The sequence below is a fragment of the Corynebacterium sp. 212_CJEI genome, assembly GCF_001055915.1.
Classification (GTDB): domain Bacteria; phylum Actinomycetota; class Actinomycetes; order Mycobacteriales; family Mycobacteriaceae; genus Corynebacterium; species Corynebacterium jeikeium_D.
The window spans coordinates 1-56737 of the sequence record NZ_JVPT01000007.1 but is presented as its reverse complement, the minus strand read 5'-3'; the positions used below and the strand labels follow the sequence as shown (position 1 = coordinate 56737).

The following is a 56737-nucleotide window of genomic DNA, read 5'->3' as shown; positions in this document are numbered from 1 at the left end:
CGGCAATTGGGCCTCGCTTTGACAGCTTTGCTCCCACACTGCCAACGATGGTGACTGCCACCAGCGAAGAGTTCTTCTCAGAACCGCCGGTTGTGGCGATGGACAAGTTGCCCATGCGGGAGTGGATGGCTCGGCGCTACGCCAAGGGGCATCGCGGCCACGGCGAATTTCCGGCCACCGCCTATGCCGAACGTCCGATGGGGAATGTCATTTCTGACTCAGCGATTCGCTCATACGCTGTTAAAGTCGCCGAACGGTCCGTGGCGGCTGAGCTGGATGTGTGGGCGGCACAGTTCGAACCGGGAGAAGGGTTGGGCTATGCACCTGCTGGCCGCACCAGTGGTGCTCCGCACTGCATCGACATTGCACGCTTCTTCGGTATGAAGGAACCCAACCATCCATTCCACCAAGTGGCGGTCGAGTTCATCCGCGAAGGCACCTCACACATGCCCCGCTACAACAATGACCGCAAGGTGACCACCTTTGCTGGCGCTGACGCCCAGGCAGTCGAGGACATTGCCATCGATGCGTGGGCGGCTCCGCGCCAGCTCTTTGGCGCATAAGGCATAAGGCGGGTGAGGCTTGCGCTGGTTAGCGCTGTGCTGTTGTGCTCAACAACTGAGCCCAGCGACTTAAGCTGGCAAAGTCTGCATGTACCGATAAATCTCGACGCAGACCAAAATGGTGATCAGCGTGATAAGTACTGCTATGAGTTTCCTGCGATCCATAGCCACCGTTCTTACCGAAGCACCAGGCCAGACGCAAGCTTTACCCTCTGTGGTTAACTGTCAACTATGGAGCCGCTTGATTTATTAGTCCCCGAGAATTCCGCGCTGCAGCCGGTCGACCCCGCGCTGGCTAAGGTGAAGCGAGTCGCGCACGCCGCTCCCCTGCTAGTTATCACGATTGCATCCGTCGTCGCCGCTGTGATGTGGACTCCGTGGATGTGGTTGGGCGTCCTCGCCTGCGTGCTCTACTTCGCATATATCTACTGGCTCATCGGTCGACGAGTTCGTGCCCACCGATACCTCGAAGAGGACAACGACTTCATTGTTGCGTCCGGACGCTGGTGGCGCTCGGTCACTGTCGTCCCTTACGGACGAATCCAGTTCATCGACATCGATGAAGGACCTCTCCTTCGACTATTCGGACTGGCAACGCTGAAGCTCAACACAGCATCGGCGAGCTCGGATGCAGCCGTCCACGGTTTGCCACGTGAAGAAGCGCTCGCCCTGCGCGCTCGTCTATCTCAGCGCGCCCACGACCGGATGGCGGGTCTCTAAATGAGGCATAGAGTTCATCCCCTATCTCCGCTGCTCAAAAGCTTTGCCACAATCGCTGCGGTGACTGCATTCGCAGTCGCGAATCAGTGGCAGTTGGCCGTTGCGGTCGTGACTCAGCTCTACGACTGGGCATGGCTCGGTCTCCTTGTCGGTACCGGTGCGGTCGCCATAATTATTGGTCTGATTGCATTTTTCTCGTGGCTGTCCTGGCGGTATACGTTCTACGAGCTCACCGACGATGAGGTTCGCTACGGCTCCGGATGGCTACTGCGTTCTCGACGCGCGGCACGGCTCGACCGCGTGCAGGCGGTGGATATCAACCAACCATTGTTGGCGCGCATTTTCGGGCTCGCCGAAATTGTCATTGAAACAGCCGGCGGCTCCGATTCACACTTCACAATCAAATACCTCACTCCCCCGCAGTGCGAACAGTTCCGCGCTGACGTGTTGGGTGAGGTAGAAAAGCTGGACACCGAGCTGGCACGTTCGCTTTACGACGGCGACAGCTCCACCGCGCCCCTCGACTCCGGCGCTCACATGTCCTCTCGCATGCCCGAAGCGAAGACCATCTTTGGCCCGGTCGATGTCGGACGGCTGATTGCATCCGTGGCCATTGGACCCGGTCTTTTCGTCGGCATAGCTCTCATCCTCCTCGCCGTTGTCTCTGCGCTGTTTACCGACCTCATCGTAGAAATCCTCAGCGGAGTAACCATCACTACTCTGATTGTGATTGGCAGTTTCGCTGTCGGCCTTTTCGGGGTACTAAATCAGTCGTGGGATTTCACGCTGAAGGTATCGTCGGAAAGCAGGCGTCTGGCGATTACCGCCGGACTGTTGTCGACGCGCGCTCAGACCATTCCCATTGATCGCATTCATGGCTTTAAAGTGGTGCAACCGCTCTGGTGGCGTCCGTGGAGATGGTCCCGTGCGGATGTCTCGGTGGCGGGCTATGGCCTGGACAGCACACAGTCGAACAACACACTGGTGCCAGTGGCACCGGCACCGGAGACGGACGCGATTGTCGATTACCTGATGAATGAGATTGCGGGACCGTCCTCCGCGGATGACCTGTTGGGCTCCTGGCAGACTCCACGCACGGCATGGTGGCTCAGCCCAATTGACTGGAAATTCCAAAAGGTGCAGGCCACGCGGCGGGGTCTTTTAGTGACAAAGGGCCGGTTCTGGCATACGCGGTTCATCGTTCCCTGGCAGCGTATTCAAGGACATACACTGATTATTTCTCCGCTGAAGAAAGCGGCGGGAGTGGCAAACGTGCGAATCGACATGGTGCCGGGAGCGGTCACTCCGGTGGCAACGGAGTTGAAGTTGGATGATGCGTACCAGCTCACCGCGCTGATTCAGGAACACAAGGTTGTTTAGAATGCTATTTAATGAGGTCTCCCAGGACGGCCGTCTCGCGCGGTCTTGTGGGATCTCGCAGGAAAACTCTCTCTGCAGGCTAGTGGCATAGTCATTACGCTGGGATGCATGACTATCGCCAAGGAAGATTACGAGTGGTACCGCAGCGCGGTGTTCTATGAGGTGCTCGTCCGGGCCTTCTTCGACTCCGACAACAACGGCTCCGGCGACCTCAAAGGGCTGACGGAGAAGCTCGATTATCTGCAATGGCTGGGCGTTGACTGCCTCTGGCTGCCGCCTTTCTACGACTCCCCGCTGCGCGACGGCGGTTACGATATCCGCGACTTCCGCGCCGTGCTCGACGAGTTTGGCACGGTCGAGGATTTTAAGGTGCTTCTCGACGAGGCCCATGCGCGCGGTATCCGCGTTATTACTGACCTGGTGATGAACCACACCTCCGATACCCATGAGTGGTTTCAGCAGTCGCGCACTGATCCGGATGGCCCCTACGGCGGCTTTTATGTCTGGACTGATGACCCGGACACTTACTCGGGCGCACGCATTATCTTTGTCGATACCGAGGATTCCAACTGGACCTATGACCCGGTGCGTGGCCAGTACTACTGGCACCGCTTCTTCTCCCACCAGCCGGATTTGAACTATGACAATCCGGCGGTGCAAGAAGCGATGCTCGATGTGCTGCGCTTCTGGTCCGATCTCGGCATCGATGGCTTCCGCCTCGACGCTGTTCCCTACCTCTTCGAACGCGAAGGTACTAACTGCGAGAATCTGCCCGAGACCCACGCTTTTCTGAAGCGCTGCCGCAAGGTCATGGATGAGGAATACCCGGGTCGCGTCCTGCTGGCGGAGGCCAACCAGTGGCCCTCCGATGTGGTGGAATACTTCGGCGACCCGGAGGTCGGTGGCGACGAATGCCACATGGCTTTCCACTTCCCACTCATGCCACGCATTTTCATGGCGGTGCGCAAGCAGTCCCGCTTCCCCATCTCGGAGATCCTGGAGTCCACGCCGGAGATTCCGTCTTCGGCTCAGTGGGGCATTTTCCTGCGCAACCACGATGAGCTGACGCTGGAAATGGTCACCGATGCCGAGCGCGACTACATGTACGCCGAGTATGCGCACGATCCGCGGATGAAGGCCAACATCGGCATTCGCCGTCGTCTAGCGCCACTGCTGCAAAATGACCGCACTCAGCTCGAGCTTTTCAATGCCCTGCTACTCTCCCTGCCAGGTTCGCCGGTGCTCTACTACGGGGACGAAATTGGTATGGGCGACAACATTTGGCTCGGTGACCGCGATGGTGTGCGCACACCGATGCAGTGGTCACCCGACCGCAACGCCGGGTTCTCCAAGGCCGACCCCGGTCGGCTCTATCTGCCGACCATTCAGGATGCGACCTACGGTTACCAGGCGGTCAATGTCGAGAACCAAGCGAGCTACTCCAATTCGCTGTTGAATTGGGTGCGTCGACTGATTCAGGTCCGCAAGCGCTATGAGGCTTTTGGCCTCGGTGATTTCCGCGAGCTGAATAGCGATACCGCCTCTGTTCTGACCTATCTGCGCACATACGGCGACGAAGTGCTGCTGTGCGTCAACAACCTGTCCTCTTACCCCGCGGCCGTCTCACTGGATCTGTCCGAGTTCGCCGGTGCCACCCCGGTAGAGCTCACGGGTTCGGTTCCCTTCCCCACAATTGGCACCGATTCCTACCAGATCACGCTTCCTGGCCACGGTTTCTACTGGTTCGAAATCCAGCTTCCACCTGAGACAAACCTCGAATCGAGCGCCTCGATGTCGGCACCGACAATCCCGGTTGCGCAGGCGATATCGGACGCGCCGGTGACGTCATCACGCGAGCACTCAGGCACCGCCGCCGATGCCGCCGCCGATGCCGTCACAAACGCCGATAATAAAGAGTGATCTTTTAAGTCCCGAAAGGCGAACGAACTAAAATGACTATTCCCACCGCCGAATTCATTGCCGAAGAGCTGGCAGACACACTGGTCAAGATGCGCTTTTTCGCTGACAAGGTCTCTGACATCGACCACGTCGAGATCCTCGCGCTTGACCCCGTACTGCGCGACAATCCCGACAGTCCCGATGTCGATATCGCATTGGTGAGGGTGCACACCGCACATTCTGCACCGACCTATCAGCTGCCCATCGCTTGGGCGGAGGACGTCCCCGATGGCCACGAGCAGTCCCTGCTGGTTCGCGCGGAGGGCATCGTCGGCTACGACGCTCTGATTGATTCGGATGCCATCACAGCACTCGGCCAGAAGCTTTCCGACGAAGGCAAGCTCGGCCGCATGGAACTGCGACGTGTGCCGGGCTCTGAACAGCTCCGTCCGGAATCCGGCCGCCCCATGGGAGTCGAACAGTCGAATACCTCGGTCATTTTCGACGACCGCGTGATGTGCAAGTTCTTCCGTCGCCTCTACCCCGGCACTAATGCCGATGTGGAGCTGCTGGCCGCACTCGCCCAGGCAGATTGCAAGTTCGTCCCTGAGCTCTACTCCTGGGTAGAGACCACCATTGGCGAAGACGCCTACACCACCGCCATGCTGCAGGAATTCGCACCGAACTCGGTCGATGGCTGGGAGCTGGCTCTTGGCGCAGTGCGCGATGCCATCCGCGACAGTCAGACCCCGCTGGAAGATTTGGGCACCGACTTTACATCCGAAGCGCGTGCGCTCGGCGAAGCAGTGGCCTCGGTACACAGCAGCCTCGCTGCCGCTGTCGCGGTAAAGAAGCGTCTGACCGGTGCGGAGCTGGTAGCCCCACTGCGAGCTCGCCTGGACTTCGTCGCTGGTGTGGTGCCACAAATTGCTGAGGTCAAGGATAAGGCTCAGGCTATCTTCGATCGCGCAGAGGCTGCGGTTCCGGAAGGTGGCGCCGTCGTCCAGCGAATCCACGGTGATCTGCACTTGGGGCAGGTATTGCGCACGCCGAGCTCTTGGCGCTTGATTGACTTCGAGGGCGAGCCGTCGCGCCCGTGGGAGGAGCGTCGTCTGCCGGATCACCGCCTACGCGATATCGCCGGCATGATTCGCTCCTTCGATTACGCCGCTCACTACCCGCTGCTGACCGGACGTGAAGACACCGAGGCGGCTACCGAGCGTGTTGAGCAGTGGGCTCGCCGCAATATCGATGCCTTCTTGGAGGGTTATGGCGATGCCAGTGACCCGACCCTACTGGAGGCCTTTGTACTGGATAAGGCCATCTACGAGTGCCTTTACGAAGCGCAGAACCGCCCCAACTGGCTGCCGCTGCCGCTTGGTGCTGTGCACTCGCTGTTAGGATAGGGCTTTTGTCGCAGTAATTTCATAGCGGGAGTGATCCTCCCGCAAGATAGAGGTCTTTCGTGCGTCTGCTCAGCAGAATCCTGTCCACTACACGAGTGCTCTGGCCTTTCTATATCGGGGTCATCATCTGTTCGCTGGCCACCGCCGCCGCGTCGTTGATTAGCCCCTTCCTCATCCGCGATGCCACCGACGCCATCGTCGGCGCGGTGTCCAGCGGTGAAGCCTTGAGCCAGGCGGCGATGTCCGATACCACTCGCACGGTAATCTGGCTGGTCATCGGGCTGCTAATCGCAGATCTGACGCAAACCATCGTGCATAACATCGGTGGTTACCTGGGCGATGTGATGACTGCACGCATGCGCGAGATTCTGTCGACCCGCTACTATGCAAAGCTGCTGTCGCTGCCGCAACGCTATTTCGACAGTCAGGTCACCGGCACAATTATCGCCCGCCTGGAACGCTCGATTAGCAATATCACGCAGTTCCTCCAGGCGTTTTCCAACAACTTCTTCCCGATGCTGTTGACCGTCGGCGCGGTACTGGGCATCACTGCCTGGCACTACTGGCCCCTGGCGGTGCTATTGATTATCGTTTTCCCGGTCTACACCCTGCTGACCGCGCTGACCTCGAAGCGCTGGCAGAAGATTGAAGCGAAAAAGAACGAACAAATCGATATCGCCGGTGGCCGTTTTGCCGAGGTCATCGGCCAAGTCAAGGTTGTCCGCTCCTTCACTGCGGAACTGCGCGAAATCGCTTTCTTTGGTTCCCGCTTCCGCCGCACCATCTCCCTGACCCGCGATCAGTCAACGTGGTGGCACCGCATGGATGCTCTTCGCGGGGGCATTTTGAATATCATCTTCGCAGGCATCTACCTGCTGCTTTTCCTGCGTACGCTGTCGGGAGAATTCTCCATCGGCACCATGGTCATGCTCATTCAGCTGATTAACATGGCGCGCCAACCAGTGACCATGATGAGCTTCCTGGTCGACGCTGCCCAGCGCGCAGTCGCCGGTTCGCGCGATTACTTCAAGGTCATGGAGCTTACTCCAGAGACCCGCACGCAGCCGGAGCTGCTCAGTGCAGCGACCGCGAATAACGGCGACTTCGACTCCGCGTCCGTTGGTTCCACCGCAGACGCAGAGTCCGTCGACAGCGCCCACCGTTCCTCCCTGGAACGCGCAGCCGAACAGGAGGCAATTGGCGCTCCCATTGTCGACTTCGACGCAGTGGATTTTGCCTACGAAGAGGACAAGACGGTGCTCTCCAATGTCAGCTTCCAGGCATATTCAGGCCAGAAAATCGCCCTGGTCGGCGAGTCCGGTGGCGGCAAGTCCACCATCGTCAACTTGCTGCTCGGCTTCTACGCCCCGACCGCAGGCCGCTTGAGCGTTCTGGGGTCGGATGTCTCCGAAGTTTCCGGTTCCACTCTGCGCGCCGGCTCTGCCGTCGTGTTCCAGGACTCGTCACTGTTCTCCGGCACGATTCGGGAAAACATCGCCTACGGCAAACCCAATGCCACCGACGAAGAAATCATTGCCGCCGCGAAGAAGGCCAACGCCGACGACTTCATCCGCAGCTTCGCCGAAGGCTACGACACCACTATCGGCGAGCGAGGTCTGAAGCTCTCGGGTGGCCAGAAGCAGCGCATCGCCATCGCGCGCGCTATTTTGAAGGATGCTCCCCTGCTCATCCTGGACGAAGCCACTTCGGCGCTGGACACCAAGGCCGAACGCGAAGTTCAGCGAGGCTTGGACAAGCTGATGGAGGGACGCACAACGGTTATCATCGCCCACCGCCTGTCCACAATTTCCGATGTGGACACCATCGTGACGCTGCGTGACGGTCACGTCGACGAGGTGGGCGCACCCGCAGAATTGGCGCAGACTGACGGTATCTACGCCGAGTTGCTACGCCTGACGGCTTCGGCCTCGGCGGCGGATCGTCTGCGCCTGAAGAAGTACGGCATCAAGGGGTAACGCGCCGTCGTCAAGCATGCAGGAAACGCTTGACGACGGGCACCCCTGCGCCCTTTTACGGACGGGGAACGATGTAGCGGCCAGCGCCCGGAACAATTTCGACGGTGACCGGCATCGGGAACATGAGGTCGCCGTCAGCGTAGGCGTTCATCTGGCGTGGCGGGCCGATGTATTCCACGTAAGCCTTCTTGGCGCGGTAGGTGCTGACCTCCCCGATTTTTTCAACGGTGCCGTCGAACACGGACTTGAAGGCCAGGGCGGCCTTAATGCGCCCGGCCTTGCCGATGACAGTGATGTCCATCAGTCCGTCGGAGTGGTCTGCGGACGGGCAAATCTTCATACCACCGCCATAAGAACGGGTGTTACCGAAGGCGGCCAGCGTGATTGGATCTTCGAGAACCCGATCGTCATCCAGCGTGATGCGGAATGGCAGCGAGTGGAAAGCCAAGAACTCGCGGACGATAGCCAGGTTGTAGCGGTTGCGGCCATGCGGCCAGGTCATCTGATTGACGCGGTCGGAGACAATCGAGTCGAAGCCGGCACACATGATAGTGCCGAACCAGCGCTGCTCCCCCGCCTCATTGGTGATGCGGCCGAGGTCAGTGGTCGTCCAGAAGCCATCGGCGATAACGTGAGCGGCATCGCGAGCATTGCCACGCGGCAGATTGTATTCGCGACCGTGGTCGTTTCCGGTACCGGCCGGGATAATACCGAGGGGGATGCCGGTCTGTGCCTGCTCCTGCAGTGCGAGGTTAATCATGCCGTCGCCACCACAGACTGCCAGGGCATCAATTCGGCCGTCGGCGATGACCTCACGAATGAGCTTGCGGGCGTCGTCGGGGTTAGCACCTTGGAGAGCGATGACATCGATGCCGCGATCCGCGAACACCCGGCTCGCCCGGGCGGACGCAATCTGCGAGGCGCCATGACCCGCGTGGGGGTTAGTGACCAGAGCAAGGGTACGAATCTCAGTTGTTCCCAGCGGGTAGTTGAGATTCTTGTCGTTAGCGTTCATCGAAGAAATACCTACTTTTACGTGGGCTTTTGACCGGTCAATACTGGCCTTTATGGGAGTGCGTTAATGCATCTAACTAAAGCTTACCAAGATTGATTGACATTTTTTGAGAAAACGTAACGTAATACCGCTATAATAAAAGATGTAAAGATGTGCTTCCGCGCAAGTTACATATAATTCCGCAGTTCAGACTCGCAGCACCGATGCCCAAGGAGAAGCTCAGGATGTCTAACAAGCTCACGATTCCGTACCGCATGCGCTGGTGGGGCTGGGGTGTTGACGGCAACGACAAGCCAATCACCACGGCCAGCGAGAAGCTACTGCAACGCGAAATCGGTATGTCGTTGGACGCAAACAACCCGCCGCGCAACATCGCCGACGTCACCATCCCCAATAGTCGCCTCAGCGCCGAGGATATCGAAGCCCTGGGCGCTGTTGTCGGCGCGGATGCCGTCGCCACCGACCACGACACCCGCGTCAAGCACGCGGTCGGACGCTCCTACCCCGACCTGGTTCGCCTTCGCGCAGCCAAGCTCGATGTCGCCCCAGATGCTGTAGTGCTACCGAAAACTGAAAAGCACATCGAAGACCTGTTCAAGGTATGCGCTGAGCGCAAGATTGCAGTCGTCCCCTTCGGTGGTGGCACCTCGGTCGTCGGCGGCGTGGAGGCTGTTGACGGAGGCATGGGTAAGGCCATCGCAGTGTCCATGACCGCCTTTAACAAGATCATCGACATCGACAAAGTCGCTGGCACTGTCACCGCCCAGACCGGCGTTTTCGGCCCCGACCTGGAAAAGGAGCTGTCCAAGGCCGGCTTCACCGCTGGTCACTTCCCGCAGTCCTTCGAGTACTCCACTGTCGGCGGTTGGGTTTCCTGCCGCTCGGCAGGCCAAGAATCCTCTGGTTACGGTCGTATCGACCGCAACGTGATTGGCATGCGCGTCGTCACGCCAGCCGGCACCATGGAATTCCGCGACATGCCGTCGTCGGCATCCGGCCCGAACCCGCGTGAGCTTTTCCTGGGTTCGGAGGGCACCCTGGGCATCATCACGCATGTGACGATTGCCCTGAATCAGCGTCCACAAAAGGAGATGCTCTTCGACACCTACTTCTTCAACTCCTTTGAGGAAGCCGCCGAGGAGCTGCGCAAACTGGAGCAGAGCGGCAATATCCCGCACCTAGCACGCATCTCCGACGAGAAGGAGACGCTGTTCGGCCTCACTCAGCTGGGCTCCGCCAGCATGTCCGAGAAGGTCACAAAGTACCTGAAGCTGCGTGGCATCGACACCCCGTGCATGGTGATTTTTGGCTTTGCGCAGACGGATCCGGTCGGCGCCCGCGTCACCCGTGAGCGCCTGGCCGCTCGCCTGCTGGCCAAGAAGTGCGTCCGCATGGGCTCCATCCCGGGCATGGCTTGGGTTAACCACCGCTTCTCCTCGCCGTACCTGCGCGATGTCATGATGACTCGCCGCGTCGGCGTCGACACCCTGGAGACCGCCACCACCTGGGATAACGCCGCTACACTGCGCCGCGAAATCGCCTCCGCAATGGAAGCCGCTGGCGAGAAGCACGGCACCCCGGTGTACGTCTTCTGCCACATCTCGCACATGTACGAATCCGGCTGCTCGCTGTACTTCACGTACTTCTTCCGCGAGACCGAGGGCGAGATTCTCCAGCAGTGGATGGACATCAAGACCGCGGCGTCGGAGGCCATGATGAACTTTGGCGGCACCATCACGCACCACCATGGCATTGGCCAGGATCACAGCCCGCAGTACTACGAGGAGAACACCGAGTTGTTCGCCAAGGTCATGCGTGCAATTAAGGACGAACTCGACCCTGCTGGCATCCTCAACCCGGGCAAGTTGGCTACCGGTCCGCGCTCCTTGGAAGAGCGTTACGACGGCAACATGATTTAACCCTGTTGCCGCCGGCTTCGGCTAGCGAGCTAGACTGACCAGTTCGCTGGCGTAGATTTCCGGCGACGTTGGGCCGTCATAAATAAACAGTGAAACGTAATCGTCAAGGGTAAAAGATTCAAGTGCTGCGGTCATTGTCGCTGTCGCTTCTTCCTGGGATCCCAAGCGAAGATGCCCGGATAGTGGGATGGTCGGCTCAATCGGTGCGATTTCGTCCGTGCGACCGCAAACAGCGTGGCGTTTTAAATACCTAAGCGTGCTTTTCTAGTTACGACCTGTCTGGGGTGGCACGGACTGGAGACAGCAGCAACACATCTGCAGCGATGGTGCAATAGCAGCGAAAGCTCGGTTCATGGACTCAGAGCGGTTGGACGCTGGGTGCATAGCCATCGAGGTGTCTCCTTCCTTGTAATCCCGGGAAATGATTCGCAACTAAGAAAGATTTCTTGAATCAATATCCGTGCCGGTCGTTGATAATGAACAACTTAGTCTATTTCTAAGCGCCTTGCAATGGGGTACGCCCGAAATAGTTCACACTCACTACGCACTCCACAACTTCATCACTTACGCCAGATAGTTTCATCACTATTACCGTCTTCGGGAAAGTCGAGGAAGAAAGACTATGACTGCCACGCACGCTCCTCAGCGCGATCGCTCAGCTGCGGTTTTGAACAAGGCTCGTCGGCAAGCGGACTTGAATCGTCTACGCGAAGAGACCGTTAAGGGCGACATCCCAGATCTGCTGGTCATCGGCGCCGGTATTACTGGTGTCGGCATCGCTTTAGATGCGGCGTCGAGGGGTTTGACGACCGTTCTCGTCGAATCGAAGGACCTAGCTTTCGGCACCTCTCGTTGGTCATCGAAGCTCGCCCACGGGGGCTTGCGCTACCTTGCCAGCGGCAATGTCGGTATCGCTCGCCGCTCAGCTATTGAACGTGGTGCGCTGCTCGACGTCACCGCTCCGCACCTAGTGCGTAACCTGCCGCAGGTTGTACCGGTGATGGATAACTTTGCACCGTTGACCAGGGTTTTGCCGCGTTTAGGCTTTTTGGCCGGTGACTTTCTGCGCATTATCGCTGGTACCTCCGCCACTACCCTGCCATTGTCCCGCACTGTCAGTTCCCGCCGAGTCAGCCAGCTTTCGCCGACCGTCCGTAAGCGCGACGTGAAATTCGGCTACGTCAACTACGACGGTCAGCTGCGTGACGACGCACGCTTGGTCACCGCTATCGCTCGAACCGCCGCTAGCTACGGTGCAACTATTCTGACCCGGGTCCGCTGCGAGACTGCCTCTGGAACGAGCGCCACACTAAGCGACGAGCTCACTGGCGATTCCTTCGAGCTGCCGGCTCACGCTGTGGTCAATGCCACTGGTGTGTGGGCCGCAAACCTAGCGACGAACATCAAGATTCGCCCATCTCGCGGCACGCATCTGGTTCTTGACGCCGCGAAGCTAGGCAACCCTACCGGCTCTCTGACGGTACCGGTTCCTGGTCACACCAACCGTTTCTGTTTTGTCCTTCCCGCAGAGCACAACCGCGTCTACATTGGCCTGACCGATGAGGATGCACCGGGCCCGATTCCGGACGAGCCGGAAGTGCCGGAGGATGACATCGTTTTTCTGCTCGATGTCATCAACCAGGCACTCGAGGTTCCGCTCACTCGTGACGATGTCATCGGTGCTTTCGCCGGCCTGCGTCCGCTCATCGACGCCGGCGAGGCACACACCGCTGACCTCTCCCGCGAGCACGCCTTGTTGGAGGCCCCGAACGGCCTGATTTCCATTACTGGGGGCAAGCTCACCGAGTACCGTCTAATGGCGGAGCAAACCGTGGACAAGGTTGCGGAAAAGCTCGGTGTTTCGCTTGCTCCGTGCTCCACCCGCACCATCCCTGTGCTGGGCTCCGAGCCAGAGGAGCTCGACCGCGCTCGCACCGCTGCCGCTGCCGGCCGTATCCCGATGCCGCTGTTTAACCGCTACGGTGCCGAATCCTTCGAGGTCATCGAATCCTGTCCGCTCGACCGACCGCTCGACCCGGTAGCGGAGGGTCTCGATGTCACCCGCGCCGAGTTCGCCTGGCATGTGACGCACGAGGGAGCTCTCAGCGTCGACGATATTCTCGATCGCCGCACACGTCTGGGGCTGGTCAAGGCTGATCGCGAAGCTGCCCTGCCAGCTGCTCAGGAGGCACTGGGGCTGGCCTAGCGCTGGCCATTGCCGCGGCTGCTTCTGATGCGGCCGTAGCTACTGGTTAAAGCAGGGGTCTTCGGACTTCCCGCTTTTTCTGTATACACGGAAACTATGAGTGTAAATAACGCTGTCACTTTCCCCTCCCTCGATGAACTCCGCTCCCGCAGGACAGTCAAATGGACCGCATATTCACCGGACGTGCTGCCACTGTGGATCGCCGAATCCGATGCCACAACCTGCCCTGCCGTCAGTGCCGCAATCGACGAGGCGTGTCAGCGCGAACAATTCGGATACCTCTCGCAGGACATCACCGCGCTTACGACCGCAACCGCGGACTTTTCTGCACAACGCTACGGATGGCGCCCGAACCCCGACAATATCTTTGCCGTCGCTGACGTCGTCCGCGGTGTCACACTCGCGGTTGAACGCTTCACCCGCCCCGATTCCGCAATTGTCGTCCCCACTCCCGCCTACATGCCGTTTTTCCAGGTAGGTCCCGCGCTGGGACGCGAGACAGTGTGCATTCCCACGCTTGCCGACGGCCCGGATCTCGGCGCCCTCGAACGCGCCTTCGCCGACGGTGCCGGTTGCCTGATCTTGTGTAACCCGAATAATCCTCTCGGCTTTACCTACTCCCCCGAAAAACTGCGTGAGATTACCGATTTAGCCGCTCGCTTTGGTGCGCGCGTTATCTCAGACGAGATTCACGGCCCAGTTGTTCTAGATGGCACTCACACTCCAACCGCGTCGGTGTCGGATACCGCGGCGGCCGTGACTATCACGGTGACTGCTACCTCGAAGGGCTGGAATACCGCCGGCCTCAAGTGTGCGCAAATCATCTTTAACGACGAAGATGCCAAAACCTGGCTGGAGCTGCCCTTCATTGTTCGCGAAGGCGCTTCTATTCTTGGTGTCGTCGCGGCCACCGCCGCCTACCGCGATGGCGTGCCCTGGCTGGACAATTTTGTCGATGTCCTGCGCACCAACCGTGAGACTCTGCGAACACGTTTGTCCACTTTTGCGCCACAGGCTCGCTTTACCCCACCGCAAGCATCATTTTTGGCGTGGTTGGACTTGGGTGACGTGCCTGGTGTTGACAGTGAGGACCCAGCTGCGTGGCTGGTTGAAAACGCCAAAATAGCACTCAACCCCGGCTTCGCATTCGGCGAAGGCGGGGTTGGGCATGTGCGGCTTAACTTTGCGACCTCCCCGGAAATCCTCGGTGAGGCCCTGGACCGTCTTGACGCGGCCCTGCGCTTGTAGTTGACGTTTTAGTTGGTGACAGTGACGCTGCCGTCGGCGTTGACAACAACGTTGGCGGCCAGAGCGCGAGCCAGGTTCATGCGAACGTGCTGGCCCTCACCGTCAGTGCGATCGAGCGGGTAGCCGGATGGGATTGCGGTCTGAGCGAGGACGGAGCTGCGCTGTTCCTCAGTCAGCTGCGGGAAGCGGGTCTCCAGCAAACCTGCGTAACGCTTCGGAACAACAACTGGCTCGTTAGCCGGGCCAACCTGCTTGAAGTCGTAGGTCATGCGTTCGGTGTACTGCTGAACGGCAGCTGCGGTGCTCATGTACGGAGTGTCCTTGGCAACGCAGTTGGCGATGGTGTCGCCACAGCGGTACTCGAGCTCCGTACGCAGCTCATCCATGGCTTCTTCGATGAGTGGGCGGAACTCTGGGTCTGCCCAACGATCAGCTGCGGCCTGGTTGCCCATCATGCGGCCGCCCATAACGTCCAGCGGGTAGTGGACGCCCATGACAAGGCGAGAATGACCAGCCTCGGACGCACGCGCCTGAATCTGCGGTGCAACCTCCGGCAGCATCATAGCCAGCATGGTTGAAGTCCATGCAGCCTTGTTGGTGTGGCCCGACGGGTAGGACGGGGTGGTCGAGTACGGGTCGTCCTGACCTTCGCGGTAGTAGCGCTCGATGCGCTCCGGCGCCACCACAAATGGGCGATCGTAGCCGTAGACGTACTTCTCGAAGAAGGTCGAGCTGACCAGACCGCCGCCGCGAGCAAGGTTGCCGGACAGCAGGGCCTTTACCTTCGGCAGGCGATCCTCGTCGTAGGCATCACGGAAGTGCTGGCCCAGGTTTGCACCGAAAGCAGTGGAAATATTGGCCAGTGGGTCCAGGTAGTCGTCATCAAGAGCGAGTTCCTGTGCCTGCGGGTCATTCTTGGCAGCGTTGTTAATGCGGACGACCGTTTCGAGGTTCTGGTCCATAACCTCTGGGTGGTTCTTCTCCAGCTCCACGAAAGGATGCACAACGTAGAAGTAGAACCAGTTATCGGTGGCGGCATCCGACGGGTACGCGCGTGCAATCTGGTCCGGGCGATACGAGGTTGGCTTCGGCGCATTCGGGTCGGTGTTTTCACCGGAAGATGACGGCAGCGAGATGGAATCCGGGACCTCGAAGCCACCGCCGGGGAGCTTGATTCCATCTGGAGCTGCCACATTAGCTGGAAGATCAGAAACAGAGTCCAGGCGGTTGCCGAGCTCGGCCAACGGGTTGACCGGAGCTGCCACGGCCGTTGCCGGTGTAAGCCCCATTACAACTGCCATTGCTGCGGTAGCAGCGCCGACGCGAGTACGTGTTGCAGTGCGCTTGTGCGGCTTCAAAGAAGACACTGAAGCATTCCTTTCCAGATTGCTGCGTGGGAGGCACCAGTTGTGAAGTGCTCTATAAGCCAAGGTCTGACAAAATCTTCACTTATGTTAAGCGCACTGTGAGGTTTCGGCGCGTTGAAAAGAAACAAGTTTTCAAAATGCTAGGGCCAATCGTGGGAACTTTCCCCCTTAGACTCCGGGTTTTCACTGATAAATGCATAAAAGAAACCGGTTGGCGGGACAAAAGCCCGTCAACCGGTAAGAATTCAATACTCGCCCCAAACGGGGCTAAAAGCGTGGACTACTTGGAGTAGTCGTAGAAGCCACGGCCGGACTTGCGACCGAAGTGACCCGCCTCAACCATGCGCTTGAGCAGTGGAGGTGCCGCGTAAGTCGGCTCCTTGTACTCATCGAACATGGCATCGGCAATGAACTTGATGGTGTCCAGACCAACCATGTCGGCCAGAGTCAGCGGACCCATCGGGTGCGCACAGCCATTGACCATTCCGGCATCGATGTCTTCTGCAGTAGCAATGCCGTCCTGCAGCATGCGAATAGCGCCGAGGATGTACGGAACCAGCAGGGCGTTAACAATGAAGCCCGAGCGATCCTTAGCGCGAATGACGGTCTTGCCCAGCGCCTCGGAAGCGTACTCGTACGCACGCTCCGACTGAACATCACCGGTCGTCAGAGTAACGACATGCTCTACCAGAGGCAGAACCGGAACCGGGTTGAAGAAGTGCAGACCCATGACGCGCTCCGGGCGCTTGGTAGCTGCAGCAATGGACTGAATCGGCAGCGAGGAGGTGTTGGAAGCCAGGATGGCATCTTCTGACTCAACAATTTCATCGAGCTGCGAGAATACGCTGGCCTTTACTTCTGGGTTCTCCACGATGGCCTCGATGACCAGCTCACGGTCAGCGAAGTCTTCCAGCTTGGTGGTGAAGCTAATACGCCCCAGAATCTCATCACGTGCAGACTGCTCTAGCTTGCCACGGGAAACGGCCTTATCCAGCGACTTTTCAATACGGGCGCGACCGGACTCAAGGAACTCCTCCTTGGCCTCCCAGACCTTGACATCGCTACCGGCCTTCGCACAGACCTCAATAATTCCGGAGCCCATCTGACCGGCGCCGACGATACCTACTCGCGAGATACTATTTGCCATTGGCGTGTTTTCCTACCTTCTACTCTGGGTTATTAGCCAGCATTGTGCTTCATCCGAGTGCGCATTCGCTTGACGACGATCACAGCGCACTGGCTTTATTTACACGCTACTCACTTCCCCGGTTCCCCGGGCACGCTTTGCAGGACTTTTTACTTGAATTTCCCCCCCACGAGCTTTGGGCAGCGGCTAGTACTGCATACGTTTTTCCAGCGCCTGCTGAATATCTTCCAGCTGCTGCTGAGAAGAGCGTGCCAACTCTTGCAGGTCGTTTCCGCCATGCTTTTCCAGCTCTTCCCACTGTCCGAGCATCTTATCCAGGCTGCCTTCCATCAACGTCAGATAAGCCATATCTGCGTGTGGCCCCTCCTCGTTCTCGAGGCGAGTCATGGTGGCGGTGTCGAGCTTGGTCTCCGACGGATCAACATCGACGCCGAGAGTCTTGACTAGCTGCGCTTCCTCTTCAGCAAAGATTGGCTCCGCCTGCTGCGCAATCTTTCGAGTCTCTTCCGAGACCGATTCCTTTGCAATCAGCGTCTGCGATGCTGTCTTCAGCGCCGCAGTATCTGCCGCCAGCTGAGCCAAGTTATCCCGAATGGCGGCAGTGGAGGCAACAGCACTCTGCTCCTGGCTTGACTGATTCTGGCTACCCTCGAGGGCTGCCTCATCGCTATCTCCACAAGCACTGAGACCAACGACGAGAGCAGAGGCCAGCACAGCGGAGCCAATACGCAGGCCACGCCCAATCAGAGAATAGGTGTCGCTGCTGGAAGCGGCTGCGCTATCGCGAATGGTGTCAGAGGACATTAGTCGACCTGCAGCTCGCCCATGCGATCCCAGTCCTGCTTATCAGGCAGCACCTGCGAGACAATCTTCGGGGTCTCAGCGAGCAGCGGCTTCATCGCCTCCAGGCCCTTGGCGAAGTGCTCGGAATTGACGTGGGCTTCACCAGCGTCATCATCGAACGCCTCGACGAGGATGTACTGGTTGGGGTCTTCTACGCTGCGGGACCATTCAAACCACTTGTTGCCAGCCTCTGCGCGGGTGGCAGCGGTGAACTCAGCGACGTGGTCCATCCATTCGTCGGCAAACTCCGGCTTAACTTGGTAATTCACAACGATAAAAATCATGTCGCCCACTGTATGCGCGTCCAAGCAGAATTGCACCCTTCGACGAATAGAGTTTCGCTGAGAATTTTTCTTACGCTGACCTCAGGTGACAGTTATATTGGTTTGTATGATGAACACTCCGCTCATTCTCACCTACCAAGATAAGACCCCACGCATTCATTCCAGCGCCTGGATTGCGCCCGGCGCGGTCATTATCGGTGATGTCGAAATCGGTGCGGATTGCTCCGTGTTCTACGGTTCTGTTCTCCGAGGAGACGTCGCACCGATCCGCATCGGCCAGCGCACCAATATTCAGGACAACTCCACAGTCCATGTCGACCGAGGTGTGCCCACAATTCTCGGCGATGATGTCACCGTCGGACACATGGCCTTGGTCCACGGCACCACGGTTGAAAATGGTTGCCTCATCGGCATGAAGTCCACCCTGCTTTCGCGTTCCCGTATCGGCGCTGGCAGCCTCATTGCTGCAGGTGCCGTGGTGTTGGAAGATCAGATTATCGACCCCAGGTCGCTGGCTGCAGGCGTTCCCGCCAAGGTGCGTCGTGAACTCTCCGCCGAGGAAGCAGAGGGCTTCATCGCCCATGCAGGGCGTTATGTGGAAACAGCGTCCAACCACCGCCACCTCCGCGAGGTCGACCTGGATATGGTGACTTTTAACTAGGCGGCTGCCGAGGCGCCTAGCTAAGCGGCTAGGCGGATTGTTTGACGGTCAACGTCGCAGCACTACACCACTGTCGCGCCCGCCGCGGCCAATTCCGCTAGTGCAGCCTTGCCGCGCTCCGGGTCCACCGCCGCGGCCTGATTGCTCAGAACACGAACGGAAAAACCCTCCTTGAGGCCATCGAGCACTGTGGCGCGGACGCAGTGGTCAGTCGCAACTCCCACCACATCGATTTCTTCGATGTCAGAGGCGCGGAGAGCGTCGGCAAGCGAAACGCCAGCCTCCGTTGTTCCCTCGAAACCGGAGTAGGCGGCGGCGTACTCCCCTTTTGTGACATCGATACGCACAGCAGCGGGGTTGAGCTGCTCAAAAAACGCGATGGCGCGCTGCATGCCGGGGTGAATCTCTGCGCCCGGGGTACCTGCAACACAGTGTTTCGGCCAGGTATCGACGAAATCCGGGGTTTCAGAGAAGTGCGTGCCTGGGTCGATGTGATTGTCACGGGTGGTCGCAAGAACCGAGTACTTATTCGCTGTGCCCGCAACATGCAGATATGTAGCGGTGTACGCTGCCTCAGCACCGTCGACGGCAAGTGCGCCACCCGCGGAAAAATCATTCTGAGCGTCGATGACTACCAGTGCCATGCGGGGGCGCGCCGGGCGCTGTTGTTCCTCGGAGTGGGCGTCGTTGCTGGTGTCTGCCCCGGTGCCAGCGTTGTCCGAGTTGTCCGCATTGACCTGTCGGTAGATTTCGGAGAAGGAAGCGTTCATGGCCTATATCTTGCCACGTGCCCACGTTCAGAGGAGCACGTGAACTATCGACAGGATATCGACGCCCTAGCGACAACACAGAGTCAATCCGGGAAAGCGGTTAAAATTGCTCCGGTAATTCTTTGATACGACGACGGCTCCTGGTCGCGTCCTCCAATACGGGAGGTTTTTATGGCAGGCGGACTTGTCGCGCTGCTTGACGACGTTGCCACGATTGCACGTGCTGCAGCGGCAACAACAGACGATATTGCGGCTGCGGCCGGCAAAGCTAGCGCTAAAGCCGCCGGTGTTGTGGTTGACGACGCTGCGGTAACGCCTAAATTCGTCGAGGGTGTCTCGCCGAAACGCGAGCTGCCGATTATTTGGCGTATCGCCAAGGGCTCCTTGGTCAATAAAATTGTCATTATTCTGCCGATTGCATTGCTGCTAAGTCAGTTTCTGCCCTGGGCGCTGACGCCGATTTTGATGCTCGGCGGCTCCTACCTGTGCTTTGAGGGCATGGAAAAGGTCTGGGAGAAGATTAAGCACCGAATCTCTCCCGATCAGACTGAGCAGGAGCGGATGGAGGCGGCGACCAACCGCACACCACAGAATGAAGATTCCCTGGTGAAGTCTGCAATTTTCACAGACTTGATTCTCTCTGCGGAAATCATGGTGATTTCTCTCAATGAGGTCGCTGATCAGCCACTGCTCAATCGCGCGCTGATTCTTATTGTGGTCGCACTCATCATCACGCTTGCGGTCTACGGCGTGGTGGGCTTCTTGGTCAAGATTGATGATATTGGCCTGCACCTGCAGTCCAAGAAGTCAGCCGGTATCAGCAAGTTTGGTGCGGCGCTGGTCAAAGCCATGCCAATCGTTTTGAACACAATCGGTATTATCGGCACGTTTGCCATGCTGTGGGTCGGTGGCCACATCATGGTGGTCGGCCTCGACGAGCTGGGCTGGCACCTCCCCTACCAGCTGGTCCACAACCTTGAGCAGCTGTTTACCGGTGGCTTCCTCGGCTGGTTGGCCAACACCACCGGCTCACTGATTTTCGGCGCCATCTGGGGAGCAATCATTGTGGCGATTGTCGCCGTGCTGCCATTCGGCCACGGCAAGCACAACAAGTCTGATGCTTAGGAGTACGTGACCTCGCCGTCGACGTAGACCCAACGTCGCGCACGACGAACAAAACGAGAACGCTCGTGCATCGTGCCGACACCGTCATGGTCATGAAAGGCCGCTTCAAATTCCACGATGCCTTCGCGGTCATCCTCGCCACCATCGACAGCGTTGATGATGGTGAGTCCTTCCCATTCCACACTGTCATCGACATTGATAACTTCCGGGCGGTAGCGCGGATGCCACGTCCGCCAGATGTAGTCCGCCTCGTGGGCAGCGTAAGCGCTGTACCTCGCGGCCATCAGCTCAGCTGCGGTCACTGCCTCCCGCTCACCGCGGTGCAGCGGGCCACAGCACTGCCCGTAGAGTCCCCCACCACACGGGCACAAATCGGAATCAGTAACGCGGGCGCGGGCGAAAAATGCGTTCCCGCTTCCTGCTCTAGCACCGTTTCCTGCTACCAATCCAGACTCCGTTACAGCACTGTTTTCTCTTACCTGCCGACCCATAATCGCCAGCCCCTCCCCAATCTTGCACGTGGTACTAAACACGTCCTAACAACGTCTTTACATACCTACCAATTGGCCCGCAGCACCGCTAGTCGGCTTAGCCCCGAGAGGCTTGACGACGGCTACCGCGTCGCCCTCGGCATTCCTTCCGCAAAGCCCGCAGCGGATTGAATTCCCACCACTGCCCGCTCAGCGAACTGCTCGATGGTGGCCGAACCCGCGTATGTGAACGAAGAACGTACGCCCGAGATAATGCGATCGATCTGGTCCTCCACGCCTTCGCGGCCTGGCTCCAGGTAGATTTTCGCAGTCGAGATGCCCTCTTCGAACATCTCGCGCCGGGCCTTCTCAAAGGCCTCTACCTGTGCATTTCGGCTCTCCACCGCACGGTGTGAAGCCATGCCAAAGGACTCCTTGAACATGCGCCCGTCGACGTCCTTTTGGACATCCCCTGGGGACTCGAAAGTACCGGCAAACCACGAGCCAATCATCACGTTGGACGCACCCGCAGCCAACGCAAGCGCAACATCGCGAGGATCCTTCACTCCACCATCAGCCCAGACATGCACGCCGCATTCACGGGCAGCTGCAGCGCATTCGAGCACGGCAGAAAACTGTGGACGCCCAACTCCGGTCTGCATTCGGGTTGTGCACATCGCACCCGGACCGACGCCGACCTTAATAATGTCGGCTCCCGCCTCCGCTAGGTCGCGAACACCATTGGCGGTCACGACATTGCCAGCGGCAATTGGCACAGGTGGGTTGAGCGCGCGGACTCGTCGTAAAGCACGGAGCATCGATTCCTGATGACCGTGGGCGGTATCGACAACGAGCACGTCGGCACCTGCGTCGAGCAGTGTCTTCGCGCGCCCTTCAACATCACCGTTGATGCCAAGCGCCGCACCGACGCGCAGCTTGCCCTCAGCGTCGACAGCGGGCTTGTAAAGCGTCGCACGCAGCGCGCCCTTACGCGTGAGAATACCCACCAGCGCGCCATCGGCGTCCACCACTGGAGCGAGTTTGCGCCCGGAAGCAGTGAGCTGGTCAAAAGCGTCACGGGGCTCAATATCGGCCGGAAGCGTAAATAGCGAAGTGGACATGAGCGTCCCCACCTGCGCAAAGTTGTCAACGCCCGCCAGATCACGGCCGGTAATCAGCCCAACCGGTTTGTTGTCTTCCACCACCACTGCCGCACCGTGCGCGCGCTTCGGCAGAAGATGGCGCGCATACCCCGCGGTGTGGTGAGGCTTGACGACGATCGGAGTGTCGAAAACCAGCCCAGCGGACTTGACCTTGCGGATGGTCTCAGCGGCAATGTCAGCTGGGACGTCCTGCGGCAGGATGGCAATTCCGCCTCGGCGAGCGGTGGTTTCGGCCATCCGGCGACCGGAGATGGCCGTCATATTGGAGACGACAATCGGAATGGTTGTGCCGGTGCCATCATCGGTGGCCAAATCGACACCCATGCGAGAGCCGACGGATGACTTTGACGGCACCATGAAGACATCGCTGTAGGTCAACTCGTAGGGCGCGGACTGATCGTTGAGGAATTTCACACACCCCAGGATATGCCGATTTTTCCGGCGCGCACGGTGAGAGTGCACAGAGGTGAGCATCAGTGGCTGACCTCGCCTGGTGTAGGTTCGAACGGGACTCCATTGACTCAACCGGGATTTTTCAGCCCAGGAAAGATGCTTAGCAGAATCTGATGAAAACGCCGATCAAAGATTACTTGTCCGAAATCGTCGAATCCGTCCGCCCCGATGAGTCTGGCGAGGTAGCGGACTATATTCCCACCCTTGCCCAAGCTAATCCCGACCGCCTGGCACTTGCTATGACCACCGTGTCAGGTCGCACCTACGCCACGGGCGACACCGATACTGAATTCACCATTCAGTCGATGTCCAAGCCCTTCGCTTATGCCGCAGCCATCACCGAGCACGGCACAGACAAAATCGACAGCATTGTGGGCACCGAACCTTCCGGTGAGGCTTTCAACGAGCTGTCGCTGGAGCAGGGCACGCACCGACCAAAGAATCCGATGATTAATGTCGGTGCACTGACCATCAACCAGTTCGTATGCCAGCCAGGTGCCAACTGGAAGACTCGCACCAAGCACATGGTGGAGCTTCTCTCAACTTTGGCTGGCCGTAAGCTCCGCGTTGACTACGATGCCTATGAATGCGAAATGGACACTGCCCATCGAAACATGTCCATCGCACATATGCTGGCAGCTTACGGTTTCATCGAAACCACGCCCCACGATGCTGTCCGCGGCTACACCGCACAGTGCTCCGTGCTGGTCAACACTCGCGATGTCGCCATGATGACCGCAGTGTTGGCCAACGGTGGCGTTAACCCGGTCACCAATCAGACTGTGCTCGGCCGCTCGGTTGTTCGCAGAGTCTTGTCCGTGATGGCTATTGCCGGCATGTATGACGAGGCCGGTGAATGGTTTACCGAGGTCGGGATTCCCGCCAAGAGCGGTGTCGCCGGCGGCTTGCTGGGAGCGCTGCCTGGACAGGCGGGTCTTGCAGCCTTTTCGCCGCGATTGAACGACCACGGCAACAGCGTCCGCAGCATTGCCATCTTCCGGAAGCTCTCCGAAGATTTGGGTCTTCATCTCATGGATGCCGATGCGATTGGTTCGCGTGCGCTGCGCGGTACGCGCGTCAGCAATGGCCGCTCGATCATCGAGATTCAGGGCCCAGTCAACTTCACTGCGGCCGAGATCATTCTCAACAGGTTGGCGACTTCCACACCGTCGGAAAGCGAAGTTGTCTTCGACGTCAGCCGCGTTGGCATTGTCAACCCGGTGGGACGCACGTTGATTCTGGAAGCGATGCGACGTCTGAGCCATGACGGCAAGGAGATCTTGTTCTACGACCCGGAGGGCGTACTGCCGAACCCAGATATGGGCGAGGGGCTGCTGCCAGTCATCCTCCAGGATGCGCCGTAAACTACGCTAACCGAAATCCAATATGGTGACGTTCGGGTAGTCTTGAACGATCGTAACGCCCGAAAGGCAGCAGCGCGAGAACAACCGGAGGGATGTAAATGCAGGTCAGCGATGTGGCATTAGTCTTCGAGGGCGGAGGGACTCGCAATAGTTACACGGCACCTTTCGTCGAGCGGCTACTTCGCGAGAGCATCGATGTCGGCTGGGTCGGTGGCGTAAGCGCCGGCGCCTCTCACGTGGTCAATTACCTTTCCCGGGATATCCAGCGCTCTATAATTAGCTTCACTGACTTCATCGCACAGCCGAACAGCAGTGGCTGGCGCCCAATGTTGCGCGGACGCGGCTACTTCGATGCCGAGTACATCTACGAAGACGCGGGACTTCCCGACGGCGCCATGCCCCTGGATTACGAGACTTTTAAGAACAATCCAACTCCCTACCGGATTTCTGCTGTCCGAGCGGATACGGGCGAGACCATCAACTGGGGGCCAGACGATATCCCAGATCTACCTACGCTGATGAAGTACACTCGCGCCAGTTCGACGATTCCGGGTGTCATGCGTATGCCCTATATTGATGGCGTTCCGTTCGTCGACGGTGCACTGGGATCATCAGGTGGCATTCCCATTAATGCCGCCGAAGCAGATGGTTTCAAGAAGTTCCTCATCGTCCTGACTCGCCCGAAAGGATTCCGTCGCACCGCCCCTAAGCGCCCACAGCTACTGCGCCAGATTTTCCGCAGTAACCCGGTGGTGGCTGAGCTGCTTATCACTAGACACGAGCGCTACAACGCTTCTCTCGATTGGGCTGCTGAGCTTGAACGAAAAGGCCAAGCATATGTTTTCTACGCCAATAACATGAGCATCACAAAGGCGGAGCGGAGGCGGTCGAAGCTGCTGCACAACTACGAGCTCGGCCGGGCGCAAGCCGATGCCGAATGGCCAGCAATTCGAGAGTTCATGGGCTTATAACTCCCGCCACCTTTAGGAAGCTTTTCGTTCATTCCTCTTTACTGTGTACGTAACCTTGTGTTAACCTTTGCGTAGCGAACAACCTCGTTAGGTAAGGCTCCTATATCCACATAGGCCGCTGCCCTGCACTTTATCGAGAGTTTCGAAAGACTCTCGAAGCAAGGGTCCATCTCAAGTGGCCACCTTTAGTTACGGCATTACATTGCCAACACTCTTAGGCGGGGAGCCATAATTTTTCAATCAACAGAAATTCCCTCCTAGCAAAGGAGCTGGGATACCTGGAAAAGGATCCACAATGACACAGACACAGAACACCATCGCCAACTTCTTCAAGCCGAAGTCTTCAATCAGCCCGTACAGCCTCCTGCCTGACACCGTAAGCATGCACATGACGGATTCTTACATTGCGCTGCCGGAGGACATCACGGTCGGTGAGGCACTGAGCACCTACGCAGCCGAATTTGCTGGTCTCGATGACGATACCTGTGTCTTCCTCGTCGACGATGAAGGCTACCTGACCAGCGATATTACGCTGAAGGAACTCCGTGAGTACGCCGACCGCGATGCCTACATGAACACCGTCGGCGCCCCGGTGAAGGTCTTTGTCAAGCCCGAGGATCCAGCTGCAATCAGGGCTCGCCAGCTTATTGACGGGCCGCTCAGCGAGCTGCCCGTCGTCCGCAGCGGCAAGCTGGTAGGTGTCCTCACCGACCGCATCTCTGAGCGCATTCTTGGCAGGACAAAGGCAGCTAAGAAGTCAAAGAAGTCCAAGGGATTCTTCTCGCCGATTACCGCGTTTTTCGGCGCCGCCAATAACTAGGGCGACTAACTTGGGTAGACGACCCGAGTAACTCAATAGGCCAGCTAGCGTTTGCTAGCTGGCCTATTGTTGTTACCACACTGTTCTATCCCCACAGATGAGAGCCCTCAGGAGGCAACCGTGATACGAGACTGGATTCGGGTAGCCCTGGGCATGTTCGCGGTTGCGTTTGGAGCCAACCTCTTCGCACCACTCCTGCCCGCGTATCGAATAACCGATGCTCTCAACCAGTCCCAGGTCACCTTTCTCTTCGCCATCTACGTCGCAGGACTCATCCCCGCGCTACTCATCTGCGGCCCACTTTCCGACCGGCTCGGCCGTCGCGCCATCATCCGGCCTGCACTCATAACCTCTGCCGTTGGCTCAGCCGTCCTACTCACCGGCATCTGGTTCCACTTCCCATCACTTCTGGTAGGACGTCTTATCATCGGCATTTCGATGGGCATGGTAATGGCCGCCGGTGCCTCGTGGATCAAAGAAATTGCGCCCGTCGCACCTCAAATTTCTGCCCGGCGCGCAACCGTTGCACTCTCCGCCGGATTCTCCCTCGGCCCCCTGGCTTCCGGGTTGGTCGCAGAATTCACCCCGCGCCCTGATGTCATCCCCTATCTTGTTCATCTCGCACTGCTGCTTTTTATCGCACCAATAACATGGAACGCTTCCGGAGGACTTCCAAACGCAGCGCACAGCGACTCTCCGCAACGGTTCTTCTCCTCCGCCACGCTTAGCCCGAGGTTCCTGTGGGCAGTCGCCGCTTGGGCACCGTGGGTCTTCGGCGCTGCGTGCACATCCTTCGTCGTCCTGCCAACAATCGCCGAATCCCGCTACCCCATCGCCTTCGCCGGGCTCATCGCCTGTATCACGATGGGCACCGGCGTTTTGGTGCAACCACTGGTCACTCGCATCAGTTCCAGCAGCTTTATCCCGCCAGCTATTTTCGGTCTTGGCTTAACGACGGTCGGAATGCTGCTCAGCCTCATCGTCGTACTCACCCAGAATGTGTGGAGCGTTTTCCCCGCTGCTCTGGCCCTCGGTGCTGCGTACGGCGTAATGATGGTCTCCGGCCTCCGCGAAGTGCAAATTATCGCACCGCCAGCCGAGCTGGGCGCTGCGACTGCTATCTACTATTCGCTGACCTATGTTGGTTTCTTCGCTCCTTTTGTTATTTCTTTCGCGGCACCGAAATTCGGTTTCGTGCCCGTTTTCATCTTCGGTGCGATTATTGCGTTGGTATCCACGTACCCCGTGGCAAAGGTTGCACAGTCTGCGGTGAGGTCCGACGGAGCGTCGTGAAGCAGACGCGACTGAAATTCTTGATATTGGGAAGCGTGCTGAGGCGAGCTCTTGTATTCTTTCTTTCACAAAAGATTGGCTCCGGCTCAGGACATCTGATCAGGTTGCATAGGTTGTTGAAATTCAGCTCGATGGAATGAGGAATCATGAAGCAGCGCAGCTCTGGAATGTGGAAGAAAATTGCGACAACCGTCGTCGCAGGTTGTACAAGCGCCGCCCTGCTCACCGCATGCGGCTCGGGAGAAGAAAGCAACAATGCCGGTGGCGAGGCAGGCAAAGAGTCGACCAGCAAGATGACAAAGGCAGACGGGTCAGCTCCAGCTGCAGCCGAAGATCAGCTCCTGCTCACTAATGAAGTTCAAGGTGTGGACTTCTCCAACAACAGGATTAATGGGTACAAGGACGCAATGGAGATGTTTTCGGAGGATTCTTTAGATATAGAGCCGGCCGAATGTGCCACTTTCATCAAGCCAACGGAAGAATTGGAGAATGCTGCCGGTGCTTACACGGACATTAAGGAAGAGAACGTCGCTGTCAGCGTCTCAGTATTGAAGAACACTGATGCGTACCAGAAGTACGAAGACAGCCTCGAAAAGTGCTCCGACGTGACAGCTACGATGGATGCTTCCGACATTCTGAAAGACTCCATGGAAGGTCAGGAGATTTCTCCTGAGATGCAGGACATGTTTAATGACATGGACATGACGACCACAATGAAACTGCACCGAGAAAAGTGGGAGCCAAATCTTTCCGTCAAGCCAGCTGAATTCACTGCACACGAGACCAGTGCGAACATCAACGCCGGTGGCACGGATACTACGGCCACCAGCTACGACATTGTCGGCATCGTCAACGGCGTAATGGTAATGGTGTCCGCCGCCCCGACTCCGGATGCATCAGCTGGCAACATGGAAAACACGACGGATCCCATGCAGATTCCAGAGGCGACCCCAGAGTCCAAGGAAGCGGCAAAGAAGCGCGCCTTGGAGGTCTTCGATGCCCAGGCAAAGAAGATTATGGATGCCGCTTAGTTTTTCTTCTTAGGCTACTGTTTTCTGAAACCACAGTTTTTGTGAAGTAGCGGGGACGTAATCGCTGAGGCACAGCAGCACACAAGTACTGGAGTCTCCCTAGAACTCCGTTAATTCCTGCACTTTGGGACTCCAGAACGCAGCGCGTGGTGCACTAAGAGTTTTGAAGTGCGGGCTTGTTAGTTCATCAAGAGCCCGGACGTAACCGGGAACCATATCCCGCGGGATTCGCAGCCCCATAGTCAGGTGCGGAATCCAGCGGGAGCCGCGACCTTCAGGGTTAAGACGACTGATCTCGCGAGCAGCTTCTTCCAGCTCATCGCTTGTTTCTAATAACCATGCGACAGTCTGTTTACTCTTTGTCCCGAACACCACCGTTCCTACCCTGCGAAATTCCGCAGGCATCAGCGGTGGGAGAATTTCGGCTGCTCGTTGGATTACCTCCGGGCTCATGGTCGGTGCGAAAGTAACGGTGATGTGGGGCTTTTGATTCTGCTGCGGGAATCCACGCTCTGCCAGTTGCACAAAGATCTCTTTAATCTGCGCCTCTTGCTCAGGCAGAAGGTACATCAGGATGTTGTCGGGTGACACCATGTGACGTTTACTCCTCCCCTATTGCTGTCGGTCGACACGTTTGAAGCACTTTCCAAGGGCGCCGTTACTAAAGCTCCTCACCTAAGGCACTTAGGACCTTGCACCCCAGAGCATAGCGTAGGGATTTTCCACAATTTATAACCTACCTATAGACATTTCTAGCCTCTTATTATTTCTCCTGGTAATAACTACTTTTATTGGGATAATGGAGATGGATAAGCTTCCTGAAAGCTTTCTAGACCATCTTCAAAGACAGTGTGGAGTGACGGCCAATTCTCCGCACTGCACAAATACCGACACGGCTGGAAAGGTAAGTAAAGACATGGCACCGAAACCTAAAAAGATTACGCCCCCGAAGAATCAAAAGCTGGTGAAGAGCAAGGCAAGCTTCAACCGCGATGAGCTCGCGGATCTACTGGAGACGCTGGCAGCTCGCATCCGCGCCGGGGAAATGACTCTCGGCACTGGCGAGTCCGCGGTGACGATGACCATGCCGACATCGTTTAATACCACGATGGAAGTCGTCGATTCTCGAAAGCGTGCTGGCATCGAGCGCGAGCTGGAGCTGGAAATTGACTGGATGGTCGACGAGGCTGGCGAGCCCGTTGAAAAACCTGGACCAGCATCTGGCTTCGCAATCTCCTAGCGGGCTTGTTGCTGTCCGGTTTGTTCCGCGCAGCACAGTAACCTGCATCGAAGGCGGCGTTCCACTGTTTGTACTGGTCGCCGAAACAACTCACTACCGCTCGCCATTTCCGCAGGTCACAGTAAACAGACCTGAGTCGTTTTGGTCGGTTTTGCGTCCTTTGGCCGTCATTTACCGCTGCGGCACTGGCCGACAAGCAAGCCGTCGTCAAGCAACACCCAATTACACCCGTCAGGCACCCACGCCTCCCCACATCGCATGAGGTGACGCTAACCTAATTCAGGAAAATTCGCGACGAAGGGAACGCGCATGGCCAAGGGCAAGAAAGGCGACAAGGGCAAGAAGAAGGACGCCGCCAAAGCCAAGAAGAAGGCTGCGGCAACGACCTCGCTACGCCTGCCCGAATACTCGAAGGCCGAGGCCAAAGCCGCGAAAAAGCTCGCCGGCAAGGACCCCTTTAAACTGGCTGCGATGACGCCGAAGAAGAAGTGCTGCAAATCCGGCATCCGCTGCCTGCGCTGCCCCGTGGTGCTACACAAGCTCAATCGCGAGATCAAAAACGGCGAAGTCGACCATGCCGCCCTGCTGCTCGTCGCCGCGAAAGCCCGAATCCGGTAGCCGGTCCTCGCCCCCCCCCAGCCCGCCGTCGGGCCCGTCCTATGAGCAGTGGTGTCGCGCACTGTATGGCACTGGTACCGATTCTCCCGGGCTGTCTGCTCTTCGGACACCGGCTCACACGCGTCACTCCAAGCACCGCGACAACGCTCCAGCGAACTCCCGCCAGGTCAGGAAGTTTTATTCCGTCGACATGAGGCCTCGGCCAGAACCGGGAATGCGGCCGTCGGAGGATGATACCTTGTGTATCCTTTGAGTGTCATTGAGCCCTGAAGGAGCAAGAAAGTAGCATGACCCGCCCCTCCTCCGCCGCCTCTACGGTGGGCTTCCAATCTCGTGCCCTGCGTTTCGCACCGCGCCGCTCGGACTGGTCCCGCGCGACGATTGGGCGCGACCTCTCGGCAGGCCTCATGGTGGCCCTCGTCGCACTCCCTCTCGCGCTCGGCTTCGGCGTTGCGTCCGGTGTCGGCGCGGCGGCCGGAATTACGACGGCCATCGTTGCGGGTATCCTGGCCGCGATCTTCGGCGGTAGTAACGTCCAAGTAAGCGGCCCGACCGGCGCAATGACCGTCGTGTTAATCCCCATCGTGGCCAACCATGGTGCCGATGGGGTTCTCGTCGTCGGCGTGCTGGCAGGGCTCATGCTGCTCGTACTGGCGTTCACCGGCGCTGGCCGCGCGATGAAGTACATGCCACTACCTGTCGTCGAAGGTTTCACCGCCGGTATTGCGTTAATCATCGGCTTACAACAGCTGCCTGCAGCACTTGGTGTTGACGTGGAGGGCGAGAAAGTCCTCGGGTTGGCGTGGGGCTCAATCAATGCTTGGTTAGATACTCCGGCATGGCAGGCGCCCGTGATGACCCTTGCAGTAGCGGCTGGAATCGTGCTTGCTGCGCGCGTCCGTAGTGGCTTCCCCGCGGCGCTAGTGTTGGTAGCTGCAGCAACGGCCATCAACATGCTGGCAGACAGCGGCCTGAAGACAATCGGCTACATCCCGTCGACATTGCCTGCTCCGCGCTGGCCAGAGATTCCGTGGGAGCACCTGGATTCCTTGCTGTTTGCAGCGGTCGCCGTCGCAGCTCTCGGTGCGCTGGAATCGTTGCTGTCTGCGACGGTTGCCGACGCAATGACTGTCGGCGACCGGCACGATCCCGACCGCGAACTCTTCGGGCAGGGCGTGGCCAACGTCGTCGCGCCCCTGTTCGGCGGGATTCCCGCAACCGCCGCGATTGCCCGAACTGCCGTCAACGTGCGTGCAGGCGCAGGCACACGCCTGGCAGCGGTGTTCCATTCGCTGCTCCTGCTCGTGGCCGTGCTCGTCGCGGCCCGGTGGGTGGGCGAGATTCCTCTCGCCGCGCTCGCCGGCGTGCTCATCGCCACTGCGATTCAGATGATCCACCCGCGGAACCTCCGCTCGGTGATACGCGCCACCAAGGGCGACGGGGCGACCCTGCTCATCACAGCTGCCGCCACCGTCGTGTTCGACCTTGTCGTCGCCGTACTCATCGGCCTTGTAATGGCGGGCTTCTTCGCACTGCGCGAGACCGCCCGCACTGCGGTGTTGGAAGCCGCCCCACTAGACGAGGGAGACCACCGCGACAAGGAACGCGAGCTCCTCGACGAGCACATCGCCGCCTTCCGTATGGAAGGCCCTCTCTTCTTTGGCGCAGCGCACGATTTCCTCCTCGAGCTCGCTGATGCCTCGTCGGTCAAGGTTGTCGTACTCCGCATGCGCTACGTCACGACGATCGATGCCACCGGCGCCCAGATGCTCGCCGACACAATCGGGCGCCTCGAACGCCGCGGTACCAGAGTCCTGCTCGCAGCCACGAAGCCCGAACATTTTCCGGTGTTGCGCGAACTCGGCGTATTCGACCAGCTTGCACACGAGAATCACGTCTTCGACAACACCCCTGACGCCATCGCCCACGCCCGACTGCATGCCTCACGCATTCAGCACGAAGAGTCTGATGGCACATCCGCAGCATCGCAGAGTCAATAGCTTGGCTGAGCCAGACAATGGTCACTCCGTCGCAGTCGACCCTGCAATCGTGGGTCCACGTCCCCATCGCGCGATGCTTGAAAAACCTTTACACGTTGCACTTAAACTCCACGACGTGTCGTTGCAAAGTCACCTTCTCATTCGTGAAGCCGATGTGGGTGTAACCGCTTGGCGCGTAGCATTGGCGACATGCGCATTTTCACCGTGGGCCACTCCAACCTCGAGTTCGAGGACTTCGCTGAAATGATCAAAGCTGCCGGTGTGGCATCCATCGTGGATGTGCGCAAGCTGCCCGGATCCAGGAAGTACCCGTGGTTCAACGGCGACTACCTTGCCGAACACCTTCCTACATGTGGCATCACTTACAGCAGAAGCGAGGGCCTCACCGGGATGGCGTCGACGTCAACGTGAAGATCTTGGACAACTTCGCCACGCATGTCGCCCCCGCGTTGGGTTGGCAGCCGAATCACGAAGGCCCAGTTACCGGCTATCTCATCGACTAATTCCTGCAGTTCGCAAGCTCTTCGCTTCAATGTCAGTTCAGTGCGTGTTGAATAGTTCAGTAATTGCTGTATAGTTCAGTATATGCTGACTATTGCTTCACGCCTCGACGTCATGAACCGGCTCGGCCGGGCCATGGCGGATCCGACGCGCTCCAGAATCCTGATCACCCTACTCGACGGCCCGAGCTACCCGGCCGTGCTTTCGCGCGACCTGGACCTGACCCGCTCGAACGTCTCGAACCACCTGACCTGCTTGCGTGACTGCGGCATCGTCGTCGCCGAGCCGGAGGGCCGCAAGACACGCTACGAAATCGCCGATCCGCACCTCGCGACAGCGCTCAACGCACTAGTGAACGCGACGTTGGCTGTCGACGAAAACGCCCCGTGCATCGACCCTGAGTGCTCGGTGCCCGGCTGCGACGGAAAAGGAGCGGACGCATGAGTTCAGCATGTGGATGCGAACACGAACCAGCCACGGAGATCGAAGATCTCGATCGGCCATGGTGGAAGGACCCCGAGTTGCTACTGCCGATCTTCTCCGGCGTAGCCCTCTGCATAGGTCTGGCGCTGGACTGGTCCGGACTAGAGACACCCGCGACAGTTCTGTTCTGGATCGGCCTGCTGCTAGGGGCGTATACGTTCACGCCCGGCGCTATCCGGAACCTTGCCACGAAGCGCAAGCTCGGCATTGGTTTGCTGATGACGATCAGCGCGGTCGGCGCGGTAATCCTCGGTTACGTCGGAGAGGCGGCGGCGCTAGCGTTCCTGTACTCGATCGCCGAGGCACTGGAAGACAAGGCGATGGACCGGGCCCAGGGCGGACTGCGGGCACTGTTGAAATTGGTACCGCAGACCGCGACGGTGCTGCGCGACGGTACGACGGTCGAGGTCGCAGCGAAGGATCTCGTGGCTGGCGAGCTGATGCTCGTGCGCCCCGGAGAGCGGATCGCCACGGACGGCATCATTCGGTCTGGGCGCTCCAGCCTTGACACCTCAGCGATCACCGGAGAATCCATTCCGGAGGAGGTTGCGCCCGGCGACGAGGTGCCCGCGGGAGCAATCAACTCCGCCGGCGTGCTGGAGGTCGAGACGACCGCAGCTGGAACGGACAACTCGCTGACCACACTCGTGGACCTGGTCGAGCAGGCGCAGGCGGAAAAGGGCGACCGCGCCCGGATCGCCGACCGGATTGCCCAACCCCTAGTGCCCGGGGTGATGATCCTGGCGGTGCTGGTCGGCGTGATTGGCTCGCTGCTGGGCGACCCCGAGACGTGGATCACCCGCGCGTTGGTGGTCCTGGTCGCAGCATCGCCGTGTGCGCTGGCAATCTCGGTGCCGCTGACGGTCGTGGCCGCGATCGGCGCGGCCAGCCAGTTCGGCGTGGTCATCAAATCCGGCGCGGCGTTCGAGCGACTCGGCGGCATCCGCCACCTGGCGGTGGACAAGACCGGAACCCTTACCCGCAACCAGCCCGAGGTTACCGACGTGGTCCCGGCAGACGGATTCGATCGGGCTCAGGTGCTTGCTTTCGCGGCGGCAGTTGAGCAGCAATCGACGCACCCCCTCGCCGCTGCGATCGCGGCAGCGGGGCCCGAAGCGCCCGCTGCCTTGGACATCAGCGAGGAAGCCGGGCATGGCATCGGCGGCACCGTCGAAGGTCGACGGGTACTTGTGGGCAGTCCCCGGTGGATCGACGCCGGGCCACTGAAGGCAGACGTTGAGCGCATGGAGTCCGAGGGCCAGACCTGCGTCCTTGTCACCGTCGATGACGCTCTCGCCGGGGCGATCGGGGTCCGCGACGAGCTGCGGCCCGAGGTACCCGAAGCTGTGCAGACCCTGCACGCCAACGGCGTGGAAGTGAGCATGCTCACCGGCGATAACGCTCGCACCGCCCGGGCTCTGGCTGAAATCGCCCGAATCGACGATGTGCGCGCTGAGCTGCGCCCGGAGGACAAGGCAAGCATCGTCGCCGAGCTCTCCTCCAAGACGCCGACGGCGATGATTGGCGACGGCATCAACGACGCTCCTGCGCTGGCGGGCGCGACGGTGGGCATAGCAATGGGAGCGACCGGCTCTGATGCCGCAATCGAGTCCGCTGACGTCGCCTTCACCGGCCACGACCTCCGGTTGATCCCGCAGGCGCTGCAGCACGCCCGTCGAGGCAGCAGGATTATTAACCAGAACATCGTGCTGTCTCTGGCCATCATCATCGTGTTGATGCCGCTGGCGATCAGCGGCGTGCTGGGTCTGGCCGCCGTCGTATTGGTTCACGAGGTCGCTGAAGTTATCGTGATCTTGAACGGCCTGCGGGCTGCGCGAGCGAAGCGCTGAGGCGCACCTTCGCCCAGCGCGCTGGCTCTCCAGCGCGGATCTTTGAAGGATCGAGCTGCTCAGGGACCAAGCGTCGTCTCAAAACTTTTGATGCCGCGCTTCATCGACACGACCCGCGACTACCTAGGCAGCGTATTTAGCAAAAGGACCCGACACCTATCAGGGTTGCCGAACCGTCGCCGGTCCAGTTGCCGTAACCAACTAGATGGAGATTCTTCACCGCGGTTTCGCGGTCGCGCATGAGGTGGCGGAATGGGCCGAGGGCCGGACGGAAACCAGTGCACCAGATCAGATGGTCGTGGTCGAGCTCGCTCAAACTATCGAAGATGGGGGCAGCGGTGAGCTGGCCGGAATCGCGGAGCTCACGTAGATGAGGAAGCGCGAGAATGTCCCCGAGGTTCGGGCCGGAATCGCCACCGAGAATCCGGCGGCGGCTGCCCGCGTTAAACGTTGAATTTGAACTCGACCGAGTTTCAGTCGAAAGCTACCTGCCTTTTCGCACCATCAAGCGTGGTAAAATCCTCACCATGGAGCGCACGTATAAGTGGGAGCATGTCAAGACTCCCCTCATCCGGAACGAGGCCGCAGTTCATTTTTTAGGAGCCGGTTTGACCGCTTCCGGAGTGCAATACGGCGATGGATACAAGGCCACGTGGGAGCTGCGCGCCGCGGAGAACTGGGTGACCGAACGTGTGTCGGTGAACGTTGAAGGCGACGGATGGGGGCGAAGCCTCGAGCTGTTTAGGTCCGAGCAAGGCGTGTGGTCGGCGGAAACCAATGAAGAGGGCGCCCAGCCTGAAGATCTGCCCTCCCCCGGTATCGTCCAGTCAGCCGACCTGAAAGCCGCACTCGATTGCGATCTCGGTCTGTGCCCTCTCACCAACACAATGCCTATTCGTCGCTTGACGCTGCTTGAGACTCAGGTCCCGAAAACGCAGCTGATCATGGCTTGGATTGATATACCGTCCCTCCAGGTGATCGCATCAGACCAGTACTACAGCTCCGTCGATGCTGAAACTGTCCGATACAAAAGCGGAACACGGGGAGTCGACGTCGAGTTGGAGGTCGACGGTGACGGCGTGGTCGTACACTACCCTGATCTCGCACGGCGGGTCTGATCCGGAAACAACTCTAACTAAGCTGGGCGGTATGAACGACCTGACCATCGCGCCTGGCCCAGGGATCCCCGGGGGTCTGGTCATCGTCGCCGCCGACCTGACGGAGCGGTTCGCGAAGTCGTCGGGACCAGGCGGCCAAGGCGTCAATACTACGGACAGCAAAGTGCAGCTTTCCGTCGATATCGCTACGTGCTCATCGCTTTCCGACGCCCAGCGTCGCCGCGTCCTCCACAACCACGAGCACCGCCTAGACGGCACCGTCCTTACCGTTACCGCATCGACCCAGCGATTGCAGGTACGCAACCGCGCCGAGGCACGCGAACGCATGGCCGCCCTCTTGCGCGAGGCGCTCGCTCCGCCTCCTCCCCCGCGGCGCAGGACCAAGCCGACGCGGAGCTCGGTGCGACGCCGTCTCGAAGCGAAAAAGCGGCGCTCGGAACTCAAGTCCACGCGACGGCGGCCCCAAATTCCCTAGTTCGAACCATCCGCATGCATATCCTCACGCTGACGGACCTGGTTCGGGTAACCGCTACGCTGAGACAGCTTGGACCGGTTGAATCCGCTCGATTTCCGAGAGGATCTTGTCTTCCGCAACGTCCAAGTCATATTGAGTCTGTAACCCGAGCCAGAACTGGGGGCTCATTCCGAAGAACTTAGCCAAGCGAAGAGCAGTGTCCGCGGTTACAGCCCGCTTACCGTGAACAATTTCGTTGATCCGGCGGGGCGGAACGCCGATGGAGACTGCGAGCTTGTGCTGGGTGATCCCCATTTCCTTGAGAAAGTCCTCCATGAGGATCTCACCGGGGTGAACCGGAGGGAGCTTGTCAGTGGTAGTCAACGATCTCAACCTCCTCTGGCCCCGCGGCGGACCAACGAAAACAGATCCGCCACTGGTCGTTGATTCGAATGCTGAACTGACCCCGCCGATCACCTTTCAACGCCTCGAGCCGGTTTCCCGGGGGAATCCGTAACTCATCAAGAGTCTGCGTGTACCCAAGCTGGCGAAGCTTGCGCAGCGCTACTGAGTGAATGCGGGAATCGATCGAGCGAACTCGCTCTCGATTCCACAAACGCTCAGTGTCCTTGTCAGCGAACGACTGGATCATGCTTCACCCTATCCCCCATAACGCGAAGCGTCAATAACGCTACACGTTAAATTTGAACTCCACGGAGTGTCGGCGATAAATAACCATTTTATTCGCAAGTGCGGAAGTAGCAACGAAATACCGCTAAAACGGACAACATGGGGGTGCACAGAAATACATATAGGTTCTGCGGAAAACCTATAGGGATCGTCGCTATAAACCGCTGTGCGTGGAAAACATAAAGGGTTTACGGACCCGGTCCCAGCCCCCTCAATACTCTGAGCCGGGAGAATGGAAAATGGAAGTCGATGTATCCCCACTATTCATTTTTCCGTTCTTCGGAGTACACCGGGAGCTACTCCTTCGGACCAGCTCCGTGTGAACTAGATGAGAAAGCGCAGCAGCGAATCATCGACGCTGGACAGTTGGTACTGCGGGCCCGCGAGCGGCACCCCGAGGGGTCACTCGCGGAGCACTACAACCCGTTAGCGATGGACCAAACTCTGCTCAAGGCTCACGACGAAATGGACCGAGAAGTAAATAAAGCTTTCGGTGTGGCACGCAAACTCACCAACGAGCGCCAGCGCCAGGAGCTACTGTTCGCCAGCTACGGGGAGTTGTCGAGGGGCTAATCTCCTCGCTTCCATCAAAATCGAAACCACCAGCAGGGTCGTTCCCCGTGCGGGTAATTTTGATCGGCCCCGCTGCTGGGTATAGAACCCTGTCGCCGGCAACGCCGGGAACTATGACTGTGCCCGACGAGAACACGTCACTGTCATAACCCGGCTCACGGTAGACCAGCACTGGTCGTCCACTACTACTGGTGGATTTCGGTTTGGGTGGCGGGGAGATTAACGCCGCCGGCCTCGTTTTTTGCGTTGAGGAGGGCGTTGACTACTTCCCGATTGTGAAATTGGCCGATGGTGCGATGGAGAGGAACCAGTCACCTGAAAGAGATCGATCCAGTCGCTGGTGCGCAATCTGGGGGGTAGGGTTGCGGGGTCGATTCCTCGCGAGCGCAACCATGATTGTGTATCTGAACGTGATGAAAACAACCCTGCCCTTCGGAGAATTTCCCCTATCCCGCGTCCCCGGGCGGTGAAAACGGTGTGCACCATAGCCTGAAAGGCTTTGCGTTGCTCTATCGGGATCTTCGGGTCACCCACCCGGCGGATCACTAAGATCCCCCCGTCAACGTTAGGCTGTGGACGGAAAGCAGACCTTGGTACTCGGGAACCAAGGTGAAACGTGAACCATGGGGACCACTGAGCCGTCATCATCGTGCTTGCGCCTACCCCGGCCCGGCGGCGAGCGACTTCCCACTGCATGAGGAGTACAGCGTCAGTCCATGCCGGCGCATGCAACAACTTTCGAAGAATGGCAGTGGTGAGGTGAAAGGGAATGTTTCCCACAATGACGCAGGGAGTGGCGTGTAACGGGAAGTTAAGGAAATCATCATGGACCACTTCGACCGACGCCGAGGCGGTCTTTTTTGTGAGTTTGGCAGCTAGTTTTGCGTCTACCTCAACTGCCGTTATTGCCCTCCCCAAGCGGGATATCGGGTGAGTGAGGGCACCGCTTCCCGGCCCGATCTCGATGATGGGGCCGGTGGTTTGTTTTACAAGATCGACGATGGTGTTGATGATCTTTTGGTCTGTGAGAAAATTTTGGCCATGTTCGTGACGGCCGTATCCGTATGTAGACATCAGGTGTGCTCCGTGGAGTTGAAACGGAGCCGGGCATGGCAAATGGCCGCCCGGCTAAAGGACCGGAGCGGTTTTTGACCCGCGGGAGGGAGAAAACCGCCTTAGCGGTTGGTGAGCGGCCGCATGAAAACGGAACCTGAAATCAACATGGTTCTATCGTATCCAATTAATTTCGCAGGGTGCAATACGGTGAGAAAGAAGACAACCGCACCGCAACAGTGCAAGACCTCTCTGGATTGGAATTTGTCCTACCTTCGGGGCGTCATACAGACGCCACTGGCGTATTTTGTCTCTGGGCAACGAGGGGGAGTTACCCCCACCTCCGAATGTTTTTAAGGTGCACCCCTGATTACGCTGGGGTGCGGGAGTAATTCTGTCCGACCGATCGGACTGTCCAGCGAGGTCCCAGCAGATGATCGCGTCGATTTCGCCGCGTTCGAGGGATGCCACCATGGCGTCGTAGTTGGGGCGAGCCACATTCTTCTTTGACGCGGAAATGGACTGATCGACGTCGTTATGTCCTATGTCCAACGTGCAAGCCACGCTGCTTTGCAATGACTTCACAGTCCTGAGGCTGCAGGTCGATGGTGCGGCCATCCACGTCAGCGTCTCGTGAGATACGACGGCAAATAGGAGCGCGTGTTGTCAAACGCTATTAATAAGGCCTAGCTACACATTGAACTTAAATTCAACCACGTCGCCGTCGTGCATGATGTAGTCCTTGCCCTCCTGGCGGACCTTCCCCTTAGCCTTTGCCTCGGCAATCGAACCGGCCTCGACCAGATCACTGAAGGACACAATTTCAGCCTTAATGAAGCCACGCTCAAAGTCAGTGTGAATCACGCCGGCAGCCTGCGGGGCCGTAGCACCCTTCGGAATGGTCCAGGCGCGAGACTCCTTCGGGCCAGCGGTCAGGTAAGTCTGCAGCCCCAGAGTGCGGAAACCAGCGCGAGCAAGCGAATGCAGACCCGGCTCGGTCTGGCCAATTTCAGCCAGGAGCTCATTGCGGGATTCCTCATCCAGCTCCAGAAGGTCCGACTCAGCCTTGGCGTCGAGGAACACACAGTCTGCCGGTTCCACAGCAGCGGCTAGATCCGCGCGGCGGTCCTCGTCGGCAAGCACTTCCTCGTCAGCATTGAAGACGTAGAGGAACGGCTTTGCGGTGAGCAAGTGCAGCTCGCGCAGAGCGGAGAGCTTCACATCATCGGAAGCAGCGAAGAGAGTGCGCCCCTCTTCCAGCACGGCCAGAGCCTGCTTGACGGCTTCAACCTCGCCGACCTTTTCCTTATCCTTCTTGGCTTCCTTTTCCAGACGCGGCAGCGCCTTCTCAATAGTCTGGATATCAGCCAGGATAAGCTCGGTTTCAATCACACCGATGTCAGAGGCCGGGTCAACCTTGCCGTCGACATGCACAACGTCATCATCATTGAAGACACGGACGACCTGACAGATAGCGTCAGCCTCGCGGATGTTGGCGAGGAACTTGTTACCAAGACCTTCGCCCTCCGATGCACCCTTGACGATGCCGGCGATGTCCACAAACGACACCGTAGCCGGAAGAATACGCTCGGAGCCGTAAATTTCGGCGAGCTTATTCAAACGGGGATCGGGAAGCTCCACAACGCCGACGTTCGGCTCGATGGTGGCGAACGGATAATTCGCAGCCAGCACATCGTTGCGCGTCAAGGCGTTAAACAGGGTTGACTTTCCGACATTGGGCAGACCGACGATTCCAAGTGTAAGACTCACATTGCCCATCTTACGGGCTTGGGGAGACAGATTTGAACTCGCCCTAACTTCGTGAAGTTGCCCCCTATCCCCTGCGAACCCCCATAATGAATATGTGAGCAATAAACCCAATGAAGGCGAAGAGTGGACTGCGCAGTCCGAAAAAGACGCTATCGATCACGTAATGGGATCAGAGCCTCTGCGTGTAGAACAGTCTCTGTCTATCCCCTCCGACGCCCATAAGTCAGCGGTAACGCAACCGGATTTGCCGGAAGATGCTGAAAACCTCGATGAGCTTATGAGCGAAAACGACGCCGAATCCATCGACCGCGCCGACGTCATTGGCGAGGGTGCCCGGTGGTTCGCAGGTTGGTGCCTGCGTTTCCTCATCACCGCAGCGGCGCTGTACGTCAGCGCTATGATTCTGGGAAAGATTTGGGCTGGCGTTCTGCCGATTCTGTTGGCCCTGATTGTCTCCACGGTGCTGGCTCCGCCCGCCGTGTTCCTGATGAAACACCGCTGGCCCCGCGCACTCTCCGCACTGACGGTCATCCTAGGCGCGCTGGCGCTGCTTGGCGGCGTCGTCGCGTTCCTCGCACCGACTGTGCAGTCGCAGTTCCCCGAATTGCGTCGCCAGTTCACAGATGGCATTCAAGAAGTCCAGAACATCATTCAGGCCCCGCCATTTAACGTCAAGGATGAACAAATCCTCGACGCTCTGGACCAGGGTTCCCAATGGCTCCAGGAGCGCTCCGGCGATATCGCCAACACAGTCTTCCAAGGCATCTCGGTGGTCTCTTCGGTCGCCGTAACCTTGATGGCAATGCTGGTGCTGACGTTCTTCTTCATCAAGGACGGCCAGGACTTCCTGCCATGGCTCCGCCGCCTGACCGGACGTCGCCTCGGCTGGCATCTCACGGAGGTACTCACCCGCTCCTGGAACACGCTGTCGGGCTACATCCGCACGCAGGCTATCGTTTCGCTTATCGACGCGGTCTTCATCGGTGCCGGTCTTGCGATTTTGAATGTGCCGCTGGCAATGGTTCTGGCCGTGTTGACTTTCTTCGCTGGCTTCATTCCTATTGTCGGTGCTTTCACCGCTGGCTTCATTGCAGTGGTAGTCGCACTTGTTGCCAACGGCCTGACCACAGCAATCTTTGTCTTGCTCATCATCATTGCCGTCCAGCAGATTGAGGGCAATATCCTCTCCCCGATTCTGCAGTCCAAGGCTATGGACCTGCACGCCGCAATCGTCCTGCTGGTGGTTCTGCTCGGTGGCGGTATCTTCGGCATCATCGGCGCCTTCCTGGCGGTGCCAGTCACTGCAGTCGTCGCGGTCTGGTTCCGCTACCTCGGCGACCTCACAGATTTGCGTACGGGTGACAAGACCGCAAAGGATATCGAGTTCGCCACGGATGCCGGATCGATCTCCGGCATTCAGATTGAAGCTGCCGGCCGTGCGATGCGCGACCGACTGGCTTCGTTCCGCCTGGGCAGTGACGACTCCGACAGCTCTGCAGAGAGCGCCGTGAAGGCAGATGCTCGCACCGCCGGTAAGGTTTCCCCCGATGCTGGTCCGACCAAGCAGGAAGAGGGAACGATGACCAAGGCCTTCCATAAAGTCTCTGAAGTGGTCTCCGGGTCTTTCTCTAAGAAAAAGAAGTAAGGCGAAATTTTAAGACACGGGCGAGCCCACATACCGGGCTTGCCCGTATTATCACTAATAACCGGTAGGATACGCATTCGTGTCGAACAGATCAGCAATAACCCGTAAAGGCAGTGGAAACAAACCCCTGCTTCCACGCGTGCCAATGTTTGTGCCGCCGTTGCTGATGCTTCTAGCTGGCGTTATTGGTTTGCTCTTTTCTGTTCCCAACGGTTCGATTGGCAAGCCCTACTTCATTGCTTTTGCCGTGGCTGCTGTGGCCGGAACACTGTTGGTGGTTCCTCGCGGTCTGGTAGTTACCGTCGCTCAAATCCCCATTTTGTTCGCGCTTGTCACCTTTTTCACAGCGTGGTTTACCGGTTCTCTCGCCGATCCTGAAAATGGTGGCGCGACCGCGACAACCTCTAAACGCGCTCGCCTGGTGACCTCGGCATATCCCATCATCCAGCAGTTCCCGTGGCTGCTGGTCTTGATGATTATCTGTGTCATCATCGCAGTGTGGCGTTACCTCGAAATCACCCGCACCCAGGAGAAATCCCTCAACACCCAGCGCAAGGTCGCTAAACAACGCCAGCACCGTGACGAAGCCGCTGTCGAATCCAGCTCTCAGGTTCGCCGTCGTCTCGCCGAATCTGATCGCCGGGTCGCCTCTCGCACCCAGGAACGTCCTGCTTCACGACGTCCCGCTGCGGACATTATCCGAGATGCCGAAGCTCGCCGCCAGGCGCGCCAGCAAGCTGCACGCTCTCGGCAGGAGACTTCTCGTTCTGGTGCCCGACCTGCAGCGAACGCCAACTCGGCATCGCGCAACGCCGAGCAACTGCGTAAGCGACCAGTTGACCGTTCTGGGGAGCGTGCCCAGCAGCGCTCGAATTTCGCACAGCGGGTCCAGCAGCCAACATCCCGTTGGCAGTCTCGCCCGCATCCGGGCCAGGCGCAGTTCACTCAGGATTCCACTTCGCCAAACTCGACCAGACAGCAGCCTCATCGTCCGATTGAACGGCCAAACGCACCGCAGCGGCCGAAGCAGGAGTTTCCCCGTCGTCAAGCGGCAGGAACGGCACGGATGTGGGGAGAACAGTCTTCGCCGGAGTCCCGGTCCGAAAAGCCTCGACAGAGCCCCGCACGCCAAGTAGGCAACCACCGCCGCACCGAGGAGTGGCCACCGCGACAGCAGCGCCCTCGCCAGGAGCGCATAACCGGGCGCGATAGCAGGTCTCGTTACCGCAAGTAGCTCGGGCTTGCACCTTACCGTCACAGTTGCCCACAGGCAGATTTAGCCTGTGGGCAACGTGCGTTTATAAGCAGGACGATCCGCCCCATCGTGTAAGTGTTGATGTATGTCGAAATTGGAAACGTCGGCCGAGAAACCGGTTCAGGTTCGGCGCCTGAACCAGTTAGTCAAGGACTATATTGAGCGCCTTGGACAGATTTGGGTCGAGGGGGAAATCGCCCAGGTCAACTCCAAGCCGAGCTGGAAGCTCTCCTACATCACTCTGCGTGACACCTCCGCGGAGTTTTCGGTATCGGTGACTTGTTCTACGGCGGCTCTCCGCAATAATCCACTGCGCAACGGCGACCGCGTAGTGGTTTTGGGCAAGCCTGCGTTTTATGCCGGGCGGGGGCAGTTTTCCCTGTGGGCTACGGAGTGGAGGCCCGTAGGTTTGGGGCAACTGTTGGCACGGTTGGAGCAGCTGCGCCAGGCACTAGCGGCGGAAGGCCTCTTTGATCCACGGCTGAAACGCCCTCTGCCCTACCTCCCCAACAAGATCGGGTTGATTACCGGTCGCGGTTCGGCAGCTGAACGCGATGTGCTTTCGGTCGCGGGTGCCCGCTGGCCCGAAGTGGATTTCCGGGTAATCAACACAATTGTGCAGGGCGCCAAGGCTGTTCCGGAGATTATTGAAGCGCTGACACAGCTCGACGCCGACCCGGAGGTCGATGTCATCATCGTCGCCCGTGGCGGTGGCAGTGTCGAAGATTTGCTGCCTTTTTCAGATGAGGCGCTGATTCGTGCGGTGAGTAAGGCGACAACACCGGTGGTTTCTGCAATCGGGCACGAGCCGGATACTCCGCTGTTGGATTACGTCGCTGATTTACGTGCTGCCACACCGACGGATGCAGCCAAGAGAACAGTGCCCGATGCTGCTGAGGAACGCCGCCTCATTGCACAGCTGCGTGAGCGCTCCTCGGCATCTCTGCGGCGATGGGTTGACCGTGAAGTAGCGACTCTGCGGGATTTGACGTCGCGGCCGGTACTGCGCGATCCGCTCACTCCCATCCGCGTGCGTGAAGAGTTTGTCACGGCGCAGGTCGATCGGCTACGTTTTCTCATCCACCGCAGTCTGGAACGTGAGGAAGCCGTGGTATCGGGATTGCGCGGCAAGGTTTCAGCACTTGGCCCCTCTGCCACGCTCGCTCGCGGCTATGCCATCGTGCAGGCACAATCGGCTACTCAGCCGGAACCACAGATTGTGACCTCTATTGCAGATGCTCCGATGGGTTCCCAACTGCGAATTCGCGTCAGTGACGGCTCCATCTCTGCAGCGACGCTAGCTACGAAGCCGGCGAATTAGTAAGCAATGACTTTTCCAACCTTAGAGCTTTAACTACTAGATGTGAAGGACGTATTCGCTAATGAATGACAATGTTTTCGGCGCGGGTCAGGCTCCCTCTTCGGAGGAACAGGTACCGGTAGAGAACCTGAGCTACGAGCAGGCTCGAGATGCGCTGGTCGAGACCGTCAAGCTCCTAGAACTCGGACAGATGAGCCTGGATGAATCCCTGGCGCTGTGGGAGCGAGGCGAGGCGCTGGCCCGCCGCTGCGAGGAGCATTTGGCTGGCGCACGGGCAAAGGTTGAAGCCGCCTTGGCCAGCAAGAATCAGGATGTCTCGGCTTCTGCCGAGAATGTGGGCGATGAGGACTAAAAAGAGACGAGAAACGATCGTCAGTTCATATCGTTTCTCGTCTCTTCGCTGATAGCTGAGTTCAGCTATTTTATGGCCCTAGTTGGGATTACCCATCCAGGTGAGTGCTCGACTCGGCCTACTTTGCTGGTGCCGACGGCGTCTCGGACGCAGTCTGCTGCGGCTGTGACGAATCCGGCATTGTCGTGTCCGGATCAATTGGCTCGGCCTTCTGCAATGCCGCCGCCAATTGTGTGAACTCCTCGTCGTTGGCAGTGCCCTCGATAATTGCGCGGGAGTCACCGAGGTCCCCAACCCATACGCGACGCACGTTGTCCTCAGCCGGCTCATACTTAGTCCAGGTTGTACCTTCCACGTCAGTAGTACCGTCCCGGAGACGGTTCTTACCATCATCCGGCAGCTGACCTGCTTCCGCATCTGTTTGCGTGACCTGAATGAATGCTCCGCTAGCGGTGACATAGCCAATAATGGTTGTCTGCTTCCCCGCCGCCATACCCGCGCGGGTCGAGTTTGAAGTCCAGCCCTCAGGCACCTTCGGCAGGCGAACTGGATAGTCCACGCGCCGAGCCTCCACGTTCACGAATGGGGCGGCATCGACCTCGCGCACCGGACCGTTTTCCGGCTTCCCGGGGTTAAAACTGCACAGGCCGGTAAAGCCAATGGTGACAGCCACCGCAAGAAACATCACCACGAGGGTGAGAATCATGTCTCGACTGTCCTGCAAAATCCTAGGTTTCTCATTCGCCACGCGCTCAAGTATGCCAAAGGCCCCGCAACGAACCTAGTCATCAGTCGCACCCGCACAGCTGCAGCTAGCAATACTTGATGACGGACGCTGTCGACGTCGTCAAGCGAACTGACGCCGGAACAAACTTTTGATAACCGCGTGATGTGGGGGTTTAGCCCTGAAACTCCCCCCACTTTGGCGCTGCGTCCACCCCCGAACACCAAAAAGGTGGAACACTAGTAACAGATGCAAAGGCGCTAAAACTGATGCGCCAAACATCAATCAATAGAAATTGTTGCAACGCTAAACCCCAGTTTCCTGGCGTGGCGTCTCCCAGCACATTCTCAAACCTCAAAAGAGTTCTCAAAAACCACGGAAGGGCCAGAAGTCAATGAACGCCTCGAATCCTGAAGCACCAGATCGCAACCTTGCGATGGAGCTCGTCCGAGTTACTGAGTCCGCTGCACTGGCAGCTGGTCAGTGGGTCGGTCGTGGTCAGAAGGAAAAGGGCGACGGCGCTGCCGTCGATGCCATGCGTCAGCTCATCAACACCGTGGCTATGAACGGTGTCGTTGTTATTGGCGAGGGCGAAAAGGACGAAGCCCCGATGCTGTTCAACGGCGAAAAGGTCGGCAACGGCCAAGGCCCGGCCGTTGACATCGCGGTTGACCCGATTGACGGCACGACTCTGATGGCAGAGGGCCGCCCGAACTCTATCGCTGTTCTTGCTGCTGCAGACCGCGGCTCCATGTACGACCCGTCGGCTGTGTTCTACATGGATAAGATTGCTGTTGGCCCGGAGGCTGCCGGCAAGATTGACATCGAGGCTCCAGTTGAGCACAACATCAAGGTCGTTGCTAAGGCCAAGGGGCTGCGTCCGGAAGATGTCACTGTTGTCGTGCTGGATCGCCCGCGCCACGCTGACATGATTCGTGACATCCGCGAAGCTGGCGCCAAGGTTCGACTGATTGGCGATGGTGACGTTGCTGGCGCTGTTGCCGCAGCTCAGAACACGAACTCGGTCGATATCATGATGGGCGTCGGCGGCACCCCAGAAGGTGTCATCACCGCATGCGCCATGAAGTGTATGGGCGGCGAAATCCAGGGCAAACTGCACCCGCGCGATGAGGCCGAAATTAAGAAGGCTCTCGACGCTGGGCACGATCTTTCTCGTGTTCTGACCACCGATGACCTGGTCGCATCCGACAACTGCTACTTCGTTGCCACTGGTGTCACCAACGGTGACATGCTGCGCGGTGTCGCTTACCGCGGTAACGGCGCGTGGACCCGCTCGCTGGTTATGCGCTCCAAGTCCGGCACCATTCGTCGCATCGAGGCTTTCCACTCCCTGGAGAAGCTGCGCAAGTACGCCAGCATCGACTACGGCAAGGGCGAGATGCCTGACATCGATCTGTAAGTAACTACCCCTTTAGTGGTGCCCTCAGGGCACCACTTTTTTAACAAACTGATTCATACTTGAAGACGAATGCGCTAACGGTTCTGCATCGCATGAAAATTGCATGCGCAATGAGGGGTCGTTCTGCGCGCACTCAAGTTCCCCTAACTGAAAGAGGCAACGAATGACAGAGCAGCAGTTCCGCATCGAGCACGACACCATGGGCGAGGTTAAGGTTCCGGTTAACGCCCTGTGGCGCGCACAGACTCAGCGTGCAGTTGAGAACTTCCCGATTTCCGGCCGTCCGCTGGAGTCTGCACAGATTCGCGCTATGGGTCTGCTGAAGGCAGCTTGCGCCATCGTCAACAAGGAGCGCGGCCTGCTGTCTGCTGAGCAGGCAGATGCCATCGTCGCCGCTGCCAAGGAAATTGCCGAAGGCAAGCACGATGCTGAGTTCCCGATTGACGTCTTCCAGACCGGTTCGGGCACTTCTTCCAACATGAACACCAACGAAGTCATTGCGTCCATCGCAAAGGCCAACGGCGTTGAGGTTCACCCGAATGACCACGTCAACATGGGTCAGTCTTCCAACGACACCTTCCCGACTGCCACTCACGTCGCAGCAACCGAGGCAGCTGTCAAGGACCTCGTCCCGGGACTGAAGGTTCTGCAGGAGTCCCTGGCTAAGAAGGCCAAGGAATGGGAGACCGTTGTTAAGTCCGGCCGCACTCACCTGATGGACGCTGTCCCGGTGACCCTGGGTCAGGAGTTCTCGGGTTACGCTCGCCAGATTGAGGCTGGCATTGAGCGCATCGAGGCCACCCTGCCGCGTCTGGGCGAGCTGCCAATCGGTGGTACCGCTGTTGGCACCGGCCTGAACACCCCGGCGGACTTCGGTGCCAAGGTCACCGCTGAGCTCGTCGAACTGACCGGCATCAAGGAGCTGCGCGAGGCTCAGAACCACTTCGAGGCTCAGGCTAACCGCGATGCCCTGGTCGAATTCTCCGGCGCTATGCGCACCGTCGCAGTCTCCCTGAACAAGATCGCTAACGACATTCGCTGGATGGGCTCCGGCCCGCTGACCGGCCTTGCTGAGATTCACCTGCCGGATCTGCAGCCGGGTTCCTCCATCATGCCGGGTAAGGTCAACCCGGTTCTGTGTGAGACTGCCACCCAGGTCGCAGCGCAGGTTCTGGGCAACGACACCGCTGTTGAGTTTGCTGGCGCTAACGGCGCATTCGAGCTGAACGTCTTCATCCCGGTCATGGCACGTAACGTGCTGGAGTCCGCTAAGCTGCTGGCGAACACCGCACGCGTCTTCGCCGAGAAGCTGGTGGACGGCATCGAGCCGAACGTTGAGCGTATGAAGACTCTGGCTGAGTCCTCCCCGTCGATTGTGACCCCGCTGAACTCCGCCATCGGCTACGAGAACGCAGCTAAGGTCGCTAAGACTGCTCTGAAGGAAGGTAAGACCATCCGTCAGACTGTTATCGACATGGGCTTCGTCGACGGCGAGAAGCTGACCGAGGAAGAGCTGGACAAGCGCCTCGACGTGCTGGCAATGGCCAACACTGATCGTGACTAGTTCTTTCTGAACTCGAAGGTGTGAGAGCACCTTACGCATAAGACCCCGTAGTCTCACTTCGCTGAAAGACTTCGGGGTCTACTATTTTTCCTTAACGTCGGACAAGTTTCAGAGAGTGACTAACTATTCCCACCTATCGCCACACCATCGCATTTTCTCGCCGTTGCGTCGCCGAGTGGTTCTCCCGCCCAGGCGCTGTCACCCGCCTAACACCGGGGCTTCTCCCGATGTCACCGAAATCCGAATCCGCCAACCTCGCCGACGGCACGACCGTATTCTCCATGCCGGCTGGCCTCAAATGGATTGCACGTCACGACCCGGCCGGTTTCCTCCCCGGCCAGAGATTCATTGACGAAGTCACCAGCGAGCCCTTTCGCCGCATCACGGGGTGGAAGCACACCCACGTTCTCTCCGATACTCCGCTTGACGACGGCAGCGCTGGCACGGTTTTAGAGGACACCGTTGACACCAAGGTTCCGGTACCCGGGTTGGATTCGATGTTCGCCTACCGTGCTACGAAGGTTGCTGGCGACCTTGCGGCCGTCGATAGGCTTTCGGAGTATTTGGGGCATGTGCCGGAGCCGCTGACAGTGGCGATCAGTGGAGCTACGGGGACCGTCGGAACGCAGCTGCGCGCGCTACTGACCACGGCCGGACATGAGGTGATTTTGCTGGTGCGCTCACGTGAACAGACGGGTGTGGACAAGCGATATTGGGATACTGCGGCACCCGCAGCTGACTTGCTGGAGGGAGTCGACGCGGTCATCCATCTGGCCGGCGCACCGATTGCGGGGCGCTTCACGGAGGCGCATCTTCGAAAGGTTCGCCATTCCCGTGTCGAACCAACGCGAGCTCTGGCAAAGCTCGTTGCATCTACTGACAGCGTGAAGGTCGCGGTTGGAGCGTCGGCGGTGGGGTTCTACGGTGCGGATCGTGGCCCAGAGGTGCTCACCGAGGACGCTGGCCCTGGCGCGGAAGCGCAGCGTTACGACGGCAGCGCCGCCGCGGACAGTCTCTCGGCTATTGTGCGCGATTGGGAAAATGCATGGGATCCCGCTCGCGATGCAGGCAAGCGGGTCGTAAACGTCCGCACTGGTCTCGTGCTTGCTGGTGGCGGCGGTCTCTTGCCGCTACTAGCGGGCGTGGTGTTCACCGGGCTTGGAGGCAGATTGGGGTCGGGCGAGCAGTGGTTCCCGTGGATTGCTTTGGACGACCTGTTGGACATCTATCACCGGTCGTTGGCAGATTCCGGCCTTGCCGGACCTGTCAATGCGGTGGTGCCACTGGCTTTCGGAGTGAATAATGCGGAGTTCACGAGGGTATTGGGAGAGGTCTTGCACCGCCCGACGGCGGTTCCGATTCCTTCACTGGGGCCTGCAGTACTGCTGGGCAAACGCGGTGCTGCGGAGTTGGCTCTCGCGAATCAGAAAGTAGAGGCAGCAGCGCTGCAAAAGGCGGGGCACAGGTTCCGCTTCACTTCGCTTAACGACGCCCTGCGCCACGAGCTATTGAAGGAGAGGTAGCCTTCCACCGTGCCTACACAAAACACGAAGGTTGTGTAATTGAATGGCGCGTTGCGACTATCAACAACCCGACCCCTGCGCCTGAGTCCACGGCATCCTGAACAACCCAAAGATGCTCTCTGCATAGGTACTTAAACACCTGTTGACTCATCAACTTGCCATCACATTGCACTCGGTGTAACTTTGCACCTCGTGCAAATTGATGAGAATACCTATCACAGATTGGATCCGGGCCAACACCCCGAGTGCGGTCTCCGGGAGCTCAAAAGGTTTCAAACACACTGCGCTTTGGCCGATGCCGCGACCGCCCTTGTGTTGGATCGCGGATACGACCAAGTCAACATCGAAGACATCTGTCAGCGGGTCAATATCAGTCGACGCACATTCTTCAATTACTTCGACTCCAAGGATCAAGCCATCTTCGGCAACGGCATCATGTCATTCGATGCTGACGATGAAGAGGTATTCCTCGCCCAAATTCACCAAGACCCCATCGCGGACATGCTCGATTTCATCGAGAAAAAGCAGCAATCCCAGCTACTCCGATATAAAGAGCTGGGGGCAACCGAAGAGTTTCACCGTCTGCTCAAGGAGCGTATCCGCGAGATTTTGCGCAATGAGCCAAAGCTATCGACGGTTGTCATTTCGAATTTTGGCAACTCAATGCGCCGCGTCCGTTCTGCCTTTGAGCGCTATTTCGAGATGAATCCACAGTCGCGCACGCACCCCGAGCTGCCCGTCGGGCACGAGGTAGCACTGTCGGTCGGTTTCGTCCGCGAATGCGTGCTGTACTCATCGGCTCATCGGGACGAATTCACAACAGATACACCGCTTCACGACGCCGCCGACGTCGTTAAAAATTTCTGGAGGAGGAATAGTGACAGCTAGCAACACCACTGCTCAAGATCAAACCGACACCACGGTTTCTGACAACAAGTCCCACTTGGGAATCATTTTCTTCGCGCTCATTCTCACTATGCTGATGAGCTCGCTGGGGCAGATGATTTTCGCCACCGCCCTGCCGACCATCGTCGGCGAGCTCGGCGGAGTTGACCACATGTCGTGGGTTATTTCTGCATTCCTGTTGGCACAGACTGTGGCAATGCCGATTGTCGGCAAGCTCGGTGACATGATTGGGCGCAAGGGCCTGTTCATGATGGGCATCGCGCTGTTCATGGTCGGTTCCGTCATGGGTGCAATCACCAACTCCATGAGCCTGCTCATCGCCGCCCGCGCTTTTCAGGGATTTGCTGGCGGTACATTGATGGTTTCCTCACAGGCCATCCTGGCCGAGGTTATTCCCGCACGCCAGCGCGGTAAGTACATGGGCATCATGGGTGCTGTGTTCGGCCTGAGTTCCGTGCTGGGACCAGTGCTGGGAGGCTGGTTCACCGACGGCCCGGGCTGGCGCTGGGGCCTGTGGATCAACGTCCCGATGGGCGTGGTTGCACTATCGGCAGCTGCAGCCTTCCTGAAGCTGCCCCGACGCCAGAGTGAAGGAAACTTCGACTACATCGGCACGATGTTCTTGACTGCCGCTGCCTCGACGCTAATTCTCACCACCACGTGGGGCGGTACACAGTACGACTGGAACTCCGGGGTCATCATCTCGCTTATCGTTGCCTCTGTCGTTTCCTGGGTGCTGTTCTTCCTCACCGAGACTCGCGTTTCCAACCCACTGATTCCGACGCACTTGTTTAATAACCGGAACTTCGTGCTCACGACTGTGTCGGGTCTCATTCTGGGTATCGCGATGTTCGGCACTATGGCCTATATTCCGACCTACCTGCAGATGGTGCACTCAATGTCACCGACCGCTGCAGGTTTGATGATGACGCCGATGATGGTCGGCATGCTGCTCACCTCAATTGGCGTTGGCCAGATTATTTCGCGGACTGGTAAGTATCGCTTCTACCCCTTCGTCGGCCTGATGATTATGGCTGTCTCCCTCTACTTGCTGTCCACGCTGGAGACCACCACCCCGCTGTGGCAGGTTGGTGTGTACCTGTTCATCATGGGCTTCGGCCTGGGCACCGGCATGCAGGTTCTGGTTCTCATCGTGCAGAACTCCTTCCCGGTCGCGATGGTCGGTACCGCTACCGCTGCGAATAACTTCTTCCGCCAGATTGGTGGTGCGGTCGGTTCCTCCATTGTGGGTTCGATTTTCATCCACAGCATGAAGGACCTGGCAGGCGAACGCGTTCCGGCGGCTATCGAACAGATCAAGGCCGCATCACCGGAGGCTGCAGCAGAGTTCGCAAAGCAGATGGGCCCGGAGGGCTTTTCCTCTAAGTCGATTGGTTCACTGACGCCGCACGTCCTAGATAGCATGCCGGCGCCAATCCACGAAGCGCTGATCTCCAGCTACAACGATGGTTTGACGCCGATTTTCTTGGTACTAACGCCAGTGATTATTCTGGCAGCAATCATTGTGTTCTTCGTTCGCGAGGATCCTTTGAAGGAAACCGTCGAGTAATTAATTCGCGGGAGCCACAGCTCCCGGCAGCTATGCCCCCACCTGGCCGTCGGCACGGTCGAGCTTGTCCAGAATCGGACGGTTCGGCTCACCGGCGGCTTCTGCTTCTTCCTGGACGCGCTTCAACGCACGCTCCTCTGGCTTTTCCAGGAGCTTTTCCAAAATAATGACATCGCGCCACTGCCCCGCCATTGGGCCGTAGGTCATCTTTGCCATGTGGTGGTAAATCCCCACTTCTCGGAAGCCAAGCTTTCGATGCAGCTTTAGCGATCCCACATTCTCCGGGAAGACCCACGAGTGAATCGACCAGCAGCCGCGCTCCGTGGCATCGTCGATAAGCTTCTGCAGCAGCGTCGCCGCCAGCCCCATGCCCTGCCCGTCAGGGTGGACGTAGATGGAGTCTTCAATGACGCCATTGAAAATCGGGCGCTTGGATACCGGCGCTGCCGATGCCCAAGCCAGAATCTTGTCCGGGTTTTCTGCGTCGACGGCGACGTAACACAAATCCACTCGTTTGAGTGCGATGAATTCGTCCCACTCGGGAGCGGAGTGCTCCCAGGACGCGTGCCCCGTATCCAGGCCAATCTCGTAGATCTCTTGGATCTGTGGATAGTCCTCTTCACGCATCATTCGAATCGTGAAATCGCGCTTCTTTTCAGCCATAACTACAAGTGTGGCTAATTTTTCCGCGCACGTCGAACGAAACGGCAAAAATATTGTAAAAAGATTACTTTCGCCTGCGCGGTCGACCGCTTCCACCGCTGCTTCGACGCCCGCTACGGCTACTACGCGCATGCTTTACGACGGCCCCAGCGCGCTGCCGGCGGGCTTGCTTAGCAAGCGTCTTTTCTCGGGCCGACAACTTCTTTGGAGCTTCATCAGCCTTCTTGCGCCCCAACTGCGTGCGCGTCGAGCCCTCCCTGCGCCCCTGGACAATGCCGACGAACTCCTGCCGGAGCTCGTCGTCCTCTACTTTCGGCCACACCAACCAAATAGCTGTCCGAGACAGCGGTTCCGTGGCGCCTTCCTCGGCCACCAAGTTCGATGAGGCCACCGCCTTCTTCGACAGCGCCTTCAAAATCGTGCGAGGTCCCACCACGACACCTGCACCAGTGGCCGCAACGGGCAGCATCTGTCGCAGCTCATCCGGATCCACGGAGGTCAACAGCACAGTTTCGTCCGCCAACAGCTCCTCCGGCACGGACTCTGTGAGGGAGAACACGTGCTCTTTCTCGAAGGCCACGCCCCAGGCTTCGTCGTAAAGCCGGATGCGATGGAGCGACTCGGGCAGCGAGCTTTCGGACTCTAACCGAACCAGCGCCATGTCAGCGGCGCCGCCGACCAGGTCGGACATCGGATCGTCGGCGGCGTGGGTGTGCAGTGTTGCCGGAATTCGATCCCTAAAGCGGCGAAACCACTTCTCGGGACTGGTGCCGGTGGCGAACACGATGCGCAGGACGGCGGGTTCAGGAGTCGACATACTCCGCAAGGTTACTCGAATGGGTGCTAGCGTTGAACCCATGAAACCCCTAACCGCAGCCAAAAAACTTGGCATTTTCCTCCCGGCCACACCCGAGGAATTTCGCACTGGTGAGATTTCGCACGCGCAGTTTGCCGAACTGCAATCCAATCCGCCGGAATGGCTCGCTGAGCTACGCCGCAACGGACCGCACCCGCGTCCAGAAGTTGCCCGCAAGCTGGGCATCACTATCACGGCGTTGAAGAAGAACGACATGGACAAGCCGCTGACAACGGCAGAGATTAAGGATTTGCTCGAGCAGATGCCGGAGTGGCTGGAGGCCGCTCGTGAGTCCATGGCGAAGCAGCGCGTGGAAGCCGCTGAGGCAGAGTCCAAGAAGGACGACGGCCCTGGTCGGGCTGCCGCCGAAGCTGCTCGCAACGCCGAGAAATAGCAGACACAGCAGACACAGCCGACGTCTTCAAGGAGGATCCTCGTGGCCATCGACTACACCGCACATGCAATCAACCACAAGGGCAACGGTACGGTTGTCCTGATTGGCTCGCTGGGCACCACACAGGGGATGTGGGAGCCACAGGTAGCCGCTTTGAGCGAAAAGTACCAGGTCATCACGCCAGATGTCCGTGGCCATGGCGAATCCCCTATCCCCGAGGGTGAGTGGGACATGAGCCACTTGGCCGCCGACATCATCGAGGTCCTCGACGAGGAGGATGTTGACCGCGCACATTTTGTGGGACTATCCCTCGGCGGCGCTATCGCCCAGACCATCGCACTAGAACACGCCGATCGTGTGGTCAGCCTGACACTGTCGTCGACGGCGCCGAAATTCGGTACACCCGAGGCCTGGCAGGAAAAGGCCGAGCTCGTGCGCGACAAGGGCACGGTCGAGCTCGCAGACGCTGTCGTCCGCAACTGGTTTACCGACGAGTGCTTCGACACCACCCCTGAGCTCCCCGCCCGCTTCCGCGACATGATCGCAGATTGCCCCGATGACGGCTACATCGGCGCCTGCGGAGCACTGTCCCGCTTCGACACCCGCGAGCGCCTCGCCGAGATCACCGCTCCGACGCTGGTCATCGCCGGCAAGCAAGACACCTCTACGTCACTCGACGTCGTCACTTCGCTTCACGACGGCATCGCGGGCTCGACCATGGTCGTCATTTCGCCGGCCAAGCACCTGCTTAACCAGGAGACCCCGGAGTACTACAACTCTGCTCTGCTGGCGCACATTGATGGGATTGCCGACTAGGGGTTAAGTAAAGAAAAGACACACTTTTCTTTACTTAACCCAAGTTTCCGGCCTGCTAGGCGCGCAGGTCACAGAAAGCAGAAGACCCCGCCGGTGCGTGATGCACCATGCGGGGTCTTGCTGCGACGCTACCGGGAGGGGAAAGCCCCTCGCCGGGTGGCGTTGATCAGGCTTAAGCCTCCGTGACGGAGCCGCCTGCCTTCTCGATCTTCTCCTTAGCGGAGCCCGAGAACTTCTGTGCGGTGACGTTCAGCTTGACGCTGATCTCGCCGTTGCCCAGAACCTTGACCGGCTGCTTAGCGCGGACCAGGCCAGCTGCGACGAGGTCGGCAACTGCGACGTCGCCGCCGTTCGGGAAGGCCTTCTCGAGGTCGGAGACGTTCACGACCTGGAAGATGACCTTGTTGTTGTTCTTGAATCCCTTGAGCTTCGGCAGACGCATCTGCAGTGGCATCTGGCCACCCTCAAAGTATGCAGGAACCTTGTTGCGGGCCTTGGTGCCCTTCGTACCACGACCAGCGGTCTTACCCTTGGATGCTTCACCACGACCCACGCGGGTCTTGGCCTTGTTTGCACCCTTGGCCGGACGGAGGTCGTGGAGCTTGATTGGATCGCTCATTTTTACTCCCCTGCCACTTCTTCAACCTCGACCAGGTGGCGAACGGTGTGGACCATGCCGCGGGTGACAGCGTTGTCTTCGCGGATGATCTCCTGACCGATGCGCTTCAGGCCGAGGGAACGCAGCGTGTCACGCTGGTTCTGCTTCCTACCAACAGTGCCCTTGATCTGACGGATCTTCAGTGCCATGGGTTATGCCCCCTGTCCTGCAGCACGAGCGCGCAGCATGGCTGCCGGAGCAACCTCTTCGAGGCTCTTGCCACGACGTGCGGCGACCTCTTCTGGGCGCACGAGCTCCTTGAGGCCGGCCACCGTTGCGTGAACAACGTTGATGGCGTTCGGCGAGCCGAGCGACTTGCAGAGAATGTCCTGGACGCCAGCGCACTCCAGCACCGGGCGGGCTGCGCCACCGGCGATAACACCGGTACCTGGTGCAGCCGGACGCAGCATGACGACGCCTGCTGCGGCCTCGCCCTGCACCGGGTGGGTGATGGTGCCGTTGATCATCGGGACACGGAAGAAGTTCTTGCGAGCTTCCTCGGCACCCTTCTGGATAGCAGCCGGGACTTCCTTGGCCTTGCCGTAGCCGACACCGACCATGCCCTGGCCGTCACCCACGATCACCAGAGCGGTGAAGCTGAAGCGACGACCACCCTTGACGACCTT

General features: G+C 58.7%; 57 protein-coding genes and 1 pseudogene (1 of these 58 cut by a window edge). 37 read left to right on the top strand and 21 right to left on the bottom strand.

Annotation, left to right across the window (positions count from 1 at the left end):
- From ADB02_RS00885 to ADB02_RS00860, 6 genes are all read left to right on the top strand, one after another.
- On the top strand, positions 1 to 563 hold the end of the coding sequence (locus ADB02_RS00885; RefSeq protein ID WP_049170708.1) for a carboxylesterase family protein. 712 nt of this gene lie to the left of the window's left edge; only the last 563 of its 1275 coding nucleotides appear in the window; its start codon lies beyond the left edge, outside the window; the stop codon is at positions 561 to 563.
- Between the two features lie 231 nt (positions 564 to 794).
- On the top strand, positions 795 to 1283 hold the full coding sequence (locus ADB02_RS00880; RefSeq protein ID WP_049170706.1) for a PH domain-containing protein: 489 nt from the start codon (positions 795 to 797) through the stop codon (positions 1281 to 1283).
- Between the two features lie 60 nt (positions 1284 to 1343).
- Positions 1344 to 2663, top strand: a complete 1320-nt coding sequence (locus tag ADB02_RS00875; RefSeq protein ID WP_049189390.1) for a PH domain-containing protein — start codon at positions 1344 to 1346, stop codon at positions 2661 to 2663.
- 108 nt (positions 2664 to 2771) lie between these two features.
- Complete coding sequence (treS, locus tag ADB02_RS00870; RefSeq protein WP_049189389.1) at positions 2772 to 4583, top strand: maltose alpha-D-glucosyltransferase; 1812 nt, start codon at positions 2772 to 2774, stop codon at positions 4581 to 4583.
- A gap of 32 nt (positions 4584 to 4615) precedes the next feature.
- On the top strand, positions 4616 to 5968 hold the full coding sequence (locus ADB02_RS00865) for a maltokinase N-terminal cap-like domain-containing protein (protein WP_049189388.1): 1353 nt from the start codon (positions 4616 to 4618) through the stop codon (positions 5966 to 5968).
- A gap of 59 nt (positions 5969 to 6027) precedes the next feature.
- The gene (locus ADB02_RS00860) at positions 6028 to 7944 is read left to right on the top strand and encodes an ABC transporter ATP-binding protein (protein WP_049189387.1); all 1917 of its coding nucleotides are present in this window, start codon (positions 6028 to 6030) and stop codon (positions 7942 to 7944) included.
- A 55-nt stretch (positions 7945 to 7999) separates the two neighbouring features.
- Here the strand turns inward: ADB02_RS00860 and ADB02_RS00855 are convergent, their stop codons facing one another.
- Positions 8000 to 8959 carry a diacylglycerol kinase gene (locus ADB02_RS00855; protein ID WP_049189386.1) on the bottom strand — a complete coding sequence of 320 codons (960 nt, stop codon included), beginning with the start codon at positions 8957 to 8959 and terminating at the stop codon, positions 8000 to 8002.
- A gap of 224 nt (positions 8960 to 9183) precedes the next feature.
- On the opposite strand from ADB02_RS00855, the gene ADB02_RS00850 reads away from it, so the two are divergent.
- From ADB02_RS00850 to ADB02_RS00840, 3 genes are all read left to right on the top strand, one after another.
- Positions 9184 to 10878 (top strand): FAD-binding oxidoreductase, encoded by a 1695-nt coding sequence (locus ADB02_RS00850; protein ID WP_049189385.1) that lies wholly within the window; start codon positions 9184 to 9186, stop codon positions 10876 to 10878.
- Positions 10879 to 11500: 622 nt separating this feature from the next.
- Entirely contained in the window at positions 11501 to 13084 is a 1584-nt protein-coding gene (locus ADB02_RS00845) for a glycerol-3-phosphate dehydrogenase/oxidase (protein ID WP_049189384.1), read from the top strand.
- A gap of 96 nt (positions 13085 to 13180) precedes the next feature.
- A complete protein-coding gene (locus tag ADB02_RS00840; RefSeq protein ID WP_049189383.1) occupies positions 13181 to 14332 on the top strand; it encodes a MalY/PatB family protein in 1152 nt (383 codons plus the stop codon).
- Between the two features lie 8 nt (positions 14333 to 14340).
- Here ADB02_RS00840 and ADB02_RS00835 read toward each other — a convergent pair whose 3' ends face one another.
- From ADB02_RS00835 to ADB02_RS00820, 4 genes are all read right to left on the bottom strand, one after another.
- On the bottom strand, positions 14341 to 15699 hold the full coding sequence (locus ADB02_RS00835; RefSeq protein ID WP_049189382.1) for an acid phosphatase: 1359 nt from the start codon (positions 15697 to 15699) through the stop codon (positions 14341 to 14343).
- Between the two features lie 280 nt (positions 15700 to 15979).
- Positions 15980 to 16846, bottom strand: coding sequence for a 3-hydroxybutyryl-CoA dehydrogenase (locus tag ADB02_RS00830; RefSeq protein WP_016423138.1), 867 nt, complete (start codon positions 16844 to 16846; stop codon positions 15980 to 15982).
- A gap of 186 nt (positions 16847 to 17032) precedes the next feature.
- Positions 17033 to 17650 (bottom strand): hypothetical protein, encoded by a 618-nt coding sequence (locus tag ADB02_RS00825; RefSeq protein ID WP_049189381.1) that lies wholly within the window; start codon positions 17648 to 17650, stop codon positions 17033 to 17035.
- Entirely contained in the window at positions 17650 to 17973 is a 324-nt protein-coding gene (locus ADB02_RS00820) for a putative quinol monooxygenase (protein WP_038629105.1), read from the bottom strand. The genes ADB02_RS00825 and ADB02_RS00820 overlap by 1 nt, the downstream gene beginning before the upstream one ends.
- 106 nt (positions 17974 to 18079) lie before the next feature.
- Here ADB02_RS00820 and ADB02_RS00815 point away from each other — a divergent pair, with 106 nt between their 5' ends.
- On the top strand, positions 18080 to 18634 hold the full coding sequence (locus tag ADB02_RS00815) for a gamma carbonic anhydrase family protein (RefSeq protein ID WP_049189380.1): 555 nt from the start codon (positions 18080 to 18082) through the stop codon (positions 18632 to 18634).
- Positions 18635 to 18696: 62 nt separating this feature from the next.
- Here the strand turns inward: ADB02_RS00815 and ADB02_RS00810 are convergent, their stop codons facing one another.
- Positions 18697 to 19404 (bottom strand): isochorismatase family protein, encoded by a 708-nt coding sequence (locus tag ADB02_RS00810; RefSeq protein WP_049189379.1) that lies wholly within the window; start codon positions 19402 to 19404, stop codon positions 18697 to 18699.
- 171 nt (positions 19405 to 19575) lie between these two features.
- On the opposite strand from ADB02_RS00810, the gene ADB02_RS00805 reads away from it, so the two are divergent.
- A complete protein-coding gene (locus ADB02_RS00805) occupies positions 19576 to 20529 on the top strand; it encodes a DUF808 domain-containing protein (RefSeq protein WP_049189378.1) in 954 nt (317 codons plus the stop codon).
- On the opposite strand, the gene ADB02_RS00800 is transcribed toward ADB02_RS00805, so the two are convergent.
- On the bottom strand, positions 20526 to 20975 hold the full coding sequence (locus ADB02_RS00800; protein WP_101738793.1) for a YchJ family protein: 450 nt from the start codon (positions 20973 to 20975) through the stop codon (positions 20526 to 20528). The two genes, ADB02_RS00805 and ADB02_RS00800, sit on opposite strands and share 4 nt — an antisense overlap.
- 167 nt (positions 20976 to 21142) lie before the next feature.
- Complete coding sequence (locus tag ADB02_RS00795) at positions 21143 to 22576, bottom strand: GuaB1 family IMP dehydrogenase-related protein (protein WP_049189377.1); 1434 nt, start codon at positions 22574 to 22576, stop codon at positions 21143 to 21145.
- Between the two features lie 152 nt (positions 22577 to 22728).
- Between ADB02_RS00795 and ADB02_RS00790 the strand changes: the two genes are divergently transcribed.
- The 5 genes from ADB02_RS00790 (at position 22729) to ADB02_RS00770 (ending at position 28094) form a co-directional block, all read left to right on the top strand.
- Positions 22729 to 23979, top strand: coding sequence for a glutaminase (locus ADB02_RS00790; protein WP_049189376.1), 1251 nt, complete (start codon positions 22729 to 22731; stop codon positions 23977 to 23979).
- Positions 23980 to 24077: 98 nt separating this feature from the next.
- A complete protein-coding gene (locus ADB02_RS00785) occupies positions 24078 to 24950 on the top strand; it encodes a patatin-like phospholipase family protein (RefSeq protein ID WP_049189375.1) in 873 nt (290 codons plus the stop codon).
- A 295-nt stretch (positions 24951 to 25245) separates the two neighbouring features.
- Entirely contained in the window at positions 25246 to 25770 is a 525-nt protein-coding gene (locus tag ADB02_RS00780) for a CBS domain-containing protein (RefSeq protein ID WP_049189374.1), read from the top strand.
- 120 nt (positions 25771 to 25890) lie between these two features.
- Positions 25891 to 27063: an MFS transporter gene (locus tag ADB02_RS00775; RefSeq protein ID WP_241482358.1), complete on the top strand. Its 1173-nt coding sequence runs from the start codon at positions 25891 to 25893 to the stop codon at positions 27061 to 27063.
- A gap of 146 nt (positions 27064 to 27209) precedes the next feature.
- A complete protein-coding gene (locus ADB02_RS00770; protein WP_049189372.1) occupies positions 27210 to 28094 on the top strand; it encodes a hypothetical protein in 885 nt (294 codons plus the stop codon).
- A gap of 99 nt (positions 28095 to 28193) precedes the next feature.
- Here the strand turns inward: ADB02_RS00770 and ADB02_RS00765 are convergent, their stop codons facing one another.
- Positions 28194 to 28688: a 2'-5' RNA ligase family protein gene (locus ADB02_RS00765; protein WP_049189371.1), complete on the bottom strand. Its 495-nt coding sequence runs from the start codon at positions 28686 to 28688 to the stop codon at positions 28194 to 28196.
- 322 nt (positions 28689 to 29010) lie between these two features.
- On the opposite strand from ADB02_RS00765, the gene ADB02_RS11700 reads away from it, so the two are divergent.
- Complete coding sequence (locus ADB02_RS11700) at positions 29011 to 29334, top strand: amphi-Trp domain-containing protein (RefSeq protein ID WP_049189370.1); 324 nt, start codon at positions 29011 to 29013, stop codon at positions 29332 to 29334.
- A gap of 16 nt (positions 29335 to 29350) precedes the next feature.
- Here the strand turns inward: ADB02_RS11700 and ADB02_RS11695 are convergent.
- Positions 29351 to 29449: pseudogene (locus tag ADB02_RS11695) on the bottom strand (YtoQ family protein); the annotation flags it as partial.
- A gap of 194 nt (positions 29450 to 29643) precedes the next feature.
- Between ADB02_RS11695 and ADB02_RS00755 the strand changes: the two are divergent.
- The 8 genes from ADB02_RS00755 (at position 29644) to arfB (ending at position 36379) form a co-directional block, all read left to right on the top strand.
- The gene (locus ADB02_RS00755) at positions 29644 to 29952 is read left to right on the top strand and encodes a hypothetical protein (protein ID WP_005510705.1); all 309 of its coding nucleotides are present in this window, start codon (positions 29644 to 29646) and stop codon (positions 29950 to 29952) included.
- 287 nt (positions 29953 to 30239) lie between these two features.
- Positions 30240 to 31952 carry a SulP family inorganic anion transporter gene (locus ADB02_RS00750; RefSeq protein WP_049189369.1) on the top strand — a complete coding sequence of 571 codons (1713 nt, stop codon included), beginning with the start codon at positions 30240 to 30242 and terminating at the stop codon, positions 31950 to 31952.
- Positions 31953 to 32141: 189 nt separating this feature from the next.
- A complete protein-coding gene (locus tag ADB02_RS00745; RefSeq protein WP_224783734.1) occupies positions 32142 to 32363 on the top strand; it encodes a DUF488 family protein in 222 nt (73 codons plus the stop codon).
- A 174-nt stretch (positions 32364 to 32537) separates the two neighbouring features.
- A complete protein-coding gene (gene cmtR, locus ADB02_RS00740) occupies positions 32538 to 32897 on the top strand; it encodes a Cd(II)/Pb(II)-sensing metalloregulatory transcriptional regulator CmtR (protein ID WP_012359887.1) in 360 nt (119 codons plus the stop codon).
- Complete coding sequence (locus ADB02_RS00735) at positions 32894 to 34786, top strand: heavy metal translocating P-type ATPase (protein WP_049189368.1); 1893 nt, start codon at positions 32894 to 32896, stop codon at positions 34784 to 34786. Before cmtR ends, ADB02_RS00735 begins: the two co-directional genes overlap by 4 nt.
- Before the next feature lie 205 nt (positions 34787 to 34991).
- Positions 34992 to 35156 carry a hypothetical protein gene (locus tag ADB02_RS11525; RefSeq protein ID WP_160310014.1) on the top strand — a complete coding sequence of 55 codons (165 nt, stop codon included), beginning with the start codon at positions 34992 to 34994 and terminating at the stop codon, positions 35154 to 35156.
- A gap of 157 nt (positions 35157 to 35313) precedes the next feature.
- Positions 35314 to 35904, top strand: a complete 591-nt coding sequence (locus ADB02_RS00730) for a putative glycolipid-binding domain-containing protein (RefSeq protein WP_180950653.1) — start codon at positions 35314 to 35316, stop codon at positions 35902 to 35904.
- Between the two features lie 31 nt (positions 35905 to 35935).
- Positions 35936 to 36379 (top strand): alternative ribosome rescue aminoacyl-tRNA hydrolase ArfB, encoded by a 444-nt coding sequence (arfB, locus tag ADB02_RS00725; protein ID WP_010187974.1) that lies wholly within the window; start codon positions 35936 to 35938, stop codon positions 36377 to 36379.
- A 54-nt stretch (positions 36380 to 36433) separates the two neighbouring features.
- Here the strand turns inward: arfB and ADB02_RS00720 are convergent, their stop codons facing one another.
- Together ADB02_RS00720 and ADB02_RS00715 are read right to left on the bottom strand one after the other, a co-directional pair.
- Complete coding sequence (locus tag ADB02_RS00720; protein ID WP_049189394.1) at positions 36434 to 36694, bottom strand: HigA family addiction module antitoxin; 261 nt, start codon at positions 36692 to 36694, stop codon at positions 36434 to 36436.
- Between the two features lie 34 nt (positions 36695 to 36728).
- A complete protein-coding gene (locus ADB02_RS00715) occupies positions 36729 to 37010 on the bottom strand; it encodes a type II toxin-antitoxin system RelE/ParE family toxin (protein ID WP_049189367.1) in 282 nt (93 codons plus the stop codon).
- A gap of 287 nt (positions 37011 to 37297) precedes the next feature.
- Here ADB02_RS00715 and ADB02_RS11645 point away from each other — a divergent pair, with 287 nt between their 5' ends.
- Positions 37298 to 37621, top strand: a complete 324-nt coding sequence (locus ADB02_RS11645) for a type IIL restriction-modification enzyme MmeI (protein ID WP_049189366.1) — start codon at positions 37298 to 37300, stop codon at positions 37619 to 37621.
- 219 nt (positions 37622 to 37840) lie between these two features.
- On the opposite strand, the gene erm is transcribed toward ADB02_RS11645, so the two are convergent.
- The 3 genes from erm to ychF form a co-directional block, all read right to left on the bottom strand.
- On the bottom strand, positions 37841 to 38695 hold the full coding sequence (gene erm, locus ADB02_RS11125) for a 23S ribosomal RNA methyltransferase Erm (RefSeq protein WP_065421699.1): 855 nt from the start codon (positions 38693 to 38695) through the stop codon (positions 37841 to 37843).
- A gap of 153 nt (positions 38696 to 38848) precedes the next feature.
- The gene (locus tag ADB02_RS11690) at positions 38849 to 39292 is read right to left on the bottom strand and encodes a recombinase family protein (protein WP_223845690.1); all 444 of its coding nucleotides are present in this window, start codon (positions 39290 to 39292) and stop codon (positions 38849 to 38851) included.
- Between the two features lie 72 nt (positions 39293 to 39364).
- Positions 39365 to 40444, bottom strand: coding sequence for a redox-regulated ATPase YchF (ychF, locus tag ADB02_RS00700; protein WP_049189393.1), 1080 nt, complete (start codon positions 40442 to 40444; stop codon positions 39365 to 39367).
- Between the two features lie 94 nt (positions 40445 to 40538).
- On the opposite strand from ychF, the gene ADB02_RS00695 reads away from it, so the two are divergent.
- The 4 genes from ADB02_RS00695 (at position 40539) to ADB02_RS00680 (ending at position 45017) form a co-directional block, all read left to right on the top strand.
- Positions 40539 to 42089, top strand: a complete 1551-nt coding sequence (locus ADB02_RS00695) for an AI-2E family transporter (protein ID WP_049189365.1) — start codon at positions 40539 to 40541, stop codon at positions 42087 to 42089.
- Between the two features lie 79 nt (positions 42090 to 42168).
- Positions 42169 to 43323 (top strand): DUF6542 domain-containing protein, encoded by a 1155-nt coding sequence (locus ADB02_RS00690; protein ID WP_241482357.1) that lies wholly within the window; start codon positions 42169 to 42171, stop codon positions 43321 to 43323.
- A gap of 106 nt (positions 43324 to 43429) precedes the next feature.
- Positions 43430 to 44665, top strand: coding sequence for an exodeoxyribonuclease VII large subunit (xseA, locus tag ADB02_RS00685; RefSeq protein ID WP_048733842.1), 1236 nt, complete (start codon positions 43430 to 43432; stop codon positions 44663 to 44665).
- 61 nt (positions 44666 to 44726) lie between these two features.
- The gene (locus tag ADB02_RS00680) at positions 44727 to 45017 is read left to right on the top strand and encodes an exodeoxyribonuclease VII small subunit (RefSeq protein WP_005510689.1); all 291 of its coding nucleotides are present in this window, start codon (positions 44727 to 44729) and stop codon (positions 45015 to 45017) included.
- 118 nt (positions 45018 to 45135) lie between these two features.
- Here ADB02_RS00680 and ADB02_RS00675 read toward each other — a convergent pair whose 3' ends face one another.
- Complete coding sequence (locus tag ADB02_RS00675; RefSeq protein ID WP_080969536.1) at positions 45136 to 45765, bottom strand: DUF4245 domain-containing protein; 630 nt, start codon at positions 45763 to 45765, stop codon at positions 45136 to 45138.
- A gap of 370 nt (positions 45766 to 46135) precedes the next feature.
- On the opposite strand from ADB02_RS00675, the gene glpX reads away from it, so the two are divergent.
- From glpX to ADB02_RS00650, 5 genes are all read left to right on the top strand, one after another.
- Positions 46136 to 47161, top strand: coding sequence for a class II fructose-bisphosphatase (gene glpX / locus ADB02_RS00670; RefSeq protein WP_005510610.1), 1026 nt, complete (start codon positions 46136 to 46138; stop codon positions 47159 to 47161).
- 163 nt (positions 47162 to 47324) lie between these two features.
- The gene (locus ADB02_RS00665) at positions 47325 to 48725 is read left to right on the top strand and encodes a class II fumarate hydratase (RefSeq protein ID WP_016423173.1); all 1401 of its coding nucleotides are present in this window, start codon (positions 47325 to 47327) and stop codon (positions 48723 to 48725) included.
- 227 nt (positions 48726 to 48952) lie between these two features.
- Positions 48953 to 50248: a TIGR01777 family oxidoreductase gene (locus tag ADB02_RS00660; protein ID WP_241482356.1), complete on the top strand. Its 1296-nt coding sequence runs from the start codon at positions 48953 to 48955 to the stop codon at positions 50246 to 50248.
- Between the two features lie 192 nt (positions 50249 to 50440).
- Positions 50441 to 51136, top strand: coding sequence for a TetR/AcrR family transcriptional regulator (locus ADB02_RS00655; RefSeq protein ID WP_049172273.1), 696 nt, complete (start codon positions 50441 to 50443; stop codon positions 51134 to 51136).
- Positions 51126 to 52724, top strand: a complete 1599-nt coding sequence (locus ADB02_RS00650) for an MDR family MFS transporter (protein WP_049189361.1) — start codon at positions 51126 to 51128, stop codon at positions 52722 to 52724. The genes ADB02_RS00655 and ADB02_RS00650 overlap by 11 nt, the downstream gene beginning before the upstream one ends.
- Before the next feature lie 30 nt (positions 52725 to 52754).
- Here the strand turns inward: ADB02_RS00650 and ADB02_RS00645 are convergent, their stop codons facing one another.
- Both ADB02_RS00645 and ADB02_RS00640 read right to left on the bottom strand, forming a co-directional pair.
- The gene (locus ADB02_RS00645; RefSeq protein WP_038626150.1) at positions 52755 to 53387 is read right to left on the bottom strand and encodes a GNAT family N-acetyltransferase; all 633 of its coding nucleotides are present in this window, start codon (positions 53385 to 53387) and stop codon (positions 52755 to 52757) included.
- A 64-nt stretch (positions 53388 to 53451) separates the two neighbouring features.
- Entirely contained in the window at positions 53452 to 54204 is a 753-nt protein-coding gene (locus ADB02_RS00640; RefSeq protein ID WP_049172269.1) for a LysR family transcriptional regulator, read from the bottom strand.
- Between the two features lie 40 nt (positions 54205 to 54244).
- Between ADB02_RS00640 and ADB02_RS00635 the strand changes: the two genes are divergently transcribed.
- Both ADB02_RS00635 and ADB02_RS00630 read left to right on the top strand, forming a co-directional pair.
- Entirely contained in the window at positions 54245 to 54637 is a 393-nt protein-coding gene (locus tag ADB02_RS00635) for a DUF5997 family protein (RefSeq protein WP_049189392.1), read from the top strand.
- 42 nt (positions 54638 to 54679) lie between these two features.
- Positions 54680 to 55453, top strand: coding sequence for an alpha/beta fold hydrolase (locus ADB02_RS00630; RefSeq protein WP_049181651.1), 774 nt, complete (start codon positions 54680 to 54682; stop codon positions 55451 to 55453).
- 172 nt (positions 55454 to 55625) lie between these two features.
- Here the strand turns inward: ADB02_RS00630 and rplO are convergent, their stop codons facing one another.
- The 3 genes from rplO to rpsE all read right to left on the bottom strand — a co-directional run.
- Positions 55626 to 56072 (bottom strand): 50S ribosomal protein L15, encoded by a 447-nt coding sequence (rplO, locus tag ADB02_RS00625; protein WP_012359606.1) that lies wholly within the window; start codon positions 56070 to 56072, stop codon positions 55626 to 55628.
- Positions 56073 to 56074: 2 nt separating this feature from the next.
- The gene (gene rpmD / locus ADB02_RS00620) at positions 56075 to 56260 is read right to left on the bottom strand and encodes a 50S ribosomal protein L30 (RefSeq protein ID WP_048733820.1); all 186 of its coding nucleotides are present in this window, start codon (positions 56258 to 56260) and stop codon (positions 56075 to 56077) included.
- Between the two features lie 3 nt (positions 56261 to 56263).
- Positions 56264 to 56737: 30S ribosomal protein S5 (rpsE, locus tag ADB02_RS00615; RefSeq protein WP_049189360.1), on the bottom strand; the 474-nt coding region annotated here is incomplete at its 5' end.

Coding starts and splice junctions, on each gene's coding strand:
- ADB02_RS00880 (WP_049170706.1), top strand. CDS start 795: ATGGAGCCGCTTGATTTATTAGTCCCCGAGAATTCCGCGCTGCAGCCG.
- treS (WP_049189389.1), top strand. CDS start 2,772: ATGACTATCGCCAAGGAAGATTACGAGTGGTACCGCAGCGCGGTGTTC.
- ADB02_RS00865 (WP_049189388.1), top strand. CDS start 4,616: ATGACTATTCCCACCGCCGAATTCATTGCCGAAGAGCTGGCAGACACA.
- ADB02_RS00855 (WP_049189386.1), bottom strand. CDS start 8,959: ATGAACGCTAACGACAAGAATCTCAACTACCCGCTGGGAACAACTGAG.
- ADB02_RS00850 (WP_049189385.1), top strand. CDS start 9,184: ATGTCTAACAAGCTCACGATTCCGTACCGCATGCGCTGGTGGGGCTGG.
- ADB02_RS00845 (WP_049189384.1), top strand. CDS start 11,501: ATGACTGCCACGCACGCTCCTCAGCGCGATCGCTCAGCTGCGGTTTTG.
- ADB02_RS00840 (WP_049189383.1), top strand. CDS start 13,181: ATGAGTGTAAATAACGCTGTCACTTTCCCCTCCCTCGATGAACTCCGC.
- ADB02_RS00830 (WP_016423138.1), bottom strand. CDS start 16,846: ATGGCAAATAGTATCTCGCGAGTAGGTATCGTCGGCGCCGGTCAGATG.
- ADB02_RS00825 (WP_049189381.1), bottom strand. CDS start 17,650: ATGTCCTCTGACACCATTCGCGATAGCGCAGCCGCTTCCAGCAGCGAC.
- ADB02_RS00820 (WP_038629105.1), bottom strand. CDS start 17,973: ATGATTTTTATCGTTGTGAATTACCAAGTTAAGCCGGAGTTTGCCGAC.
- ADB02_RS00815 (WP_049189380.1), top strand. CDS start 18,080: ATGATGAACACTCCGCTCATTCTCACCTACCAAGATAAGACCCCACGC.
- ADB02_RS00810 (WP_049189379.1), bottom strand. CDS start 19,404: ATGAACGCTTCCTTCTCCGAAATCTACCGACAGGTCAATGCGGACAAC.
- ADB02_RS00805 (WP_049189378.1), top strand. CDS start 19,576: ATGGCAGGCGGACTTGTCGCGCTGCTTGACGACGTTGCCACGATTGCA.
- ADB02_RS00790 (WP_049189376.1), top strand. CDS start 22,729: ATGAAAACGCCGATCAAAGATTACTTGTCCGAAATCGTCGAATCCGTC.
- ADB02_RS00785 (WP_049189375.1), top strand. CDS start 24,078: ATGCAGGTCAGCGATGTGGCATTAGTCTTCGAGGGCGGAGGGACTCGC.
- ADB02_RS00780 (WP_049189374.1), top strand. CDS start 25,246: ATGACACAGACACAGAACACCATCGCCAACTTCTTCAAGCCGAAGTCT.
- ADB02_RS00770 (WP_049189372.1), top strand. CDS start 27,210: ATGAAGCAGCGCAGCTCTGGAATGTGGAAGAAAATTGCGACAACCGTC.
- ADB02_RS00765 (WP_049189371.1), bottom strand. CDS start 28,688: ATGGTGTCACCCGACAACATCCTGATGTACCTTCTGCCTGAGCAAGAG.
- ADB02_RS11700 (WP_049189370.1), top strand. CDS start 29,011: ATGGCACCGAAACCTAAAAAGATTACGCCCCCGAAGAATCAAAAGCTG.
- ADB02_RS00755 (WP_005510705.1), top strand. CDS start 29,644: ATGGCCAAGGGCAAGAAAGGCGACAAGGGCAAGAAGAAGGACGCCGCC.
- ADB02_RS00750 (WP_049189369.1), top strand. CDS start 30,240: ATGACCCGCCCCTCCTCCGCCGCCTCTACGGTGGGCTTCCAATCTCGT.
- ADB02_RS00745 (WP_224783734.1), top strand. CDS start 32,142: ATGCGCATTTTCACCGTGGGCCACTCCAACCTCGAGTTCGAGGACTTC.
- cmtR (WP_012359887.1), top strand. CDS start 32,538: ATGCTGACTATTGCTTCACGCCTCGACGTCATGAACCGGCTCGGCCGG.
- ADB02_RS00735 (WP_049189368.1), top strand. CDS start 32,894: ATGAGTTCAGCATGTGGATGCGAACACGAACCAGCCACGGAGATCGAA.
- ADB02_RS11525 (WP_160310014.1), top strand. CDS start 34,992: ATGGAGATTCTTCACCGCGGTTTCGCGGTCGCGCATGAGGTGGCGGAA.
- ADB02_RS00730 (WP_180950653.1), top strand. CDS start 35,314: ATGGAGCGCACGTATAAGTGGGAGCATGTCAAGACTCCCCTCATCCGG.
- arfB (WP_010187974.1), top strand. CDS start 35,936: ATGAACGACCTGACCATCGCGCCTGGCCCAGGGATCCCCGGGGGTCTG.
- ADB02_RS00720 (WP_049189394.1), bottom strand. CDS start 36,694: ATGGAGGACTTTCTCAAGGAAATGGGGATCACCCAGCACAAGCTCGCA.
- ADB02_RS00715 (WP_049189367.1), bottom strand. CDS start 37,010: ATGATCCAGTCGTTCGCTGACAAGGACACTGAGCGTTTGTGGAATCGA.
- ADB02_RS11645 (WP_049189366.1), top strand. CDS start 37,298: ATGTATCCCCACTATTCATTTTTCCGTTCTTCGGAGTACACCGGGAGC.
- erm (WP_065421699.1), bottom strand. CDS start 38,695: ATGTCTACATACGGATACGGCCGTCACGAACATGGCCAAAATTTTCTC.
- ADB02_RS11690 (WP_223845690.1), bottom strand. CDS start 39,292: ATGGCCGCACCATCGACCTGCAGCCTCAGGACTGTGAAGTCATTGCAA.
- xseA (WP_048733842.1), top strand. CDS start 43,430: ATGTCGAAATTGGAAACGTCGGCCGAGAAACCGGTTCAGGTTCGGCGC.
- ADB02_RS00680 (WP_005510689.1), top strand. CDS start 44,727: ATGAATGACAATGTTTTCGGCGCGGGTCAGGCTCCCTCTTCGGAGGAA.
- glpX (WP_005510610.1), top strand. CDS start 46,136: ATGAACGCCTCGAATCCTGAAGCACCAGATCGCAACCTTGCGATGGAG.
- ADB02_RS00665 (WP_016423173.1), top strand. CDS start 47,325: ATGACAGAGCAGCAGTTCCGCATCGAGCACGACACCATGGGCGAGGTT.
- ADB02_RS00660 (WP_241482356.1), top strand. CDS start 48,953: ATGTCACCGAAATCCGAATCCGCCAACCTCGCCGACGGCACGACCGTA.
- ADB02_RS00645 (WP_038626150.1), bottom strand. CDS start 53,387: ATGGCTGAAAAGAAGCGCGATTTCACGATTCGAATGATGCGTGAAGAG.
- ADB02_RS00640 (WP_049172269.1), bottom strand. CDS start 54,204: ATGTCGACTCCTGAACCCGCCGTCCTGCGCATCGTGTTCGCCACCGGC.
- ADB02_RS00635 (WP_049189392.1), top strand. CDS start 54,245: ATGAAACCCCTAACCGCAGCCAAAAAACTTGGCATTTTCCTCCCGGCC.
- rplO (WP_012359606.1), bottom strand. CDS start 56,072: ATGAGCGATCCAATCAAGCTCCACGACCTCCGTCCGGCCAAGGGTGCA.
- rpmD (WP_048733820.1), bottom strand. CDS start 56,260: ATGGCACTGAAGATCCGTCAGATCAAGGGCACTGTTGGTAGGAAGCAG.